Annotated in this window: 48 protein-coding genes and 2 pseudogenes (1 of these 50 cut by a window edge); 1 reads left to right on the forward strand and 49 read right to left on the reverse strand. The window is 62.6% G+C overall.

What is annotated here, in order from left to right; genetic code table 11:
- From AC0L3E_RS25870 to AC0L3E_RS25995, 26 genes and pseudogenes are all read right to left on the reverse strand, one after another.
- Nucleotides 1–1,999 (reverse strand): ATP-binding cassette domain-containing protein (locus tag AC0L3E_RS25870; protein WP_473605906.1); only part of this gene is annotated, 1,999 nt, incomplete at its 3' end.
- Between the two features lie 98 nt (nt 2,000–2,097).
- The gene (locus tag AC0L3E_RS25875) at nt 2,098–3,258 is read right to left on the reverse strand and encodes an ABC transporter substrate-binding protein (RefSeq protein ID WP_473605956.1); all 1,161 of its coding nucleotides are present in this window, start codon (nt 3,256–3,258) and stop codon (nt 2,098–2,100) included.
- Between the two features lie 202 nt (nt 3,259–3,460).
- A pseudogene (locus AC0L3E_RS25880) lies at nt 3,461–4,036 on the reverse strand (tyrosine-type recombinase/integrase); the annotation flags it as partial.
- 658 nt (nt 4,037–4,694) lie between these two features.
- The gene (locus AC0L3E_RS25885) at nt 4,695–5,192 is read right to left on the reverse strand and encodes a GNAT family N-acetyltransferase (protein WP_473605907.1); all 498 of its coding nucleotides are present in this window, start codon (nt 5,190–5,192) and stop codon (nt 4,695–4,697) included.
- Nucleotides 5,193–5,260: 68 nt separating this feature from the next.
- Nucleotides 5,261–6,451 carry a hypothetical protein gene (locus tag AC0L3E_RS25890; protein WP_473605908.1) on the reverse strand — a complete coding sequence of 397 codons (1,191 nt, stop codon included), beginning with the start codon at nt 6,449–6,451 and terminating at the stop codon, nt 5,261–5,263.
- 512 nt (nt 6,452–6,963) lie between these two features.
- On the reverse strand, nt 6,964–8,013 hold the full coding sequence (gene fni, locus AC0L3E_RS25895; RefSeq protein ID WP_473605909.1) for a type 2 isopentenyl-diphosphate Delta-isomerase: 1,050 nt from the start codon (nt 8,011–8,013) through the stop codon (nt 6,964–6,966).
- 85 nt (nt 8,014–8,098) lie between these two features.
- Nucleotides 8,099–8,992, reverse strand: coding sequence for a terpene synthase family protein (locus AC0L3E_RS25900; RefSeq protein WP_473605910.1), 894 nt, complete (start codon nt 8,990–8,992; stop codon nt 8,099–8,101).
- Nucleotides 8,989–10,539: a hypothetical protein gene (locus tag AC0L3E_RS25905; RefSeq protein ID WP_473605911.1), complete on the reverse strand. Its 1,551-nt coding sequence runs from the start codon at nt 10,537–10,539 to the stop codon at nt 8,989–8,991. Before AC0L3E_RS25905 ends, AC0L3E_RS25900 begins: the two co-directional genes overlap by 4 nt.
- 301 nt (nt 10,540–10,840) lie before the next feature.
- Nucleotides 10,841–11,839, reverse strand: coding sequence for a polyprenyl synthetase family protein (locus AC0L3E_RS25910; RefSeq protein ID WP_473605957.1), 999 nt, complete (start codon nt 11,837–11,839; stop codon nt 10,841–10,843).
- 130 nt (nt 11,840–11,969) lie between these two features.
- Nucleotides 11,970–13,313: a cytochrome P450 gene (locus AC0L3E_RS25915; RefSeq protein ID WP_473605912.1), complete on the reverse strand. Its 1,344-nt coding sequence runs from the start codon at nt 13,311–13,313 to the stop codon at nt 11,970–11,972.
- Nucleotides 13,313–14,158, reverse strand: a complete 846-nt coding sequence (locus tag AC0L3E_RS25920; protein WP_473605913.1) for an SDR family oxidoreductase — start codon at nt 14,156–14,158, stop codon at nt 13,313–13,315. The genes AC0L3E_RS25915 and AC0L3E_RS25920 overlap by 1 nt, the downstream gene beginning before the upstream one ends.
- Nucleotides 14,145–14,453: a ferredoxin gene (locus AC0L3E_RS25925; RefSeq protein ID WP_473605914.1), complete on the reverse strand. Its 309-nt coding sequence runs from the start codon at nt 14,451–14,453 to the stop codon at nt 14,145–14,147. Before AC0L3E_RS25925 ends, AC0L3E_RS25920 begins: the two co-directional genes overlap by 14 nt.
- Before the next feature lies 1 nt (nt 14,454).
- Complete coding sequence (locus AC0L3E_RS25930) at nt 14,455–15,744, reverse strand: cytochrome P450 (RefSeq protein ID WP_473605915.1); 1,290 nt, start codon at nt 15,742–15,744, stop codon at nt 14,455–14,457.
- 94 nt (nt 15,745–15,838) lie between these two features.
- Complete coding sequence (locus AC0L3E_RS25935; RefSeq protein WP_473605916.1) at nt 15,839–17,041, reverse strand: cytochrome P450; 1,203 nt, start codon at nt 17,039–17,041, stop codon at nt 15,839–15,841.
- Nucleotides 17,042–18,458: 1,417 nt separating this feature from the next.
- Nucleotides 18,459–19,169: an isopentenyl transferase family protein gene (locus AC0L3E_RS25940; protein ID WP_473603322.1), complete on the reverse strand. Its 711-nt coding sequence runs from the start codon at nt 19,167–19,169 to the stop codon at nt 18,459–18,461.
- On the reverse strand, nt 19,166–19,507 hold the full coding sequence (locus tag AC0L3E_RS25945) for an NUDIX domain-containing protein (RefSeq protein ID WP_473605917.1): 342 nt from the start codon (nt 19,505–19,507) through the stop codon (nt 19,166–19,168). Before AC0L3E_RS25945 ends, AC0L3E_RS25940 begins: the two co-directional genes overlap by 4 nt.
- Nucleotides 19,508–19,857: 350 nt before the next feature.
- The gene (gene ubiM / locus AC0L3E_RS25950) at nt 19,858–21,039 is read right to left on the reverse strand and encodes a 5-demethoxyubiquinol-8 5-hydroxylase UbiM (protein ID WP_473605958.1); all 1,182 of its coding nucleotides are present in this window, start codon (nt 21,037–21,039) and stop codon (nt 19,858–19,860) included.
- 712 nt (nt 21,040–21,751) lie between these two features.
- Nucleotides 21,752–21,907, reverse strand: coding sequence for a cbb3-type cytochrome oxidase assembly protein CcoS (gene ccoS / locus AC0L3E_RS25955; protein WP_473605918.1), 156 nt, complete (start codon nt 21,905–21,907; stop codon nt 21,752–21,754).
- Nucleotides 21,904–24,174 (reverse strand): cation-translocating P-type ATPase, encoded by a 2,271-nt coding sequence (locus AC0L3E_RS25960; protein WP_473605919.1) that lies wholly within the window; start codon nt 24,172–24,174, stop codon nt 21,904–21,906. Before AC0L3E_RS25960 ends, ccoS begins: the two co-directional genes overlap by 4 nt.
- Nucleotides 24,171–24,668 carry a FixH family protein gene (locus AC0L3E_RS25965; RefSeq protein WP_473605920.1) on the reverse strand — a complete coding sequence of 166 codons (498 nt, stop codon included), beginning with the start codon at nt 24,666–24,668 and terminating at the stop codon, nt 24,171–24,173. Before AC0L3E_RS25965 ends, AC0L3E_RS25960 begins: the two co-directional genes overlap by 4 nt.
- The gene (ccoG, locus tag AC0L3E_RS25970; protein WP_473605921.1) at nt 24,665–26,179 is read right to left on the reverse strand and encodes a cytochrome c oxidase accessory protein CcoG; all 1,515 of its coding nucleotides are present in this window, start codon (nt 26,177–26,179) and stop codon (nt 24,665–24,667) included. The genes AC0L3E_RS25965 and ccoG overlap by 4 nt, the downstream gene beginning before the upstream one ends.
- Before the next feature lie 176 nt (nt 26,180–26,355).
- Nucleotides 26,356–27,219 (reverse strand): cytochrome-c oxidase, cbb3-type subunit III, encoded by an 864-nt coding sequence (gene ccoP, locus AC0L3E_RS25975; protein ID WP_473605922.1) that lies wholly within the window; start codon nt 27,217–27,219, stop codon nt 26,356–26,358.
- Between the two features lie 2 nt (nt 27,220–27,221).
- Entirely contained in the window at nt 27,222–27,371 is a 150-nt protein-coding gene (locus tag AC0L3E_RS25980) for a CcoQ/FixQ family Cbb3-type cytochrome c oxidase assembly chaperone (RefSeq protein ID WP_027164059.1), read from the reverse strand.
- A 12-nt stretch (nt 27,372–27,383) separates the two neighbouring features.
- Entirely contained in the window at nt 27,384–28,115 is a 732-nt protein-coding gene (gene ccoO, locus AC0L3E_RS25985) for a cytochrome-c oxidase, cbb3-type subunit II (protein ID WP_473605924.1), read from the reverse strand.
- A complete protein-coding gene (gene ccoN / locus AC0L3E_RS25990; RefSeq protein WP_473605925.1) occupies nt 28,106–29,734 on the reverse strand; it encodes a cytochrome-c oxidase, cbb3-type subunit I in 1,629 nt (542 codons plus the stop codon). The genes ccoO and ccoN overlap by 10 nt, the downstream gene beginning before the upstream one ends.
- A 485-nt stretch (nt 29,735–30,219) precedes the next feature.
- Nucleotides 30,220–30,969: a Crp/Fnr family transcriptional regulator gene (locus AC0L3E_RS25995; protein ID WP_473605926.1), complete on the reverse strand. Its 750-nt coding sequence runs from the start codon at nt 30,967–30,969 to the stop codon at nt 30,220–30,222.
- A 155-nt stretch (nt 30,970–31,124) separates the two neighbouring features.
- On the opposite strand from AC0L3E_RS25995, the gene hemN reads away from it, so the two are divergent.
- Entirely contained in the window at nt 31,125–32,474 is a 1,350-nt protein-coding gene (gene hemN, locus AC0L3E_RS26000) for an oxygen-independent coproporphyrinogen III oxidase (protein WP_473605959.1), read from the forward strand.
- 320 nt (nt 32,475–32,794) lie between these two features.
- Here the strand turns inward: hemN and AC0L3E_RS26005 are convergent, their stop codons facing one another.
- The 23 genes and pseudogenes from AC0L3E_RS26005 to queE form a co-directional block, all read right to left on the reverse strand.
- A complete protein-coding gene (locus AC0L3E_RS26005; protein WP_063171452.1) occupies nt 32,795–33,067 on the reverse strand; it encodes a DUF2274 domain-containing protein in 273 nt (90 codons plus the stop codon).
- A 2-nt stretch (nt 33,068–33,069) separates the two neighbouring features.
- Nucleotides 33,070–34,293: a TraB/TrbI/VirB10 family type IV secretion system protein gene (locus AC0L3E_RS26010; RefSeq protein ID WP_473605927.1), complete on the reverse strand. Its 1,224-nt coding sequence runs from the start codon at nt 34,291–34,293 to the stop codon at nt 33,070–33,072.
- Nucleotides 34,294–34,306: 13 nt separating this feature from the next.
- Nucleotides 34,307–35,335 carry a P-type conjugative transfer protein TrbG gene (gene trbG / locus AC0L3E_RS26015; RefSeq protein WP_473605928.1) on the reverse strand — a complete coding sequence of 343 codons (1,029 nt, stop codon included), beginning with the start codon at nt 35,333–35,335 and terminating at the stop codon, nt 34,307–34,309.
- Nucleotides 35,325–36,056: a conjugal transfer protein TrbF gene (trbF, locus tag AC0L3E_RS26020; RefSeq protein WP_473605929.1), complete on the reverse strand. Its 732-nt coding sequence runs from the start codon at nt 36,054–36,056 to the stop codon at nt 35,325–35,327. Before trbF ends, trbG begins: the two co-directional genes overlap by 11 nt.
- Nucleotides 36,057–37,379, reverse strand: coding sequence for a P-type conjugative transfer protein TrbL (gene trbL, locus AC0L3E_RS26025; RefSeq protein WP_473605930.1), 1,323 nt, complete (start codon nt 37,377–37,379; stop codon nt 36,057–36,059).
- 30 nt (nt 37,380–37,409) lie between these two features.
- Nucleotides 37,410–38,135, reverse strand: a complete 726-nt coding sequence (gene trbJ / locus AC0L3E_RS26030; RefSeq protein WP_473605931.1) for a P-type conjugative transfer protein TrbJ — start codon at nt 38,133–38,135, stop codon at nt 37,410–37,412.
- Nucleotides 38,132–40,582, reverse strand: coding sequence for a conjugal transfer protein TrbE (trbE, locus tag AC0L3E_RS26035; protein ID WP_473605932.1), 2,451 nt, complete (start codon nt 40,580–40,582; stop codon nt 38,132–38,134). Before trbE ends, trbJ begins: the two co-directional genes overlap by 4 nt.
- Nucleotides 40,576–40,845, reverse strand: a complete 270-nt coding sequence (locus tag AC0L3E_RS26040) for a VirB3 family type IV secretion system protein (protein ID WP_027164072.1) — start codon at nt 40,843–40,845, stop codon at nt 40,576–40,578. The genes trbE and AC0L3E_RS26040 overlap by 7 nt, the downstream gene beginning before the upstream one ends.
- Nucleotides 40,845–41,153: a TrbC/VirB2 family type IV secretion system protein gene (locus AC0L3E_RS26045; RefSeq protein ID WP_064993433.1), complete on the reverse strand. Its 309-nt coding sequence runs from the start codon at nt 41,151–41,153 to the stop codon at nt 40,845–40,847. The genes AC0L3E_RS26040 and AC0L3E_RS26045 overlap by 1 nt, the downstream gene beginning before the upstream one ends.
- 11 nt (nt 41,154–41,164) lie before the next feature.
- Nucleotides 41,165–42,133 (reverse strand): P-type conjugative transfer ATPase TrbB, encoded by a 969-nt coding sequence (gene trbB / locus AC0L3E_RS26050; protein ID WP_473605934.1) that lies wholly within the window; start codon nt 42,131–42,133, stop codon nt 41,165–41,167.
- Nucleotides 42,130–42,546: a CopG family transcriptional regulator gene (locus AC0L3E_RS26055; RefSeq protein ID WP_473605960.1), complete on the reverse strand. Its 417-nt coding sequence runs from the start codon at nt 42,544–42,546 to the stop codon at nt 42,130–42,132. Before AC0L3E_RS26055 ends, trbB begins: the two co-directional genes overlap by 4 nt.
- Nucleotides 42,547–42,663: 117 nt before the next feature.
- Nucleotides 42,664–44,694 (reverse strand): conjugal transfer protein TraG, encoded by a 2,031-nt coding sequence (locus AC0L3E_RS26060; protein ID WP_473605935.1) that lies wholly within the window; start codon nt 44,692–44,694, stop codon nt 42,664–42,666.
- A 342-nt stretch (nt 44,695–45,036) separates the two neighbouring features.
- On the reverse strand, nt 45,037–46,860 hold the full coding sequence (glmS, locus tag AC0L3E_RS26065; protein ID WP_473605936.1) for a glutamine--fructose-6-phosphate transaminase (isomerizing): 1,824 nt from the start codon (nt 46,858–46,860) through the stop codon (nt 45,037–45,039).
- Between the two features lie 836 nt (nt 46,861–47,696).
- On the reverse strand, nt 47,697–49,667 hold the full coding sequence (rlxS, locus tag AC0L3E_RS26070; protein WP_473605937.1) for a relaxase/mobilization nuclease RlxS: 1,971 nt from the start codon (nt 49,665–49,667) through the stop codon (nt 47,697–47,699).
- A 180-nt stretch (nt 49,668–49,847) separates the two neighbouring features.
- Nucleotides 49,848–50,531, reverse strand: coding sequence for a lytic transglycosylase domain-containing protein (locus AC0L3E_RS26075; protein ID WP_473605938.1), 684 nt, complete (start codon nt 50,529–50,531; stop codon nt 49,848–49,850).
- Nucleotides 50,519–51,067 carry a S26 family signal peptidase gene (locus AC0L3E_RS26080; protein WP_473605939.1) on the reverse strand — a complete coding sequence of 183 codons (549 nt, stop codon included), beginning with the start codon at nt 51,065–51,067 and terminating at the stop codon, nt 50,519–50,521. Before AC0L3E_RS26080 ends, AC0L3E_RS26075 begins: the two co-directional genes overlap by 13 nt.
- Nucleotides 51,064–51,300, reverse strand: a complete 237-nt coding sequence (locus tag AC0L3E_RS26085) for a helix-turn-helix transcriptional regulator (protein WP_027164081.1) — start codon at nt 51,298–51,300, stop codon at nt 51,064–51,066. Before AC0L3E_RS26085 ends, AC0L3E_RS26080 begins: the two co-directional genes overlap by 4 nt.
- 150 nt (nt 51,301–51,450) lie before the next feature.
- A complete protein-coding gene (locus tag AC0L3E_RS26090; protein ID WP_473603675.1) occupies nt 51,451–51,774 on the reverse strand; it encodes a DUF736 domain-containing protein in 324 nt (107 codons plus the stop codon).
- A 534-nt stretch (nt 51,775–52,308) separates the two neighbouring features.
- Complete coding sequence (locus tag AC0L3E_RS26095) at nt 52,309–54,036, reverse strand: ParB/RepB/Spo0J family partition protein (RefSeq protein ID WP_473605940.1); 1,728 nt, start codon at nt 54,034–54,036, stop codon at nt 52,309–52,311.
- An 84-nt stretch (nt 54,037–54,120) separates the two neighbouring features.
- Nucleotides 54,121–54,530: pseudogene (locus AC0L3E_RS26100) on the reverse strand (DUF2958 domain-containing protein).
- A gap of 138 nt (nt 54,531–54,668) precedes the next feature.
- A complete protein-coding gene (locus AC0L3E_RS26105; RefSeq protein WP_473605941.1) occupies nt 54,669–55,631 on the reverse strand; it encodes an ArdC family protein in 963 nt (320 codons plus the stop codon).
- Between the two features lie 667 nt (nt 55,632–56,298).
- Nucleotides 56,299–57,006, reverse strand: coding sequence for a DsbA family protein (locus AC0L3E_RS26110; protein ID WP_473605942.1), 708 nt, complete (start codon nt 57,004–57,006; stop codon nt 56,299–56,301).
- 565 nt (nt 57,007–57,571) lie between these two features.
- Nucleotides 57,572–57,671: the end of a 7-carboxy-7-deazaguanine synthase QueE gene (gene queE, locus AC0L3E_RS26115; protein ID WP_473605943.1), read on the reverse strand. It continues 635 nt past the right edge of the window; only the last 100 of its 735 coding nucleotides appear in the window; the start codon falls outside the window, past its right edge — the gene reads right to left on this strand; it ends in the stop codon at nt 57,572–57,574.

Genomic DNA, 57,671 nt, shown 5'->3' on the forward strand with positions numbered 1-57,671 from the left:
GCAATGGGCCGCAATATCCTTTCCCTACCCCGGGTTTTTTTATTGACACTAAATCGGTTTTTAACTCAGCTGCGCGGGGCGGCAGCCGCTGGCGGCCGCTGGCGCCTTCTGGGAGCTCACGAATCTCGACCGGAATGTTCGCCACCAGCCAGTGCGCAAACGAGCGGGGGAAACTAAATGCTTCCGGCAGGTCAGGATCGGTAACGGACAAGGCAAAGCTGCGCGTGCCTTCCGGCGGTCCTGACCAAACAAGTCGCGGCGAAAGCCGGTTGTCCTCGGCGAACCGGTCCGGGATGACGCTACCTGGCGCGATATCAGGACAACGCAGCGTAAAAGACGGGGTTGCCGCCATATGGTTTACCTCCTGTTTCAGCAGGGTTACAGACCTCGGCACCGGCCTGCCCTGCTCGAGTCTGGGATTGTGGCTCTCGGCGACCGCGACCGGGTTGCCTGGGCCATTCTCGTTGGCGGCCTCGCCGGGCAAGCGCGCCGTCGCGCGGCGGCCAAACATGGCGTTGAGGATGGCATGGCCATCGAAGGGCGGCTCGAAATCCGCCGATATGGCGCCATTGCGAAACACGTGAACCCGCGTGCACAGGTTCAGAAATTCCTCGAGTTCGCTGGAGAGGAAAATCACGGCGTTGCCCCGCGCAGCGAATTCCTTGAGGTTGCGATAGAGATCGAGCTTGGCCCCGACGTCGATGCCGCGGGCAGGATCGTTGAGCACCAGAACCACCGGTTTTTCCGCAAAGGCCCTGGCAATCAGTACCTTCTGCTGGTTACCGCCGGACAGCGACGTGATGAGGTTCTCCGGGCTCCCCATCTTGACGGCCAGTTTGCTGGATTCCCACTCAAACACCGGCGTCAGCTTGGTGCGGTTAATGAAGTTGAGCACACCGCCCGACCGGAATTCGCGATACACCGGAAGCAGCAGGTTCTCGTAAATGCTCAGATTGGCAAAGATGCCCTCTTTCTTGCGATCGCCGCTGACATAACTAATCTTATTGCGTCGCGCAGATGCCAAATCCGTGACCTCGCTGGCCTTGCCGTCATTGACCACGACCAACCGGCCGGCGATCGGAAACTGGATGCCAGCGATGCATCTCACGAAATCCGCCTGCCCCTGCCCGTCCAGCCCGGTGATCCCGATGACCTCGCCGGGATACACTGTGAAACTCACGGGTGCAGCGTCTGGCCAGACCCGAAAATCGGTTGCGCGCAGGACCGGCCGATCGCCGAGCCGCGTCGGCAGCGGCTGATCACGGTCTGTGCCGCTGCGCCCGGCACCGGCAATCAGTTCAAGAATCCTGGCCTCGGTAATCTCTTCTTTGGCAAGCCTGCCGACGTCCACCCCGTCACGCAGAACCGTCGCACGGTCGGCGATACGGACCAGTTCGGCGATGCGGTGGGTGACGATCAGGATGCTTGCTCCCCGCTGTTTGAGCTGCCGCATCTTGCGGAACAGCCTTTCCGTGGAATCGAAGTCTAGCGCGGCCGAAGACTCGTCGAGGATCAGGACCTTGGGATCAGTCAGAAGGGCCCTGGCTATCGTCACCCATTGTTTGACGCTCAAAGGCAGTTCACCCACCAACCCGGAGAGGTCGATGTCAAAGCCGAGGAGTTCGCGCATCAATGCGGATGCCTTGGCTTCTTTTTCTTCCCGGTTCATGGACGAGCCCAAAAGGCCGTCCGCCCCCAGGTAAAGGTTGTCCAGCACGGAACACTCATCCGCGACGAGCACTTCCTGAAAGACATTGGAGATGCCCAGCTGGCGCGCCTCGTGCGGGGACGTTGCCGACTTTCCAAGGATCGAGACCTGACCACTGTCCGGTATCAGGACGCCGGAGATGACCTTCGCCAGTGTGCTCTTACCCGAGCCGTTGCCGCCAATTATTGCATGAACTTCCCCCGCGTAGGCCGTCAGATTGCAACCGCCCAGCGCCACAGTCGGCCCGAAGGTCTTCCTGACCGATGAGAGTTCAACAGTAGGGTACGACATCACTGGTCCAGTTGGCCGACGTTCAGCGGCTAGACTTACACGGAATGAAAGAAATGCCATCCCGTCAGCGCTGACGGGATGGCCAGACCTGATTTTGGTCAGTTCGCTTTGAACGCCTCTGGATCGGCCGGACGCAGGAAGAATTGGTCCAGGTAGTCCTTGCCTGCCCAGTTCTCGACACCGACGTTGTACCAGCCGTCCGAATCTTCGCTGCAATCGGCCGGGACGGCCTTCTCAAGCTGATCGTAGGACATGGTCTGCGGCTTGGTCAGGATCGACTGGACCTTCGGGCCCTGGCCCTCGAGGGTGCGCATCATGACGTTCCAGCCGAACTCGAAGTCGTCGCCCGGAGGCCAGGCGTGGATCGCCTGTGAGACGAAATCCTTGTTATTGCGCCAGTAGCAAAGCGCGCCGATCTCACCGCCGATAGAGAACGGGACCATCTCGCGGCCGCTTTGCTGAAGCGCACGTAGGGCGCCGAGTTCAGACGCCGACTGAATGATGATGCCATTCAAATCGCCCGGATTGGTGGCCAGCCACTTCTGAATTTCGGACTGGGCAACCTGATCGGTCCACATGCCGGCAACCTGACCCACGACCTTGATGTCGGGGTATTTCGCTAAGGCCTTGAGAACCCCGACGTTCTGCGAGTCCGATGCCGACGCGCCAGGAATGCCTTCGACAACCAAGACATTGCCCTTGCCGTTGATTTGCTTGGCCATCCATTCGCCCAGCATGCTGCCGCCCACGACGAAGTTCGCGGACGTGTTCACCGCATAAGGCGAGGTGAGATAGCCAACAGCAGAAAATACCGGAATGTCACGCTGATGGGCGTATTCGACCGTCTGGTTCAGTGACGTCGGGTTCGAGCAGCAGACGATGATCGCGTCGACCCCTTGGTCTACCAACTGCCGCATCTGCTGGATCTGCGTGGAGTCGTTCAGATTTGACTGAGTGATGATCACGTCCTTGATCAGTCCGAGCTTCTTCCATTTCGGAATGATCTCTTCCTGGAGCCGCTTCATGACGTCGGCGCGCCACGTGTTACCAGCATAGGAGCTGGCGTAGCCGATCGTCCACGGGGGACCCTTCTTCGGCTTCCAGTCACGGTAGGCGCTTTCCGCGAGCGGCTGCATCGGGTCCATCATGTCTTTGTTATAGAGCTCGTCCTGAATGTTCTTGGGCAGCTCATCCACGCCACCGGCAAATGCAGGGCTGACGCTAGCGATCGTTGCGACAACGGCAAGCGATCGCAACATGGTTGCGAATGTCGTCAATTTTTCCTCCCTTAGTGCCGGGCGTTGAGCCGTGGGCACGCTGAGTTCACCGGAACCCGGGGACGACTATCGGGCAATCAGCACGTTGGCGGTAATACATTTTTCAAATGCGCCCTATACGCTTTCGCTATGGACCTGCCCCGCGTCGCGGGCCTGGCGTCACGCAGTGGCCGGGCACGGTACACGCTGGTCCAACTTCATCCGCCGGATTGGCCACCTTCTCCCCGTGCAAAATCGCGAAGCCGTAGATTTGCTTCAGGATGTCTCGAACATGGATGGCGGTCGCCGGGGCGCCACGCTCAACGATAGCGCCGCAATGAGCCCGCAGGTCATCCGGCGTATTCTCCGTCAGCAGGCGATTTCGCCAGGACGGAAGAAGCTCCCGCTCGAAGATGGCGCGCCGCATGGCGCGCGTGCTGTCGGCCATCGGTGCGGCAGTGAGCCACTTCTCCCAGAACTCGCCAAAGCTCTTCGCCTCTTTCAGGCGACGCTTGTCGCGCTGCTTCTCGATCGCCGGCGATCAGCCATCGCCAATAGCGCGCTTTGCGTCGAGGCACTTTTCTCGTGCCAACGCGAGCGAGATTCCATCCCGCCCATATCTGCCCAGATAGACCGTCTCGCGGCGTCCATTCAGCCTGTAATCCAGCCGAAACGAGATCGCGCCACTGGGCATGACGCGGACATACATGCCGTCCCGATCAGCAATCTTGTAGATTTTATCTTTTGGTTTCAGCGCTTTAAGAGCGATGTCCGTCAACATTCCCGTTGCCTCCTGAAAAGTACCGTCAGGACAATTTAGAGGCTTCGTGAGAGAAAATTCCCTTTTTGTTCAATGCCTTAAGGCACAAAAAGTACCGTCACGAGCCTCATTGACTCTGACGGTACTCAGAAAAAATCGGGTGGGCAATATGCGGAAGGTCCGTCAAGCGGTCCGTCAAAGCCAATCCTAGCGCACCGATTGTCGCTGATTGTCTCTGAAAGGATTTATGTTTGTTTTCAGTACTTTACGTCGCAGATTGGCGTATTTTCGGCGGCGTCTGAGTGGGCCTGAATCATTCCCACTCAATCATCAACAGGGATTCTAAATATATGATTCTTCGTGTAAATTTCGTCAACTTCTTCTCAATATACCGTCAAAAATACCGTCTGATTCCTACGCTGTTGAAAAGGCTACCACAAATGTAGCCGCTCGTGCGGCATGCACACTTTTGACTGCATCATCTATTGCGAATGTTTCGAGTAGCCCAGCCGGCTCAGTCGCAAGATGTTATGAATCGGACGCGACGGCCATAATCCGCACGACGGCTCCGAACTCAGCGGGTACGCTCCGTCGGTGCGGCTTCGTTGCAGAGCCCGGGTTTGGCGAACAACGGTTCCGCGTCGTGACGCGCCCCTTACAAAGGCGGATGGTGGGACACTCAGCAGAAACCAACACCATCGTGGCCGGAGAGACATTTCTTGTAGAAGATCACGGTATATCCGTGCAACGTCCCTTCCCCGCGGCTAATATAGCCAGCCGTCTCATAGAGTTTTTGAGCCCCTACTTGGATTGTGGTCGTCTCGAGCACTATGTATTTGAATCCGAGAGCAACGGCTCGCGATTCCAATTTGCTAAGAATTCTCCTTCCAAGCCCTCGTCGTTGAAAGGCGGGATCGACCCGCAACCGTTTGAGCTCTGCGATTTCTTCGTCGACAGGCTGCAATCCGCCCATAGCTGCGAGCTGGATACCAATATGCCCAACCACGAAGTCTCCGCCAGACTCGATATATACTTCTCCGACATTACGCAAATCATCCTCCCACACCCCTTCCGGACCATACACACCAACAGCCTCGGATGCACTCCTATGCAGGTGCCATACATTATCGACATCCCCACGTTCAAACCTACGAAAGACCACGTCGTCTTGAGACATCGACCATCACCTATTGAACGCCGGCGGGGCTGGAGCCGCGCCAGTTTTCACGCAGACAATTGCGCCAGTTAGCTTTGATCCGCCGCCGTTAGCAGCCGTTGTGAAAGCACAGCGGCCATGCTTTCCGACGCCTCAACTCCAGCGATGGGGCGACCTGGTTCAATCGTATGTTTAAAAGCCGTCTTCCGATGCATCCGGGTGAACCGATCCAGCGCATCGACACAGGATGCGTACAGCTCTCGGATTTCAGTGCCTTTCCGCTCCACGACGGGCGAGACGGTTGCAATTTTAGGAAAGGCTGCTTTGCCTTCAAGCCAGCCTGGCCGGACCCCCGCGCGCCTCTTGTCTGATGACAACCAGCCAAAGACCGCACCAATGCATCCTCTGGGATAGTATTCGGACAGCCGATAAACATCCCGATAGAATTGCGGTTTTTGGCGGAAGATTTCTTCACCGACGAGTAGTACAGAGACCGCGACAACGCTGGCCGAGAACCGGCCACTTGGAGCCAGCCTATTCTTGTAAGGGTTTTTTCCGTAGAACTCGCGAAATTCGCCAAATAGACCAGGCGACATATAATCATGAAAGCGCGTCAGAATGTAATTCGCCGACTCCAGGCGCTCTAGGCACAGCGTAAGACACTGGCGCGCATCCGCCCCGACCTCGTCACGCAACGCAAGCAGGGTGTCGATTGCAAACTGCAAGTCTCTCTCAATGAGTTGGTGACCCAGGCAAAAATCTCGCTCCTCGACGCCAGCTGAGTCGAGACAATATACGCGCGGATCGCTCTCTACTGGATTGGTAAGGATCATATCTTCATAGGAAAGAACATCTATGCTAGGCTGCCGCTGGCAACTTAAGTCTGCAATACGCCTCAGACGCTCCCCTACCGCTAACTCGGCATCGCCATGGTTAAGTCCCGCAAATGCAGACATCTGGTAAGCAATATTGACGAGATATTGGATGTCTGTCTTGGCGACTCCAAACTCCGACTGGGTCAGATTCAGCAGGTGCGCCTCGTAGTCCTCTCCCGCTAGCATCCTGCTAATGCTACGCCCAAGCGCCTTGACCGCTTCAGCTCGCTGTTCACTATTTTTGATCTCCGCGATACGGTGCGGGAGTTGGTCGGCGACAAAATCGCTAACAATGCCAAGCGGGCGTATTCGCAGGCGGCGATTGATGTTGTCAGCTCGGTGAGAGAAAATCCCCCGCACGGCCCGCTGATCTGGCAAGGCCGCGGAATAACTCGGCACGTTCATTTCTTAAGGGCTCCTTTGGGTCTTTCCTGGGAACTCAAGGCTGCGTGGCGGAGTTCGACGAGCGGCCCCGCTCGGTGATTTCCAGACGCGGACAAAGGTGAATGGACTTAACGGTGCAGGTCTGTGGCATCGATTGATCGAATCGAGGTCATTTGAACTCCGGCGTAAGGACTGCGAGACCCCGTGGTCGTGCGGGTCCTTTGCGGCGACCATGCAACCGGCATGCCAACAGAGGTTTTTGCGGGGCTGCTCTTGGAAGACGGGAAAACATGGCACGACTGCCCCGCCGACAGAATACTCGCGGCCTCAGCGTTGGTTTTCGAACAACCCCGTCTATAACCGCACACGGCTGAACTGTAAGACAGTTTTCGAGCACGTGAAAATAGATGCCTCGTGCGTCCTACAGATCACCCCTAAGTAGTTACTAGAAGCGGTGGGGCAGGCCGAGACCTCTCACGACAAAGGCACTCTGTTAGCCTAGGCGCCTGCCGAACGCGTGGGCGACGTTGGCATCAACCGGCGGGCTGATGCCTCGAGGGCAACAAGCGCGCCTGCCGCAACGCTGCCAGATCAGCCGAGCCGGTGCAGAAGCAAGCGACGGCCAACTGGCGGATGACGATCTCGAAATGCGCGACAACCGCCTCGGTGGACACCGTCGCCGCCCGCAGTACGCCGGCCGCCTGCCCGGCGATGTCCGCGCCCAAGCGGATGGCCTTGGCCACATCGACGCCGTCGCGGATCCCGCCCGACGCGATCAGCTTCACCGCTGGCAGCGCCCGACGTACCGCCTGCACGCTGGCCGGGGTCGGAATCCCCCAATTGGCGAACGCCATCGCCACTGCACGATCGGCGGCATCGCGGGCGCGCTCGCCCTCCACCGCGGCCCAACTGGTGCCGCCGACGCCGGCGACATCGATCACCGCCACGCCCGCCTCGACGAGCGCAGAAGCCACCGACGCGGACAGGCCGGACCCCACTTCCTTGGCCACGACGGGCACGCCCACGCTGCGCGCGACGCGAGCGATCTGCGCCAAGACTCCGCGCCAGTCGCGGTCGCCCTCCGGCTGTACCGCTTCCTGCAGCGGATTGAGATGGACTATAAGTCCATCGGCCTCCAGCGCATCCACCGCCCGGCGCGCCAGGTCCAGCCCGTCGGCCTCGCGCAGTTGCGCGGCGCCGATATTGGCCAGCAAGGGAATGTCTGGTGCCAGGCGGCGCAACTTGCGCGTCAGCCCCTGAGAGTTGCGGGATTGCAGGCTCACGCGCTGCGAACCGACGCACATGGCGATCCCCAAGGCTTGCGCTGCCTCGCTCAGATGCCGGTTGATCGTCTCGGCGCGCGGCATGCCGCCGGTCATGGAGCTGATCAGCAGCGGCGCGCGCATGGTCTTGCCCAGGAGCGAGGCACGCAGGTCGATCTGCGTCAGGTCCAACTCGGGCAATGCGCAGTGTGCGAAACGGATGTCCTCCCACCCGGCGGCGACCGTGGCCGGCGCCAGTCGCGGATCCAGTAGGATGTCAAGATGATCGTCCTTGCGTTGGCTCAGGGCGGTGTCGTTCATGCTCGCTCCATCAGTCGCATCAGGCGACGGCGTTGCGGCGGATCGGACCGATGGCAGCGCGCGCACGGCCCCGCCTCCCGCGCGTTCAGGACGGCCCATGCTGGCCTGCGTCGCTGCTATAGCGGTTAGGCGAGGTCTGGTAGTACTGCGCGCGGATAGCCGCCATGGCCTCGATCAACGGTTCCCATGGCACGGGTAAGCGTGCTTCCGCCATCACCCGGTGCAGCATGCGCGTCTGGCCGGCCAGCTCGTCGTTGAGGAACTCCAACACGGGCATAGCCGGATAGCGCTGCAGTAGCAGGATCGCCGCGTTGTCGGCGTCGCCAGCCGACCTGTCCTTGTCGCGTCCATGCAAATCGTTCTGCAGGCGCCCTATCGCGGAGATGAGCCGCAGGACCTGGCGAAACGCCGGGCGAGAGCGCATGGTCGCCATGTCCAGCCCCCACAACAGCGACAGGCAACACAACACGTTGCTGTAGGCGATCGAATCGATGCCGTTTTGCAGATACTCGGCGTAGGACCAGCGTTCCGCCCCCGCCGCCTGCGCGTCTCCCCCGCGCAGCGCCGCGCAGTAGCACCGAGTATCGTCGAGAAGCTGAGTATAGTCGCGACGGTCATAGGCGAGCGCGGCCAGCGAAGCGCGCAGCACAGCACAGCCCTCGAATCCGGGGAGCGCGCACGGCACGCCCTGCCCCAGCGCCTGCTCAACCGCGGCGAGTTGCTCCGGCGCGATCAGGCCAAGGTCGTTGCAATCGTCGAGCCAAAACAGCAGCGCCAGTTCGCGATAGAACGCCACGATCAGCGTTTCGTCCTGCGGATCGCGGCCGGTGCGGGCGCTGGTGTCGCGCAGGCTCGGGTGGATTCGCTGCAGGATGTACTGGCCGCCCCTGACCGCTTCCAGGGCATGCTCGTCGGCGAATCCGATCAGGGAACGCCCCCACTCCAGCACCTGGGGCAGCGCGCGTTCGGGCTGGATCATGGCGCCACTCCTCGTCCCTCGGCTAGAACGCGCCGCCCCCAACGAAGCGCCAGCCATAACCCGGCGAGTTCGGCCACGCGCACGACCCGGGTGGGGCAATACAGTTCCTTGCCGATCCACAGCGGCGTCTGCGGCAACACATGCGCCGCATAGCGGGCGAGCATCCACTCCAGCGCTCGCGCCACCGCCTGCGCGATGCGCCGACGCCCTGTCGGCCCTTCGCTCCCGTCCATCACGTGCAACGCGAACAGCGCATAGGCAGTTTCCTCAAACGTGGACGCGTGACCGGCGCCCCAGCCGCCGTCGTGGCGCTGCGCCTGCAGCAGCGCCGCCAGCGCGCGCTCGTCGCGCCACCGGGTCCTGCCTTGCGCCAGCGCAGCGACCGCATGCGCGGTGGGATACAGCCACGAAACGTGCCATTTTTCGTTGTCCCATAGACCGTGCGGATTGCGATTGGCCTCGATGTAGGCGGTGGTGCCGGCGGCGGGGTTTCCCAACATGCGCAACGCATGCAGGGCGTGGATGTTGGTCGACACCGATGCGTTGCGCTCGCCGGGGAAGGTGACGAATAGCTCGCCGATTTCGAAATGGCGCAATGCGTCGACCGACACGTCCCGGCCTCCAAGGCGCAGGACGCACAACGCAACGGCGGTGTCGTCCGCATCGGCCGCGAAGTGCAAGGCCGGACCCAGACCGCGTACGCCCAGGCGGGCGTCGAGCTGCAGGACGATCACGCGCACCGCCTCGGCGAGCGCGGGATGCGCGAACAGCCCGGCCAGATGCAGGGAGTACAGCGACCAGCATGGCTCGAATACATTGATCGGCCAGACGTTGGGAACGACACCTTCGATGCCGCTGCACGTCGCCCGCGATGCAGCCTGCAGATACGCGTCGGCGCGCCCGACCCTCGGCGTGCTCCCCTGTGTCGCGGCGTGCGCACGCCACGCGGCGGTGGCCGCCGGACTGATGCCGATGCTGCCGTCGTCATCCGGGCATGCGGCGGTCGACGAGGTGCCCCAGGCTTCCCAGGAGTGCAGCAACGGATGGCCGCTCGGCAACGTCGCCATCGCACCTAGCTTGACCAGGCGCGCTTGCCGCAACGGCAACAGCGCTGGGTGGCGCGGAAACGCCACGCCGCCCAGCAAGGATACGGCCTCGCTGCACAACTGCGGAAGAATCAGCTCCGCGCCGATCGGCGCGTCTTCCGGCACCGCATGCGCATAAGGATCGGGCTGGCGCTCGAGGAACCGAGTTGCAGTCTGGACTGCATCGGCTGCCCCGGGAAGAGGATCGGCACGCTGCAATGCCAGCAACGCCGCCCAGGTGGGCGCATGGCGGAACAGCGGGAAGTCCGTGCTTCCCCATCCGCCATCGGCTTGTTGCTGCGCGATGAGCCACGCGTAGGCATCCTGCCGACCGGTGACGTTGCCGTGGAACTGCAGAACTCGCGCTGTGTCGTAGACGGACGGACCGACGCTGCCGCCGTCGCTCATCTCGCTCAGCAGATGGCGCAGTTCGGAAAGAATCTGTTCGGACAGCGCGTTCACGCGGGATGTTCCTTCTGCAGGCAGTTGACGAGAATCAGGATCGGGCAGACGCCGCGCACCTCGTCGCAGCCGTCGCGGCCCGGCGCATGTGCAGCCCCGGACGGCAGCCCTGCTCCGGCGCGGGGACGCGCGCCAATGCCGGCGCCGGTCCGCCGAATAGGCTTGCGCGCAGCGCGCCGTGCGCCGCGGCCGCGCTGGGCAACCGCTGACCATTGCCGCGGACTCGGACACGGCGCAGCATGCACCGCTGCCGCCGGCCGATCGCTGCGGCACAGGGGCGACTCCATGCGGACGGGCGAGCTCATGCGTCGGGCGTGTGCCTGAAGAGATACGCTTTGGCCCGCTGCAGCATCTGCCCCAACCGTTCCGCACGCGGTCCCAACGGGGCGATGGCCTCCCCGGCCTCGCGCAATAGATCCAGCGCGAACTGGCGCGCTGCCTGCAGCCCCATGATCGAGGCACAGGTCGGCTTCTGCGCTGCCGCGTCCTTGCCGGGGGTCTTGCCCAGCGTCGCGGTATCCGCTGTCGCGTCGAGAACGTCGTCGACCACCTGCAACGCCAGGCCGAAACAGGCGCTGTAGCGATCGAGCGCACAGTACAGCGCAGCGTGCGCGGCATCCTCCGCGATGGCGCATAGCGCGCCCATGCGTACGGACGCGCGCACTAGCGCTCCGCTCTTCATCCGGTGCATCGCCACGATCCTGTCCAGCTCGACGTCCTTTCCGACCAGCGACAGATCCATGGCTTGACCGCCTGCGGCACCTTCGGCGGACACCGCCTGCGCCAGTTCACGCACAAGCGCGATACGATTGTCGCCCGGCGCATCCAACCTCGCCAGGGCCAGAAAGGAGTGCGCCTGCAGCGCATCGCCAACCAGGATCGCAGTGGCTTCGCCGAACTTAACGTGCACGGTCGGAAGGCCGCGGCGAAGCACGTCGTCATCCATCGAGGGCAGGTCGTCGTGGACCAGGCTACAGGCGTGCATCATCTCGATGGCTGCGCCGACGTCGTCGAGCATGTGCGCCGGCGTGTCGGCCAGTGCGCCGGCAGCCAGACAGAGCAAGGCGCGGGTGCGCTTCCCGCCGTGCAAGGTGGCATAGCGCATGGCCGCCATCAACTCGGTCTCACCGTCATTTTCGGCGCAGAGGAGACGCGCCAGCGCCTGTTCGACCCGCTTTGCGCCGTCCTGCATCCAGATCTCCGGCAGCAGCCTGCCGGATGCGCCGCGCGCCTGAGCGCCCATTTCCCCGGGCGCGGAAACGCCAGTTCGGTCGTTGTGTAGCGTGGAACCGGTCTGCATGTTGTTCATAGTCCTTGTACCTGACACGGCCACTGCGAGCTCCGAACCGCTGCGGTATTGCCGGTGTCGCACTGAGTGCAGCGCGCCTTTCCGGCGCCGCTGCCCGCCAGACGGGGCATGCGATGCCAGCTCATGAGAATCCGATGCGGACTGCCATGGACGGATGTGCGGTCGGGTAATAGCGTCGGCCTTTTTCGACACCGCTCAGCAACCGCGGCCTCACCCCGGCCCCGTGCATGGTCAGCGCCAAGGCGATGCAGAACTGCACCATTTCCAGCCATACCAAGTGGTAGCCGATGCAGACGTGTGGGCCGGTACCGAACTGCAGCATGTCCACCGGCCGGATCGGCTCTGTGCGTTGAAGCCACCGCGCCAGTTGGAACTGATCAGGCGACTCGTGCAGCAGCGCCGAGGTCGAGAAATGCAGCAGCGGGATGCACAGATGGGTGCCCGCCGGAATGCGTCGTTGGCCGAGTTGCAATTCCTGCAGCGCGCGACGCGGCAGGAGCGTGGTCGCCGGATGCATGCGCAGCGTCTCGCGGAACAGCGCCTCGGCGACCGGACACTGCGCCAGGTCCGCGTGCCGGGTCGGTACCGCGCCCACGCGTAGCGCCTCCTCGACCACGGCGTCCCACAGCACAGGCTGCCGAGCCAACTCGATCACCATCCAGGCCATCGTCGAGGCGGTGGTGTCGTGACCGGCAAGCAGCAGCAAGCGGATGTTGGCAACCAGTACGTCATCGGAGAGCACATCGTCACTGCGATCGAAGGCGCTCACCATGTCGTTGATCAACCCGGTGCGCGCGGCATGCGCGCGCGCGTCGCGGACGAACTGGCGCAACTGCGCATCGATCCAGTCGCGGGCGGCGCGGCCGCGCCGCAAGGGCAGTCCGGGAAGGTCGATCGGGGGCGCGACGATCAACTGCAGCAGTTGCCGGTACTTTCGATGCCAGCCCGGCAGATCCTGCGCGGGGATTCCCATGAGGCTGAAGATGAGCTTGAGCATCAGGTCGCCGGTTTCGCGCAGGATGGTTACGTCGCCGCGGTCGCGCCACGCCTGCACCCGCGCTCGGATGACGGGCGCGAACAGGTTGCCGATGCCGGCCTGGGTCAGCCCCTTGGGCAGGAACGCCGCCTTGATCGCATCGCGCGCCTGGCGGTGCGGGCCGCCGTCCTGGGCTACTAACGTTCCGCCAAGCAATTCGGGCGCGATCTCTTCGATCAGCGCCGAGGACACGTCCTTGTGCCGGAGCAGTGCGAACGCATCCGGATCCACGCAGGTCATCAGGTGTCCGGCGGGGCCGAAATCCAGCCAGAAGTGGCTGCCCAGCGTCCGTTCCCCGCGCCGCAGCAGGCGCGGCAGGTCGCAGACGATGGCGGGAAGATGCCCGACCAAGGGGAAAGCGCCGGGCATGATTGGAATGTCGTGCCGCAGCCGGTGCCGACGGTCCAGTGGGTTGAGCAGCATGTCCATCAGCAGCGCGGCGCCGCGGCCGCTTCGGGGATGCCGCCGGCAGGCCGCGCTGGGGGGCTGTTGCCACCGTCGGCGAACGTCGGCACATGCGCCAGCATGCCGCCGTCGACGCACATGACCTGGCCGGTAATGAACGCAGCATCTTCGGAGAGCAGGAACGCCACCAGCGCGGCCACGTCCTCGGGGCGGCCGACGCGCGGCAGGAGCTGGTGCCGGCGCAGATGCCGTTGCATGCACTCGTCCAGCTTGGCGAGGAGACGCTCGGACATGATGAGACCCGGCGCAACAGCGTTGCAGCGAATCTGCGCATGACCGTACTGGGTGGCGAGCGAGGCCGACAACATGTTCATCGCTGCCTTCGACGCGGCGTAGGACGTCTGCGCGGTGTCACCGCTGAGCCCCTGGCACGACGACATGTTGATGATCGCGCCACCGCCGCGGGCGATCATCCGTGGGATGGCCTGTCGGCAGCAGAGCAGCGTGCCGCGCAGATTGGTCGCCATAGTCTCATCCCAGACCGCCAGGTCCAGGTCGAGGATCGCGCAGTCGCGTGGGGTCAGATGCATAGCGCTGGCATTGTTCACCAGCAGGTCGACCCCACCGAAGTGCCGCTCGGCCGTCTCGAATAGCGCTGCCACCGCCTCCGCATCGGCGATGTCCGCGGCCAGGGCCAGCGCGTGGCTCGCTTCGGCCGCGATCTGCGCGGCGCAGGCGATGACCGCCGGGCCATCAATGTCGGCCGCCACCACTCTGCCGCCCTCTCGTGCGATGGCGAGGGCGCATGCCTTGCCGATGCCGGCGCCGGCGCCGGTCACCACGGCCACCTTGCCTTCAAACCGTCCCACCGTGTCCTCCTGAGTTGCCTTGGTCTTTCGCGGCGTGCCGCTCAGCCTCCGCCGGAGAAGGCGCAGGGTCGGCGCCGGCGCGCTCGTCATCGCTAGCGTCGCTTTCGATGACCCGAATGGCGGCGACCGGGCACTGGCTGGCCGCGAGCCGCACGGCGGCGTGCAGCGCCTGCGGGACCGTCGCCACGCATAATTCGGCCACTCCGTCCGGTTCGCGCTGACGAAAGGTGCCCGGCAGCGTCAGCGCGCACTGCCCGGTGGTTCCGCACAGATCCTGGTCGACCACGACGCGCATCTCAGCCCCCCTGCGCATGGAGCCGCACCGGCAGCGCGCGGAACGTCCTGAGGAACGCGGAGGGCTCCCGGGTCGGCTGCTCGGCCAATGCCAGCGTGGGAAAGCGCGCCTGGATCCGCGGCAGGCTCTCGGCCAACTGCACTCGGGCCAATTGCGCACCGAGGCAGAAGTGGATGCCGTGGCCGAAGCTCAGCATGATCTTCCCGTCGCTCGACATGCCAGGGCTGGTGCCGTAGAACCGCGCGGGATCGAAGCGGTCGGGGTCGGCGAAGGCGTCCGGGTCGCGATTGCCGGCCGCGATCAGCACGCGCACGTCCGCGTTCTTCGGGATTACCACGCCGCCCAGTTCGATGTCGCGCTGGGCGATACGCGGAATGGAGCTGAACATGGCGGGCGCGTCGCAGCGCAGGACCTCTTCGACGAATGCCTTCACTCCCACGGCGTCCCCCTGAAGCCAGTGCCGCTGTTCGGGAAACGCCAGCATCGCCAGGACCCCATGGTCGATGCTCGCAGCAGTGGTGGCGAAACCGCCCAGCAGCATGCCCCACAGCATGCTGATCAGCTCCGCATCCGACAGCGTGTCCGAATCGTCGTCGTGTGCGCCGACCAGCATCGACACGATGTCGTGGCGGGGATCGGTGCGTTTGCACTGTATGAGGTCGCCGAAGTAGGCCTGCACCCTGGCGCTGGCCGCGTCGGCCGTGGCGAGCTGGGGATCGCTGGCTTGCGGGCTCAGGCCTTCCAGAATGGCGCCGATGCCGGAGGCGAGCCCGAACATGTCGTCCTGGGGCATGCCGAACAGTTCGGCGAAGACCAGCATGGGCAAGGCCAGCGCGAATTCCCGATGCAGGTCCACCGCCTCCCCCCGCTCCAGCGCGGGCGCCATGCAGTCCAGGCGCTCTGCGACGATGCGCGCGATGCTCGGCCGCAGGTTGTCGATCTCGCGCATAGTGAAATCGCGCGAGATCAGCCGGCGCAGACGCGTATGCGTCGGTGGTTCCTTCATCGCTAGCGTGGACGCCAGCAGACTGAGCGACAGGCTGGTCGCCGCACGCGGGAAATAGCGCGCCAGTTCGCCCGGCGCTGGTCCCCGAAACGCATCGCCCGTGGCCTTGAGCACCCAATATATATCGACGTGACGGCTCAACAGAAAGAGGCCCGACGCCGCGCGATGCACCGGATCGTGCTCGCGCAACCACCGCATGAACGGATAGGGGTCGTGGATACAGGCTGGCGACGCCAGTTCGGCGAAGGCATCCCGGCATGCTGCCGTGGTTTCTTGCACGTCCATCTTGATTACCTGTTGGCTTGCTGATCTGACCGGCGCGTTCTAGGCGCGCCGGCAAATTGCAGAGAAGATCGCGATTTCGGGCGGCGTGCGCGCATCACCAGATCACCGGGAACTCCTCGAACCCGCCAGTGATGATCTCCTTGCGCAACTTCAGCGCTTCGGGCGCCACGGCCAGGCGCAGCCCGGGAAAGCGCCGAAAGATCGAACCGACCACCACCTTGAGTTCCAGCCTGGCCAGCGCCATGCCAATGCAGTAGTGCGGCCCGTGGGAGAACGCCAGGTGCGGGTTTTCGTCGCGTCCGATATCGAAGATTTCCGGGTCATCGAAATGGCGCGGATCGAACGACGTCGCCGGCAGGCCGACGAGCACCTTGCTCTCCGCGGGAATATGCTCGCCGGCGATAGTCACATCGGTCCTCGGATAGCGCATGACGCCGTCCCAGCCCGCGCCCGGCGGGTACATGCGCAGGATTTCCTCCACCGCTTTGTCCACCAGGGATGGATCGCCGACCAGGCGTTCGCGCTGTTGCGGATGGCGGAGCATGGCCAGCAGGCCGAATTCGATCTGCGCAACGGTGCTCTCGTGCCCCGCCACCAGCATGCCCGCAGCCAGGCCGATCGCCTCTTCCTCGGACGCCTTGCCCTGGTCGACCGCCGCGAGCAGATCCGTCAGCAGGTTGTCGCCCGGATCCTGGCGCTTGTCCGACATCTTGCCGCGAATGTAGGCGCGCAGTTCTTCCCAAGCCAAGCGAGACGCGCTGCGCGGACCGCTTTCATGCTGATGCGTCATCACCTCGTCGGACAGTCCGGCGAAAAAAGCGTGATCCTCATAGGGCACGCCAATCAGCGCGCTGATGACCATGGCCGGAAGCGGAAAGGAGAGGTGGCGCTTCAGGTCGGCGGGCTGGGGCTGGGCGGCCAGCGTCTCGAACAACTGCGCGGCGATCGCCTCGACCTGCTGCGCGAGCAGTTTCACCCTGCGGTTGCTGAAGGCCGGCGCCACGATCGTGCGTAACCGGTCGTGCTCGCCCCCCTCGTGCGAGACCAGCCACCCCGGCGAACCGAGAATTACTGAATCCGGGGTGAATGCCGCTGGCGGCATTCCCGCGGGGCGGAACGCCGCATCGGACAGCGCCGCCTTGGCCTCGTCGTAGCCTGTCACCCACCAGCCTTCGTGCCCGGACGGGAAGCGCACGCGGTGGATCGGACCGTTGGCGCGTAGCGCCAACATCTCGGGCGAGGGCTCGATGTGATCGACGCGCCACATCGGCAACGTCGGCAGTGGTTTTTGGGACATCGTGGCACTTCAGTCTCTAACCTATGGAAGGGCGAAAGGCGCTGCGGGCAGCCAATTACGCGAGACGGCATGTGGACGTCCGCGGCGTAGCCGACTTATCCTGCGCCTTCGAATTCAGGATACGGCGAGTGTGGTAGGCCGGCCTTTGAGTCGTAGCCGGCCATCGACATTTCGTTCGCAAGGGTCGAAGAGGGCGGCAGCCTGTTTGGCAGCGGCGTTTTCGCCGGGGTTCCCTTTCCATAGAATGCTATCTGATGCGGATTTGACATTTTCGGCGGCTCCGGCTTGCAACGAAGGAGTTTCAAAACTCGTGCCAATTTGGCGACCCAGCAGAGGAAAAAATATTTTATTATTTTCAGTGAGTTAGCCTGAGGCCAGACAGCTCGGCGAAATAGGTCGGTGTCGCGGACCCGACAAAAGGCGACAGAACAGGTCGGAAAGCGCTCACGCCAGACTGGCGACTTCATGAGTTGTCTGTCCCGGAACGATGGCAGGCCGGCTGACCTTTTTGAACCAAGGGCCACCCCTCATGTAGTCATCTGGGGCGAACGAGGCCTGCGCGATGATAACGCCTGCCTCGCGGGACCCATTTCGGATGTCATGCAGATGATCTGCTGAAGGATCGTGTGACTGGCAACGTATCGACGGAGATTCGCTAGCGCGGCCTCTGCTGCAGCGAAGCCGTCGATGAAAACGTGGAATTGGCGAAGGCCATCGTCGAGACGGTCGGCCGAAACTGATCACAGAAGGAGCGACCTGAGCCGTAAGCGTTTGGGTGAACACGTCGCGCCGGCCGTGAGCTGGGCACGGTTGGGCTTACCGCCCAGCTCTCTCACTTACCTACCGCACAGACCGACCGCTTTTGCGCTTGGCCGGCGCGTGCTCATCGGCCCCTACGCTGTCCTGATTATGAATGACTGCCAACTCGTTGCGCTCGTCGACCGGCAGAGGCGGAGCGTTGCGGCTGGTCTCGTTGCCCGGCCAAGCCTTCGAAGAAAAGTGCGATCCCATAACACGATCGTTGCCCGCGGCGAAGGAGCAGGGCAGACGATCAAGTCTGCCGCCTAAAGGGGGCAAGCCCCTACCGCCAATTGGTCAAGATGACCGGGCAAGCCCCCCGGCTATGTCGAGCCGGCGGCAAGGCAGGCGCCAGCGGCGGGTCCAGCCTGCGAACTGGCAGGCCATGGCCGCCCCCAGCCGCTGATTGGAGAGATGTTGCAGAAGGAGCGGACTCTGGCTGAAAAGGTAGTGAGGCCGGCGACAGGCTGGTCAGCTTGTTCGAGTCGCATGCCGAGATCATCGCCAGGGCGAACGCCGCAAGCGGCATGTCAGCAATTAATGGGCGTCGCCGGCGAGCTCATTGACGTGGTTTTTTATATTTCTGATTCGTTTCAACTGCGGCTCAGGTCGACACTCTTCACCTGCCGCTCTTCCACGCCGCAGGAATGCAGGGAAATTCACGTTCCTGCCAGCGAGCATGCGCCAGATACTCAAGCGCGATTGCCTGAGAAAGGTAGACGATCTGAGTTGGCTGGATCGCACGCGGGAGGTCGCCCAGTGCGATTCCTAGGGTTTCGGCATACGCTATGACTGTACGGTAGCCCGTGAGGCCTCGCAGGAACACATGCGAGCGCGGGTCAGGCCACAATTGACCAATCTCGTTAAGCATCGAGCGGCAACCATTTACGGGAGCTAACATTTCACGGACGCGCGACCTCGCTTTGGCAATGTAGTCCGCGCGTGTCTTCAAGTGGAGGCGTTCGTAAGTCCAGCGGTGCGCTTTCCATTTCTGATCGGCGACCATTGCCCGCAGGAGTGAAACCGAGCCGCCTTCCAAGATAAGCAACGGCACGTGCTGATCAAATTGCGCAACATGATCGTGCAACAGGGAGTTCGCCTCTGCGGCATAGATCTCTCCAGCAATAACTGGCCTTTGGGCAAGGTAGATTCTACGGGTGAACCGCAGTTCGGCGTTTGAGGGTCGGCCGCTTCCGACAGCGAGTTCGGGATAGCATTGAATTCGGTCTAGAACGAGCACCGGCGCGCCCGTACGCTGAGCGAGTTCGAGGGACGCGGCGGTTTTGCCGGCCGTCGTCGGTCCAATAATGAGGTGCAGTCGCGGACTCATGACAGCGCAGCAGCAAGACGATGATTCCGGACGTGCGCAAACGCGTATTGTAGCCAAGGAGTAAACTCGGAAGGTTTCTCACTCTGATATCGGGAGAGTGTCGGAGGAGGAAGGCAGGTCCAGTCACTTACCTCAGCCGGGTTGCGCGCCGGGATTCCGTTGCATACAGCCGCGCACAAATGATCAATTTCGCGCTCGAGCAGTCCAGGTTCGACGCGCGCCTCATATTGAAACACGCCGGCTGGCCGCTGTCGGCAATCAAGTCCCATCTCTTCTTCGAGCCGGCGGTGAGCGGCAGTCAAAGTCGCCTCACTTGATCGGGGATGACCGCAGAACATATTATACCAACAACCCGCGAGTGATACTTCACTGCCGCCCGACGCTGCATCAGAATTCCAGCCGACCTATTGACCAAAAAAATCGACAATGCTCGGTGCAGAAGCCTCTTTTATTTAACAGTTACCTTGTCCTCGTCATCGACGAGCACGACTTTTTCCAGCGGGACTTGGAGGAGCCGCTCCCAGCCGGTATCGCAGCCGTGCCCTAGGGCCTCCTCATCTGTTTGCAGAAGACTGAACCGAATGAACGAGCGATGACTGGCGCTGCAGCTCGGTACAAGGAAAGAACACGGTTAGGCTATATGGTGTCGAGCTTCGCCGCTCGGGGAAGGATTTCAAATCTGGTGCTTTCATCGTTTGAGCATGGCCGAGATGACATGCCGGACAAGGGGAGCATGTTGGGCGAACCGAAGCCCAGCATGGCGTGCAAGCCGTGCCACCGGTTGCTCGCTCGAGTAGAGACCGACGAGTATATTCGTAGCATGGTAGAGAGGCGCCGCAGACAGGCGCAGCCACCTTTCGTATCTGTGCAGCATGGCGGGATCGGCAATGTCACGGCCGTGGCGCCTTGCAGTTAAGACTGCATCGGCAAGTTGCTTTTGGCTGCTGAGACCGATGTTGAAGCCATGCGCAGTCACCGGATGCATTCCGATAGCAGCGTCCCCGATGAGTGCCGCGCTCGGAGCCTTGAATTTGTGCGCCCACGTGGTGACCAGCGGATAGGTGTGGCGGTTGCTTGCCAATTCCATCTTCCCGAGACGGCCTCGACACCGGTTCGTCAATTCCAAGAGGAACAAATCGTCGTTGAAGGCAAGCAGTCTGTCTGCCTCGCTTGAGGGCAGAGTGAGCAGCAACGAGGACATCCCCTCCCCGACAGGCAACATCGCTATCGTTTGATGATGGTCGAACCATTCGGTTGCCACTTGGTGATGGGCGCCCTCATGTCGCACCCGGCAGATCAGCATCGAGTGGCCAAGCCGATTAATGTCGGCGCCGATGCCGAGCAGATCACGCGTTGGCGACAGGCGCGAATCCGCGGCAACAACAAGCCTGGCGCTCAACTGCATGCCGTCAGAAAGCGTTATCACTGCTCCTTTGTGGCTGGTCGTTGCACGGACAACCGGGTGGCCGCACAGCAGAAGTGGATCATCACGCAGCCGAACGACTTTGAACAACGCATCGCGAATGCGGCAGTTCGGGACCAAGATTCCGAGGGGTTCTCCAGACGCTGTGGGAGCGTCAAAACGCAGTGCGAAAGCGCTCGAACCGTTGAGCACGCGCGCGCCATAAAGCGGCGATTTCTCCGAAGCTGGGATCGTATCCCAAGCGCCGAGCTGGCGAAGGATTCTGATGGAGGCGGAAGTCAGAGCGATTTCGCGGCCATCGAAAGGCGCATTCGCGAGACGGTCGATGGAGTTCTGTTCAACAACTGCCACCTTGAGTTGGCTTTGGGCGAGCGAAGCGGCGAATGAAAGGCCGACCGGCCCGGCTCCCACGACAACAATATCGAAGCTAGGGTTACGGCTGCACATCACCGTACCGCCATGGGTGGATTGTGCAGGGCAGATGCAGGTTACGCTCGGACCGGTGCTGTGCGCCGCCAACGGGCGGCTGCATCGCCCCAAGGCGCAGGGCAGTAAAACCCGAAGCATACCATCGGTTCAACCGCGGACGCGCATCATTGCACCAGTCATAGTCTCCTCGCAGCCAAGCGTAAGGCCAGCCAGCAAGCGAGTTTCTCACAGTGCCGGCTGTTGATGGGCGAAGCGCCACAATCACGCTGCGCACATGGTCGGCGCGCGTCAGCCCAGACCCGCGGAATGATCTGGCCGCCGCCCGCGCTCCCACATCGCCTAATCTGGCTCTGCTCATTCTTCGCGGCCGTTTTGATCGAAAGCGCGCGCGGCTCCTCGAAGCAGCAGAGCCGACCACTACGGTGAAAAGCCAAAACCGTCGAGACGGTGACACTGGCGACCAAACTCCACTGAGCATTCGTTCTCCCTTGCAGGGCCGATAAACCACGGTAATGAGGAGATAGTCCTGATCTGGATCAGCCAGACGCGTTGGAAGGTAGCGCGGGCTCCGCTAACTGGTGATCGCGATCTCGCACTCGCAACCCCTACGCCGCCAACTCCGCACGTGGACTGGCAACGCAATCACTGCCTGAGAGAGGCTTTTCGGGCCTGGGATTTGCAAGCTGCTGAGCATCCGCACCTTGTTCCAGAACATGGACAGCGGCTTCATTCAGCGTTCCAGATCGTCGTCCTGGTCGATGAGGATCCGCTCGGCGGCGCCGTCGAGATCTTGATATTGACCACTCCTCAAGGCCCACACAATGCCAGACAGCCCCAGCGCGCCGAGAAACAAAGCCACCGGAATGAGGTAGACAAGCGTCGTCACGACGGCTGCGCCGATGCATGAATGCCGGAACCAGCAGCTGTCGACGAAACTCTCGTCATCCGGTTCGGTGCAAAGCCTTGCAGCCGCAGCGCATTGCCAATGACAAGCAGTGACGAGGCGGACATGGCGATCGCCGCTATCAAAGGCGTAACGTGTCCGAGGATGGCGATCGGTACCGCGACCGCATTGTAGACGATCGCGATGACGATGTTCTGCCGGATCAAGCGTCCTGCCTGGCGCGAGACGTCCAGCGCCAGTGGGACTGCCAGAAGGCTCTCACGCAGGAAGACGAAGTCGGCGGCATTGCGGCCAATGTCGGCGGCGGTGGCCGGAGCGATCGAGACATGCGCCGCGCTCAGCGCCGGCGTGTCGTTGAGGCCGTCGCCAACCATCAGAACCTTGTGTCCGTCTTTCGCCAGGGTCTCGATGCGCTCGACCTTGCCCGACGGCAGCAGGCACGGGACGAAGTCCTCGACACCCAGCATTTTTGCAACTTCACCGCAGGCGCCGGCAGTATCGCCCGACAGCATTTGCATCGACACCCCGGCATCGTTCAATCGCTTGATCGCCGCCGCCGCGTCGGCGCGCAGCGCATCCTCGAAGTCGAAGGTCGCGACAATGAACCCGTCTCTTGTCAGCACCGTTCCGCCATAGCCGGTCCGGGCCTTCCATCCAGCCCATCCGCGTCGACCCAGCCGCCAGATACTTCCGGCGACAGTGGCTTCGATTCCAAACCCTGGATGCTCGGTGACGGCATCGAATTTGTGTTGCCCGCCAGGAGCGGCAAAGCCGGTTATGGCCTTTGAAAACGGGTGACGCGAATGCGCAGCCATGTCTCCCGCGACTGCCAGCATGGCCGGATCGATCGACGATGCATTGACCAGCCGGGGCTGGCCGAGCGTGAGCGTTCCGGTCTTGTCGAACACCGCTGTATCAATCGTCGCCAAGCGCTCCATGGCCGAACCGTCCTTGACCATGATGCCGTTCTCGAACAGGCGCCGCGCCGCGACCACCTGGACGATCGGTACGGCGAGGCCGAGCGCGCAGGGGCACGTGATGATGAGAACAGCAATGGCGATCGTCATCGCCCGGTGCCAGTCGCCGGTCGCTGCCATCCAGCCCAGAAATGTCACGGAGGCGGTGAGATGAACCACGGGCGCGTAGAGCGCCGAAACGCGATCAGCGATCCGGCGATAATGCGCCCGGCCGCCCTCTGCAGCCTCCATCAGCCGAACCATTTCCGCCAGAAACGAATCTTTCGCGGCGGCTGTCGCCTCAATCGTCAGCGGGCCGGTTAGGTTGAGGACACCAGCCTGCACGGCTTCGCCTGCTGCAACGCTTCGAGGCGTGCTCTCGCCCGAGACAAGCGAACAGTCCAGATCCGATGCCCCTTGAAAGATTTTGCCGTCGACGGGTATCCTTTCGCCGGCAGCAATCAGCAGCTGCATCCCTGGTTCGATCTCGCCAACCGGCAGATAGTCGCGCGCACCGTCGCCGCGCAGCACCATGGCGCCGCGTGCGGCCAGCTGCGACAGGCCTTTCACCGCGGTGCGGGCACGTTCGCGCATCACGTGATCCAGCGTGCGGCCGATCAACAGGAAGAACAGCAGCGACACCGACGCATCGAAATAGGCGTGGTCGCCATGGTTGATCGTCTCGTAGAGGCTCATGGCGTAAGCCAGCGACACTCCGACTGCGATCGGCACGTCCATGTTCATGCGGCCGTGGCGCAGTGCATTCCAGGCCGAGCGGAAGAAGATGCCGCCGGCGAAGGCGAGCGCCGGGATGGCGATCAGCGCCGATACCCAGTGAAACAGGTCGCGGGTAGCCCCTTCGGCGCCGGACCAGACCGAGACCGAAAGCAGCATGATGTTGCCTGCGGCAAAGCCGGCAACAGCGACGGCGCGGATCAACTCGGCAAGCGTCTTGTCCTTCTTATCAGCGTCGGCTTCGAACAGGTGCGCCTCGTAGCCCAGCCTGCCAAGCGCGGCAACGAAGAGTGGGACCTCGTCGCCTCGCCACCGGATCGCGACCCGCTTCGTCGACAGGTTGACACGCGCGCCTTCGACATTATCGAGCTTCGCCAGCGCCGTCTCGATCGCCTGGATGCAAGCCGCGCAATGAACCATCGGCACGGAAAGGTCGGTCTGGCGGAGATCATCGCCAAGCAATCGGCTCGCCAGCCTGATCTCCTGGCTGGACGGCAGGACCGATCCGTTGTTGACCAGATCAAGCGCCATTTCGGCACCCGGTGCACAACAACTCATTGCAGCGCTCCATTGGCAATCATGATCCTGCGGACGTCGCGGTACGGCTCTGCCAGACCGGCGTCGGCGTCGACTTCGACAATCCAGACGCCGTCCTTCGGCATGTGCTGGGCTGCGAATTCCTGGTACGAGGCGGGCGCGAGGATGACCGACTTGTCCTCTTTCTCGTATGCGGGATGGCGAAACAGCACCTTGACGCCGTGCAAGGGAACCGGCTTGCCGGCGGCGTCGGTAAGGCCGTAGTGAACTTCGCCCCATGCAATGGTCAGCTTGCCGGTCCAGCCAAGGGCTGCCTGCGCGCGCCCCTCCTCGGCCTTCTTGTTGAATTGCTGGCTCGCCGCATAGGTGTTTTCGACGACCAGTCCGGTCCAGCTCGTGTTGGCGAGCGTGGCCATGGTCAGATTGACCGCGATGACCACGCCGAAAAAGGCCAGGATGATGACCAGCATGTGCCTGCCGGTGAATTCGCGGGGTTTTTCAGCGTTGGCGGTCATCGGACGATCTCCGGGGCGTTGAAGGTGGCGGTGTATTCGTCCGCCTCGAAGCTCGACTTGTCCTCGACACGGAACGTGAAGGTTTGCTCTGCGCCACGGATTTGGTCGGCCGGCTGGCGCACGAAGACCTTCAGCATTTTCAGGCGATCGGGCTCGACCGGGATGGCGAAGGAGCGGCCCGCCTTGATGTCGTCCCCGACCACGCTCATTTGGCCCCCTTGCAAGCCCTGCATAGTGACAACAATGGTCCGCGGTTCGGGGATCATGTTGAGCAGCTTGACGGTGTAGCCGTTACGGATCGAGCCGTCGGACAGCGTGACGAATTGCGGATTGCGGTCATGCAGCACGTTGACTTCGAGCCGATTGCGCGTCAGCAGCGAATAGAGCAGGCCCAGGCCGATCAGCGACCACAGACCCATGTAGACGTAGGTGCGTGGCCGGAAGATCTTGCTGACATGGAAATGCGCCACCTTGTCGGAGAACAGGCCATCAGCGGTCCTGACCAGCGACGGGTTGACTGAACTGGAGCCGCCCTTCGCCAGCATCATGTTGGCGTTGTAATCGGAGAGCGTTGCGTAGGAAATCAGTCCGCGTTCCCTGCCGAGCTTGCCCATGACGCCGTCGCAGGCGTCGATGCAAAGCGCGCAGGTGATGCATTCGAGCTGCTGGCCGTCGCGAATGTCGATCCCCATCGGGCAGACCGCGACACAGGCATTGCAGTCGACGCAGTCGCCGACCGACTGTCCCGCGGCTTGCACCTTCTTGGCATGACGCGAACGCGGTTCGCCGCGCCAGTCATTGTAGGTGACGGTGAGCGAACTTTCGTCGAGCATGGCCGCCTGGATGCGTGGCCATGGGCACATGTAGGTGCAGACCTGTTCGCGCATCAGCCCGCCGAACGTATAGGTCGTGGCCGTCAGCACGGCGACGGTGATGTAGGCGACGGGTGCCGCGGTGCCGGTGAAGAGTTCGCCGAGCAGTGTCGGTGCATCGGCAAAGTAGAAGATCCAGGCGCCGCCGGTCGCCGCCCCAATGACCAGCCAGATGGCGTGCTTCGAAACCCGCAGCGCAAGCTTGCGGGCGGTCCAGGGGCCGGCATCGAGTTTCATGCGTGCGTTGCGATCACCCTCGATGGCGCGCTCAACGACCAGAAACAGATCGACCCATACCGTCTGCGGACACGCATAGCCGCACCAGGCACGCCCGACAGTCGAGGTAATCAGGAAAAGACCGACGCCGGCCATGACCAGAAGGCCGGCCACATAGTAGAATTCCTGCGGCCAGATCTCGATGAAGAAGAAGTGGAAGCGCCGGTTGGCGAGATCGAGGAGCACGGCTTGGTCTGGGGCAAATGGACCTCGATCCCATCGCAACCACGGTGTCAGGTAGTAGATGCCAAGGGTGATCGCCATCACCAGCCATTTGAAGCGGCGAAAGCTGCCTGAGGCGCGCTTGGGGAAGATTTTCTCGCGTCTGGCATAATGAGGCTGGCGCGGATTCGGGGAATTCATGGCCGAGGCTTCGAGCCGTTCTATTCGCGTACTACTGCACACATGCGTCTCCACTCCCAGCCAATGTCCGAAGCGTGCCGCATTGATGATGCGGCGCAGCCGAATGGGTGTCGAGGCCCGGCTCGCGCCGGGCCTCGTCGCTTGGCAGGGGGAGGCCGAGAATAGGGCTTTCCTTCCTATTCTCCGCCGCCAAGCGAATGGACATAGACCGCAAGTTCCTTGACTTTGATCTCGCCGAGACGGCCGACCCAGGCCGGCATGACTCCCTGTTTCGGTGCACGGACCTGCGCGGCGATGGCTGCCTCGCCGGATCCATAGAGCCAGATCGCATCGGTCAGGTCGGGCGCGCCGAGCTCCTTGTTGCCCTTTGCATTGTCGCCATGACAGCCCACGCAATTTTCAGCAAAGACCTTGGCGCCGGGCTCGATCAGACTTGCGTCCTGGACCTCGCCGGAAAGGCTGGCGACGTAGGCGCTGACCTGAGCAATGTGGTCAGCGGCTATGATGTCGCCAAAGGCAGGCATTTCCGACAGGCGCGTGTCCGGATCGGACGCGAAGCGGATGCCGTGCGTAATTGTCTGCTGGATCTGCTCGGCCTTGCCGCCCCATAGCCAGTCGTCGTCGTTGAGATTGGGAATGCCCTTGGAACCTTGGGCGCCGGAGCCATGACATTGGACGCAATTGATCTTGAAGGCGGCGCTACCGGCGGCAATGGCGAATTCGCGCAGGGCATCATCCGAGACGATTTCCCAGACATTTTTCGACTCCACCGCCGCGAGGTATTTGCCCTTCGCTGCTTCCGCATCCGCCAGCTCTTGCTTGACGTCATTGCGGCTCGAATAGCCGAGAACACCCGTCGTCGCCGAGTGCAGCAGCGGCCATGCCGGATACGCGATCGTGTAGCCGATCGCCCAGACGATGGTGACGTAGAAGATGGTGATCCACCAACGCGGAAGCGGGTTGTTCAACTCCCGGATGCCATCCCATTCATGGCCGGTGGTTGGGACGCCGGAGATTTCATCGATATGCTCCTCGCTCATGATCACTCGTCCTGAAGCGGAATTCGGGCAGCTTCGTCGGCCAGAGCGCGGCTTCCGGGGCGGAGCGCGAAGACACTTGCCCCCGCAAAGAAAAGCGCCATGGCAAGCAGACCCCAGCTATCCGCAAACTCCCGCATCAAATTGTAATCCATGGAAAACAGTCCTCAGCGGTAGCCGGCGGCTTCGTCGTAGTTCTTGAAATCGACCAACGTGCCGAGCATCTGCAGATAGGCGACGAGGGCGTCCATTTCGGTGACTTGTTGCGGCTTGCCATCGAAGTCGCCCGCCTTTGCTTTCGGATAGCGAGCCAACAATCCCGACGTGTCGGCATTCGGATCGGACTGTGTCATCAGGTCAGCATTGGCATGGGCGATCATGTCGTCCGAATAGGGCACCCCGACTCGCCAGTTGGCTACCAAATGGGTCGAGAAGTCTTTCACGTCGATCGGCGCGTCTTTGAGGAACGCGTAGCTGGGCATGATCGATTCCGGCACCACGGAACGTGGATTGGAAAGATGCGCGACATGCCATGCATTGGAGTAGCGGTCACCGACCCGGGCCAGATCTGGCCCCGTCCGCTTCGACCCCCATTGGAAGGGGTGATCGTACATCGACTCGGCTGCCAGGCTGTAGTGGCCATAGCGCTCGACCTCGTCGCGGAACGGCCTGATCATCTGGCTGTGGCAGACATAGCAGCCCTCGCGCACATAGATGTTGCGGCCAACGAGTTCGAGCGGCGAGTAGGGACGCATGCCTTCCACCTTCTCGATCGTGTTGTCGAGATAGAAGAGGGGTGCGATCTCGACGATGCCGCCGACGGTCACGACAAGAAGGGAGCCTACGAGAAGAAGCGTGGCGTTCTTCTCGATAATGGCATGTTTGTCCATCAAGCCCATCGGTTTGGCTCCCTGGCAGGCTGCAGGACAGGCGCGGCACCCGACATGGGCCTCTCCTCACGCTGGTGGCCGAGGATTGTCATGGCGACGTTCCAGGCCATGATCAGGGCGCCGGAGAGGTACATCGCCCCGCCAATGGCGCGCATCACATAGTAGGGGTGCATGGCGGCGACGGTTTCGGCGAAGGAGTAGACCAGGAAGCCCTGCTCGTCGTATTCGCGCCACATCAGACCCTGCATGATGCCGGACACCCACATGACCGCGGCGTAGACGACGATGCCGAGCGTCGCCAGCCAGAAGTGCCAGGTGACCAGCCGCAGCGAATAGAGCCTGTCGCGGTTCCAGAGCTTCGGAACCATGTAGTAGATCGCGCCGAAAGAAATCATGCCAACCCAGCCGAGCGCGCCGGAGTGCACGTGACCGATGGTCCAGTCGGTATAATGCGACAGCGAGTTAATCGCCTTGATAGCCATCACCGGGCCTTCGAAGGTCGACATGCCGTAGAAGGCGACGGCCGTCACCATCATGCGGATGATCGGATCGGTGCGCAGCTTGTCCCAGGCGCCGGATAGCGTCATCAAGCCGTTGATCATGCCGCCCCATGACGGCATCCACAGCATGATCGAGAACACCATGCCGAGCGTCTGCGCCCAGTCGGGCAGAGCGGTGAAATGCAGGTGGTGCGGCCCGGCCCAGATGTAAAGGAAGATCAGTGCCCAGAAGTGGATGATCGACAGCCGGTAGGAATAGACCGGGCGGTTCGCCTGCTTGGGCACAAAATAGTACATCATGCCGAGGAAGCCGGCGGTGAGGAAGAAACCGACGGCGTTGTGGCCGTACCACCATTGCGTCAGGGCATCCTGGACCCCGGAAAAGGCGGAGTAACTCTTGGAGCCTAGGAGAGAGGCCGGCATCGACAGGTTGTTAATCACGTGCAGCATCGCGATGGTGACGATGAAGGACAGATAGAACCAGTTGGCGACGTAGATGTGCGGTTCCTTGCGCTTCAGGATCGTGCCGAGGAACAGGATGAGGTAAGCGACCCAGACGATGGTCAGCCAGATGTCGACATACCATTCGGGTTCGGCGTATTCGCGGCTTTCCGTGATGCCGAGCAGATAGCCGGTCGCGGCCATGACGATGAAAAGCTGATAGCCCCAGAACACGAACCAGGCGAGATCACCGCCGAACAGGCGGGCGCGGCAGGTGCGTTGCACGACGTACAACGACGTGCATAGCAGCGCGTTGCCGCCGAAAGCAAAGACGACGCCGGACGTATGCAGCGGCCGCAAGCGTCCGAAATTGAACCAAGGCTGAATGTTGAGATCGGGATAGGCCAGCTGCAGCGCGATGACCACGCCGACCAGCATGCCAATGACGCCCCAGAACATGGTGGCGATGGCGCCGTAGCGGATCGGATCGTCCATATAAGCGGATCGGTCGATCGGAGTTGCCGGCTTGAACTCCGTGTGGCGCAACAAGACCCCGGTGAAGGCAGTAAGGGCAAAAAACAGCACCCACATGTGCTGGCGGAAAGGTCCGTCAATGCCGAAGCCGGCAGCCACCAGGGCTGCAAAAGCAAACAAGCCCACCACGACGATCGCTGTCCCGAATTTCATCGCAAATCCTGATCCCGAATCGGGCGCACGCCCAATCCGCTGTGCATCAATTGCGCAGCTGCCCTCTGCTCGCCCTGATCCATGTCAGGCGCCAGGTTTGTTCGGTGGAATCGAGTTCGCGCAAATCAGAAGGTGGCATACGGAAGCGCGCGACGGGCCTGCCCCGCTCACGACGAACGTTGAGGCGGGCGATATGTCGAGGCATGCCCTCCGCGACTTGGAAGTACTGCTGCTAGCGTCGCTTGGAACGGCTCGGGAACGACGTAAATGGCGACATCGTCGCTACCATTGCGGGTACGAGGACCTCAACGATCAATGCTTCATCGGCGAGCGGACACTCATGGCGGGTGGCTAGCTTATCCGATAAGGGTCGCGGATGCTCTCGTGTCCATGCTACCGGGGGCTCGAAGGCTGCAGCGACCGTTCGAACGCAGCATGTCCTGCCGCGGCTTCGGAGTTGGCGGCGCAGACCCCGCCGCTTGGGGTTATTCAAACTGCCGCGGCCTTCGGCCGCCGCAACGCTGCTCCAGCCGGCCGACGCTCTCCACCATCACATGGCGTTTGTTCTCGATCCGGATCACGCCTTCAGCTCGCAATCGAGTCAGCTGCCGGCTCACAGTCTCATTCGTCAGTCCAAGGAAATCAGAGATGTCGGCACGAGTCAGCGGCAGATCGAAGGACGCTGAGCTGGCAGTCGGATTGACATTGGAATCGATATTCAGGGCGATCATGAGGAGAAAACTCGCCACCTTTTCCGATGCCGTCTTGCGCCCGAGCGTCACCATCCATTCGCGTGCTGCGTCAAGTTCGTCCAGCGTCTGCTTGAGGAGGCGGCGCTCGAGTTCCGGTGAATCCTTCATCATCCTTTCAAGGGCTGGCTTGGGGAACGAACAAAGGGTGACAACAGTTGCCGCTTCCGCACTGATCTCGCTTTCCACCTTGAAGGGTCGCCCCAGAAAATCCGGTGCAAACTGGAGAGCTACGATCTGCTGGCGCCCGTCCGAAAGGCTCTTCGTCAGCTTCACCACGCCTGAAAGCACATTCGAATAGCTGCCGACAGCTTCGCAGTCGCCGATCAGTTCGACTCCTGGCTCGATCTTGTGCCGCGACGAAGTCTTGGCGAGCCAAACCAAACGGTCTGGATCGAGCGCGCCGCAAATACCACGACGCCTTCCCTCGCAAGAGCGGCAAAGAACGGGAATGCCGGAACTGTGAATGTCTTGCCGTAATGTCATGCGCTCGCTCTACCCTCTCCCAAGCACCGACAGGATAGCAATCCAGGGTAGAAAAATCCTTGCGGCAGTTTGTCCGAGCTGCACTTGATCGAAATCAGGGCGTTGGCCGGCCAACCAGTCAACAGTTCCAGCGATGCAAACATGGTGACCACGACATGCAGACGAAAGTAGCTGCCTGGATTGTCGAAAACGTCCCTCGCTACACCAGCTATCCGACGGCACCGCATTTCCATGAGGGCGTCGATGCTGCGGCTTATCGTGGCTGGCTGGAGGCGCTCGGCGGGGACGATGAGATATCGCTCTACGTGCACATCCCATATTGCGACAAACTTTGCTGGTTCTGTGCGTGCCACACAAAGCAGACACGCCACTACGAACCGGTTACTACCTATCTGCGGTCATTGCATGCTGAGATCGCCACCGTCGCCAGTCTTGTCGCAGGCAAGGGCCGCGTGCGTGCTATCCATTTCGGCGGCGGTTCGCCGACGATGCTCAAACCCGAAGATATGGTGGCGTTGGCAACCGTCCTGCGCAACAGCTTCACATTTCTTCCCGGCGCCAAGATCAGCGTCGAAATCGAACCCAACGATATGGACGAAGCCCGCCTCGACGCGCTTGCCGAAATTGGCATGACGAGGGCGAGCCTCGGCGTGCAGGATTTCGATCCGAAGGTGCAAAAGGCCATCAATCGCGAGCAGACCTTCTTGCAGACCAAAACGGTTGTCGACGGCGTTCGGTCCCGCGGCGTCGAATCGGTCAACCTGGACCTGCTCTACGGCTTGCCGCACCAGACCAGGGAGAGAGTCCTGTCCACAGTCATGCAGGCGCTGACGCTGCAGCCGGACCGGATCGCCCTTTTTGGCTACGCCCATGTGCCATGGTTCAAGAAACATCAGACCATGATCGACGAGGCCTGGTTGCCAGGCCCGGAGGAGCGGCTTGCCCAATCGCAACTGGCAGCACGCGCCATCCTCGACCAAGGATACGAAGCAATCGGGCTCGACCATTTCGCCAGACCGGACGATGCGCTGGCGCTTGCCGCGCAGGCGGGGATGTTGCGTCGTAACTTTCAGGGCTACACCGAGGATCGCTGCGAAACCCTGATCGGCCTCGGCCCGTCGTCCATCAGCCAATTCAAGCAAGGCTCCGTCCAGAACATGCCTTCAACCGGCGAATATGGCCGCATGGTGGATCAGGGTGGGTTGGCTTCGGTCCGCGGAATTGTTTTTTCCAACGACGACCGCGCTCGCGGCTGGATCATCGAGCGGCTGATGTGCGATTTCGGCTTCTCGGCAGTCGAATTGGTGGAACGCTTCGGCAAAGCCGGCCAGAAGCTCCTTCTCCGGTCGAGTACCGTGGCCCTCGACAACCCCGTCCGATTGCTTGAACTCGATGGCGACCGTTTCGTCGTGCCGGTGGAAAGTCGTCCCTTTGTCAGGAGCGTCGCTGCGAAGTTCGACAAATATCTCGAAAGCGGAAAGGCTAGGCACTCGGTGGCAATTTGAGCCAGAGTGCGTCGCAGACCGGGCAGGGTCCATCATCGGTGACCTTTCGCCACGCCACGATGTTGTCAGCGCACCCCTCTCGTTGAAGAATCAATGACAAGCACGCAGGCATACGAATCGGATCGGAAAAACCTAAGCTGACGCGCTGCATCCACGCTGCCTCCACACGACGCTGCCGCCTTAATGGTTGTCTTCCCGGTCGAGATCGGCCGCCGCATGATGGCGATGGACCATCGCTTGGCGACAGCTCGGCCTCATATGGATGGACCCGCCGAGCGGGCGGTGCGCCACCATTGCACTTGACCAACTCTCTGCTGCGGTCATTTGGAATCTGAAGCTGGCTGAGACCGCGACTTGCCCGGGACGCTGGCCGTCGCCATACCTTCTTTTCTGGCCTTGGCAAACGCTCGGTCGCCTTCCAGAAATCCCGCCAGCATGAAAGGGATGAGTTCCGCCACCGTTTCAGACTCGCCGTAGGTCTGACGATAGAGCGCAGCATACGCATTGAGTTCTTGGCTCAACTCCGCGCTCACAGTGATGGTGATCTTCAAAGGCGTTCGATCTGGAAGCTTACCAAGTTTCAAGTTGGCCATAATCACTCCCGTTCAACTTTGTACGGCCGCAGCAAAAGGTCCTTGTGCACGATGACGCGCAGCGGCCAGCCTGGTCGGATAGTGATGGTGGGCTGAACATTGAGATTCATCTCAGTTATGCGCTGGCCGGCTCGACTGACATTCTGCTGGGCGGATTCGCGGATCGCCTTGACCAGATCGCTTTCATTGTCTCCGAGGCTCAATTCGGTGCCCACGCCAAGCAAGGTCGCAAGCGCAACCCCCTTGATCAGCTGCCAGGTGTGGAAATCCACCTTGTCCTCAAGCCCTGCATATCCGGCGCTGTCTGTTGCCGGCAGATTGTCGATTTCGATCGAGGAACCGTCCGGCAGGATTATTCGCTGCCAGACCAGCAATGCGCGCCTTTGCCCAAACGCCACCACGCTGTCATAGGTGCCGATCAGCCGTGAACCTTGTGGAATGAGCAAGATGCTGCCCGTGACTGTGTCTTGGACATTCTCCGTGACCTGCGCGACGACAAGGCCGGGTAGGTCGGAATTGATGCCGGTGATCAGGCTTGCCGCGATCACGCTGCCAGCCATCAGCTGGTAGGGCGAAGCAGACGTCTGCAGCGCATGCGGATTGTAGATCCCGCTTGTGCTCCGCTGACTGACAAAATCCAGCTTGCGCTGTTGGTTGTTCTGATCGCCTTCGGCTGGAGCGACGGAAGCCGATGCGCCTGTCGCTCCCGGTTGCGGAACCGCTTCAGGCCGCTGCGGTACACTCTCCCCGCCGCCGGCGAGATCTGTCGGTCTCGGTCGATTGTCGATTCGGAACAACACTTGCGACTCGCGCGCTTCGATCGCCTGCTGGGCAAGGCGTTGATCCTCGGCGGAGACCTCCTGTCCCGGCGCGATGCCGAGTTGGCGCTGCCGCTCGAGGATGGGGCGGCCGAGATCACCGGGTAGCGGCGGTCCAAGCACCGGGGCCTCAGACTTGACGCCGGAATAATCCCTGGGCAGCCCGTCGAGTCCCTCGGCGGTGGGCTTGTGGTCAGGATGGTAGAGGTCTTCCGCATGCCCTTTGAATCGCAATGCCGGTCCCTGAAGCGCAACCATCATGACGCCCAAAATGGCACCGCATCCGGCGGCAGCGATCGCGACAATCACACCTCGCCTGAAGCGCACAGCCGCGCGGGGTGAGGCGCGCAGCTGGAGCTGGTCGGGATCAAGTTTCGGCGGCGCATTGGAGTGGGACGTATCGGTCATGAGCCTTGTCCCCTCACCTGCCAAAACCGGCAAAGAGTGGCATCCGACGCGGCAATTGCCGACCGTCAATCCTTGTGATGCGCACCACCTGCTGCGGCTTGGCGCCGAGGCGCAGTTCGGCCGCGGCGAACAGGCGATCGACGATGTAGTAGTTGCCGCGCATGCGGTAGTTGACCAGCTGATTGCCGCCGTCAGCACCGACGATGAAGAGCGGCGGCGCCTCGCCCTGATCGATGCGGCGCGGGAATTCGATATAGACCTTGCTGCCGTCGTCAAAGGCCCGTGTCGGTCTCCAGGGCGGTGTGTCGCCGGCTATTGAGTAGCGGAATCGGATATTTTCGAGCGCAACATTCGACGCGACGGGCGTAGCAGCTTCGGCCTGAACGTTTCGCCGGCGCAGCGCAAGGATCTGGTCTTCGCTGTAAGTCCAAGAGATGGCCGCCATTGCGGTCTTCTCCGTGCTTTGGAGCTGCAAGTGATAGGTGCGTCGATCCGTGGTGATCACCAGATTTGTGGTAAGCTCGGGCGCAAACGGCTTCACCAAAACATGGGTGCGCTGACTGTCACCGGTGCCACTGACGGTATCGCCTATGACCCACCGGACCGTGTCCCCAGCGGACACGGCTGTCAGCTTCTCGCCCGGCTGCAGAGCGATATCGGTGACGCGCTCCGGCGCGGCAAAGAGCTGATAAAGCGCACCGTCGGTGAAGGGATAGATCTGGACGGCGTTGACATAGCCATACCCGGTTGGCTGCCGGGTTGCGGCCTTGTTGGCATCGGCAACGCGTTCTTCAGGTGAGCGCTTGTCTTCGGCGACCTTGACCGCGTCAGGCTGCAACTGGCCGGGCAGCGGTAGCGGCTTTGGCACCTCGACGATCTTGACCGGTTGCTCCGGCGGCTTCTCGATCGACGCTGCTTTGAAGTCGGCAGCGTCATAGGAAATCTCGGGCGGTGGCACCGGCTTGGATGCGCAGGCCGACAGCACCGCGGCTGAGGCCGACACGATCAGCGCGGCACGGAGCGATGGGGCTCTATTTGTCATTGGCGGGCTCCTTGGGGGAAACGGATGACGGCGCGGCGCTGTCGAGCTCGCGCGACCAATCGATGGCGTTGATGAAGACGCCGAGCGGATTCTTGCGCAGTTGGTCCGTATTGCTTGGCGGCCGGATCATGACCGTGAGGATCGCCGTCCAGCGGGTCGTGCTGGCAAGGCTGCCGCGCTCAAATACCTGCTCGGTCCATTTGACCTGGAACGAGTTGTCGGAAGCCCGCACCACGCTGGTCACCTGGACGGACACGCTGCGCGTGCCGATCTGACCGAAAGGGTCGTTCGCCTTGGCATATTCGTTGAGAAAGTGCGCGGCGCGGTCGGTGGCAAAGTCATAGGCCGCCAACCAGTTCTGCCGCACCAACACCGGATCGGTGGAAACGGAACGGATATTCTGGATGAAGCGGCCAAGATGCCATGCGATCTGGGCATCCGTTGGCTCGTAGTCCTGGATTGCCGGGGCTACGGCGCGCGCCTCGCCGAAGCGGTCGACCTCGACGACGTATGGCACAACCCGGCTCTGCATCGACTGCCAAACGAGCCCGCCCGAGAGCCCGGTTGCCAAAGCCAGGCAGCCAAGAGCCATCAGCCGCCAATTGCGGGCCTGCACCCGCGATGAGCCGATGCGCTCATCCCACAAGTGGCCCGCCCTCTGGTACGGTGTAATGGGCTCGGGTGTCTTGCCGTAGCGTTGAACGGGTCTCTTGAAGAGCATCTAGTCGTCCTTGTCGTTGAGAGAGGGATTGGCGCTGCCGCCCGGTCTGTCACCATCACGCACGGCCTGTATGGCGGCGTGGCGGTGGGCTAGCGCAGACTGCTGGGAACGCAGGCGCCTGGCCCAGCCAGGGGCCGCATCGGCGGTCGAACCCGCAGCACTTTCAGTCATCGACACGAAAGACGACCCGCCGGTCGCGGTCCATGCGGCTTGGCGCCCGGCATCGGCGCTGCGCCCGAAGGTTCCCGCGGCAGATCGTGCCGCTCGCATCGCGGCGCCACTGGCGGTACCCGCCACGCCCTGCATCCCAGCAGCCACACCGGACAGGCCGGAATCGGGTGAGGTTGCGCGCCCCAGCTGCCAGGCAGAGGAAGCTGCCGAACCGATGGTCGTGCCGGCTCGAATTGCGGCAAGCCCGCCATCAGTTGCCACGCGCGCGCCAGCGACCGCGGCACCTCCGGCAACGAGTGATGCACCGGCCCCGGCCGCGGCCGTACCCAGGGCGGCGCCCGCACCAAGCTGCGGGGCGCCGGAGACGAGACCGGATGCTATTCCAGGCCCGAAGATCCCTAGCCCAAGAAGCGCCAGCGCGCCCAACACCTGTGACATGGCGGCGGCCAAATCCGGCTCCTTGCCTTGCAGCGCGGAAGCGAACTCGCCGAACAGTGTGGAGCCGATGCCGACGACGACGCCAAGCACCATCACCTTGATGCCCGACGAGATCACGTTGCCGAGCACACGCTCGGCCAGGAACGCCGACCGGTTCCAAAGTGCGAAGGGCACCAGAACGAATCCGGCGAGAGTGGTGAGCTTGAACTCCAGAATGGTGATGAAGAGCTGGATGGAAAGAATGAAGAAGGCGATGATGACCAGGAACCAGGCCACGAGCAGCACGAAAATGGTGAGCGCGTTGCCGAAGATTTCAGGAAAGCCAAGAAGCTGGCTCGCCTGATCGAGCAGCGGCCAGGCGCCCTCAAAGCCTGTGGCGGCAATACGTCCGGGCCGCAGGAGATTGTCGGGGGAAAGATTGTCGGCAGAAGCGTTGATGCCCAGCCCGGCAAAAGAGCGGTATATAATGTCGGCGAGGTTCTTGAAATTGTTCAGGATGAAAGCGAAGACGCCGACATAGAGCACCTTGCGGACGAGGCGGCCCAGAATGTTGGGCTCGCCGGCGAATGCCCAAGCGAGCCCGGCTAACGTGATGTCGATGCCGATCAGCGTCGCGGTGAGGAAGGCGACATCGCCCGACAGCAGACCGAACCCGCTGTCGATATAGCGGATGAAAGTCTCCATGAAGCGATCGATGACCCCGAGGTCGTTCATTCCGCCTTCCCCTCGTGAAAGAACTGGTGATCAGTTGGCGGGATAGGCCGTGCCGGTGCCGAGGAACCGCTTTGTCGTCTGGCGGGCGGCTTCTTCAGACTGCGCCTTGCGAGCCGCGTCCTCCGCCTCAGCGCGAAACTGCGTCGCGAGCAGGGTCTGGATCTGCATCTGCTGCTTGGTTGACAGGGCGATCAGTTGGTTGGTGGCCTGGCTTGCCTCAAGCGCACCGGCAGCACCCTGGCTGCGGTTGACGAGATCAGCAAGCAGGTCGCGATCGCCGCGGACGTTCTCGAGGATCTGCGACTGGACACCCATCGTCTGCCGGAACGCCTGCATGGCGCTCTGCCAGCGCTCGCGCGCTGCGGTTGCCACATCGCTGACCTTAATCGTAGCGTCGTAGCTTTCGGGATATTGATGGCGCCACTGGTCCTGCAGCTTGCCCAGATCAAAACTCAGGCCACTCGCCTGGTCCATGAGGCCGTCGATCCGCTGCAGCGAACCGGTGAGCTGGCCCACCGAAGAAAAATCCAGCCTCTGAAGGTTGCGCGCCATGTTTTGCAGCATGGTCGCCTGGTTCTGGAGCGACTGGATCTGGTTGTTGATCTGCTCCAGCGAGCGCGCCGCCGTCAGCACATTCTGGCTATAGTTCGACGGATCGAAGACAATGAGCGCATAGGCTGGCTGGACATAGTCGGCCATCGGTTTGGCGAGGAGGGAAAGGGTGATCAGGCCGGAAAGGAAACGGCGCCGTATCATGACGATTGCTCCATGTCTGGTTGAGGGAATTGGCGGAGAAGCTCGGCGGCCCACTCGTGACCGCGGGCATTTAGGAAGTGGGAGGCAAAGCCGTCCTGCCCGTGCTCCGACAGGATCCTGTCGATCAGGGTCTGGCTGGCGGGATCGGAGGCACCGCATAGCGCAAGCGCGATGGCGCCCAAGCCCAGGTCGAACAGACGATTGCCGCGGCGCGATTGAAGATAGTAGTGCCGCTTCGGCGTGGCGCGCGCGACCAGTTCGATCTGCCGCTCGTTCAGGCCGAAACGCTCGTAGGCTTCCCGTGCCTGCGGTTCTACGGCACGATCATTGGGAAGAAAAATGCGCTGCGGGCAGCTCTCGATGATAGCCGGTGCGATTGCAGAGCTAGCGATGTCGGCCAGTGACTGCGTGGCGAAAATGACGGAGACGTTCTTCTTGCGCAGTACCTTCAGCCATTCGCGTAGGCGGGCGGCAAAGAGCGGATTGTCGAGATAGAGCCAAGCCTCGTCGAGCATGAGCAAGGTCGGTCGCCCATCGAACCGCGCTTCGAGGCGATGGAAAAGATAGGTGAGCACCGGCAGAACAGCGCCTTGGCTGTGCATCAGCTCTTCGGTCTCGAAGCACTGCACATCCGACAAGGCCAGCCGATCGTCATCCGCGTCGAGCAACCGGCCGAAGGGGCCGTCGAGCGTGTAGGGCATCAATGCGGACTTCAGCGCGTTGGACTGAAGCAAGAGCGACAGGCCGGTGAGTGTGCGTTCCTGTGCCGGCGCGGTTGCAAGACTGGTGAGCGCCGACCAGATTGCCTCTTTCGCCTCTGGGGTGACGGTGACGTTCTCATGAGCGATGAGTCCGGCGATCCATTCGGCCGCCCAGCTGCGGATGGCCGGATCGTCAACCTTGCGCAGCGGCTGGAAGGCAAGCGCACCGTGTGCACGCAGCGCGTGGTGCTCTCCACCCATGGCAAGAATTGCGGCGCGGGCTGAATTGCCTTTGTCGAAGACATAGACCTGCGCGCCGGCATAGCGTCGGAACTGCAGCGCGAAAAGGGCAACGAGAACCGACTTGCCGGCACCAGTCGGTCCCACGATCAGCATGTGGCCGACATCGTCGACGTGGGTGGAGAGCCGGAACGGTGTCGACCCGCTGGTTGAGGCGAAGAGAAGCGGCGGGGCCTCTGCCTGGATTGCCTTGGCGAGATGCTCGTTCGCCGCCGGGCCGGCCCACGCCGAGGAAAGCGGCATCAAGTGGGCGAGGTTCAATGTGTGAACGAGCGGCTGGCGCACATTCGCGTAAACATGGCCGGGCAACGAGCCGAGCCAGGCCTCGACCGCATTCACGCCTTCACGGATCGTGGCGAAGCCGAGGCCATTGACGACGCGCTCGACCGCGCGAAGTTTGGCCGCGGCGGCTTGATGGTCCTCGTCCCATACCGTGACCGTCGTCGTCAGATAGCCAAACCCGACATGATCGCCGCCTAACGCCTGGAGTGCGGCGTCGGCATCCAGCGCCTTGTTTTCGGCGTCGCTGTCGACGAGCGGGACAGGTTCACTGGTGACCACCTCGCGCAGGATGGCCGCGATCGATTTGCGCTTGGCAAACCACTGCCGCCGCAACCGTGTCAGCGTCTTGGCGGCCTCCGTCTTGTCGAGCGGAATGAAGCGTGTCATCCAGCGATAGGCGAAATCCTGGTGGTTGAGCGCGTCGAGAACTCCGGGCCGTGTGACATTCGGAAAACCGAGAATGGTGAGCGTGCGCAGATGTTGGTCGCCAAGCATCGGCTCCAATCCGCCAGTAAGCGGCGCATCGACCAGGATGCCGTCGAGATAGATCGGTGTTTCCGGCACGGCGACGGGATGGCGGCTGGTCGAGATCGTGCCGTGGAGGTAAGTCAGCGTCTCGGCATCACCCAGTGCGCGTATTTCGGGCATCAAGCCCGACAGGAGATCCTGCACGCGGCCGGTCTCGTCCCGGAACCGCGCCAGTTCCTGGCGCCACTCTCTCTCGCCTTGTGAATGATGCGAGTCGACTAAAGCGTTTTGCGCCCGCGCCTGGCTATCCGGCGGCGGCATGAACGCCAGCGTCAGGTGGTAGCGGCTTTCGTAGTGCGCGACCTTGCCTTGAAAGGCCGCGCGCCGTTCTTCGTCGACCAACCATGACGCAGCGTCGGGGAAGCGCGAGTCTGGATAGCCCAGCGCCTCGATGCGCTCGGCCTCGAAGAACAATGCCCAGCCAGAGCCGAGGCGTCTGAGCGCATTGTTGGCTCGCGCGCAGATGCCGATGAGTTCGGCTTCTGTTGCACTCTCGAGATCAGGGCCGCGGAATGCAAATGTGCGCTGGAAGCTGCCGTCTTTGTTGAGCACGATGCCTGGTGCTATCAGTGCGGCCCAAGGCAGATGATCGGCAAGCCGGTCGGCCTTGCCCCGATATTCCGAAAGATTCAGCATGCAAGCCACCCCCTCAGGCGAAGGTGGCGGACGAGCACGCCGGCGAAGTCCGGGTCGCGGCGGGCCGCGAAGACAGCCACAGTGTGCCCGCAGATCCACAGCACCAGTCCGGCAATCCACTGCTGCAAGCCAAGCCCGATGGCTGCGGCAACGGTGCCATTGAGGATCGCCACCGCTCGCGGCGCGCCGCCGAGCAAGATCGGTTCGGTCAGTGCCCGGTGAACCGGAACCTCGAAGCCTTCTATGTGCTCTCCGGCCAGCATCAGACGAGTGCCCCGCCGCCAAAGGAGAAGAAGGAGAGGAAGAAGCTCGATGCGGCAAAGGCGATCGACAGACCGAAGACAATCTGGATGAGCCGACGGAACCCACCTGCCGTGTCGCCAAAGGCGAGTGTCAGGCCGGTGGTGATGATGATGATGACCGCGATGATCTTGGCGACCGGACCCTGCACCGATTCCAAGATTTGCTGCAGCGGCTGCTCCCAAGGCATGCCGGAGCCGGCGGCGTATGCCGGAAACGTGAGAAGAAAAGCGAGCGTGGTGGCCCAGAGAAAGCGAAGCTTCTTGCGCATGAAGTGACCTTTCAGAGTTGCTGGAGTTGCGGAAGCGTGAGCTGGGTGACGGCGTAGTCGCCACTGCCGTCGAGGCCAGTGACCTCGGCGATCGCCTCGATGCGGCGCGAGGATCCGCGGCCAGCGATGAAGACGATCAGATCTATCGCCTCGGCGATGAGCCGGCGGGGAACGGCGACCACGGCTTCCTGTGCGAGCTGCTCGATGCGGTAGAGGGCAGACCGCGCCGAGTTGGCATGAACCGTGGCAATGCCGCCTGGATGACCGGTGTTCCACGCCTTCAGCATGTCGAGCGCTTCGGCGCCTCTGATCTCGCCGACGATGATGCGATCGGGTCTGAGGCGCAGTGTCGAACGCACGAGATCGGCGAGCGTGACCGAACCACGCCTCGTCCTCAGGGCAACGCAGTCTTTTGCTGCGCATTGAAGTTCGCGCGTATCCTCGATCAGGATCACCCGCTCGTCGCAGTCGGCGACGACGGCCAGCAGCGCATTGGCAAGGGTTGTCTTGCCCGAGGACGTGCCGCCTGCGATCAGGATGTTGCGCCGTTCGCGGACGGCTCTCTTCAACGCATCGGCCTGCAGCGGCAGCATGACGCGGTCGGCGACATAATCGGCCAGGGTGTAGAGTTTTGCGGCAGGCTTACGAATAGCAAAGCACGGCGCCAACACCACGGGTGGCAGCAGGCCTTCGAATCGCTCGCCCGACGGCAGTTCGGCGCTGACGATCGGCTTATCCGCATGCGCTTCGGCGCGCACATGGGAAGCGACGAGGCGGACGATCCGCTCCGCCTCGGCAGGATGGATGTGCACGCCTGTGTCGACCAGGCCTTCTCCGAGCCGATCGAGCCGCAGTGCTCCGTCGGGATTGACCATCACCTCGATGATCAATGGATCGGAGAGCGCTTGGGTGATCGCCGGACCCATGGCGGTGCGCAGCATCGCGCTGCGGCGGTGGTCGGCTTCCGGATGAGAGTTCACCCTTCCCCTCCCACGTCATTGTCGTCTTTGCCAAGCGATCGTTTTCCGGACGCGATCTGCCGACCCACCTGCTCGACAAATTTGTCGAAGCGCTCCTGGCCAATGGCCTGCGTTGCCCTGTCCGGGACCGGCGTGTGGGCGTGAAGCGTGATCGAAAAGCGAATGAAGAGCGCCAGGCTCTCCAGCATCATCTCGACGTCGCGCCTGACATAAGCGAGGTTGCGAGAAAGACGGTCGAGCCGTACCCCGTAGCGTTTGTCGAGCTCATTCTCGCCACGGCGCTCGATGAAGGCTTCTACCGCCTTCGCGACAATCGCCGATTTGGTGGTCGAAGGATCACGACTGAGTTTGTCCAGCTTCTCGCTCAGCTCAAACTCAAGCAGAAACTGGTGACGAATGCGGCGGGGCTTCATGAGGCTTGTTCCAGCTGCCAGCGCCGGCGCGCCGGCGACGGGAACAAGCATCCGCCAGATGCCCACGAAAGCTTATCGCCGTTATCTACGCCGAAGTACGCCGTCAGGAAGCGGCGTTCAGAAACCGGGCACGATGTCTTTATCGTCGCCCCTTCCCTCGTTGATGCCATAGGCGCGGGCAGCCGTCGAAATCCGATCCATGACACGCTTGTCGGCGACCGGCTCGCTATCATCGTCAACAGACTTGAAGAGATCGCCCTGGTCAGCTTCTTGAGAAAGCACGACTTGATCTTCTGGCAGAGCTGGATGTCGCTGCTGCTGGACGCCGCCCTCGTCCCCGATCGCGGCGTCGGCAATCTCGTCGCCTGCAGCCAGACGGCTGTCAACGCCGCGGACCTGTCCAGTCCAATCGTCCGGGCGCGAAGCGGGACAGTCGGCGTAAGTGCCGTCCCGCAGCACCGGGGACGGTAGCACGCGTTCCGTGAAATTCCGATCCTGGTAGTAGCGCAGCTTCTGCGCGCGCAATGGCGGCAGCCCTGAAATCAGCACCAGCTCGTCGTTCTGGGGCAGCTGCATCACCTCGCCAGGAGTCAGCAGCGGTCGGGCCGTTTCCTGGCGGCTGACCATGACGTGCGACAGCCAGGGGGCCAGACGATGGCCGGCATAGTTGCGCATGGATCTCAGTTCCGTCGCCGTGCCGAGCGCGTCCGAGATGCGCTTGGCCGTGCGGTCGTCATTGGAGGAAAAGGCAATGCGCACATGGCAGTTGTCGAGAATGGCACTGTTCTCGCCATAGGCTTTGGATATCTGGTTCAAGGATTGCGCGATCAAGTAAGCGCGAATGCCGTAGCCGGCCATGAAGGCGAGCGCGGTCTCGAAGAAATCTAGCCGACCGAGCGCCGGGAATTCGTCGAGCATCATGAGCAGCCGATGTTTGCGACCCTTCTTAGGGTCGCCCTCAAGGCGCTCCGTCAGGCGTCTGCCGATCTGGTTCAGGATCAGTCGTACCAAGGGCTTGGTGCGCGAGATGTCCGACGGCGGCACGACCAGATAGAGCGAGATCGGTCGCTCGGCATCCATGAGATCGACAAGGCGCCAGTCGCAGCCCGATGTTGCCGACGCAACCGTCGGGTCGCGATAGAGACCGAGAAACGACATGGCGGTCGATAAAACACCCGAACGCTCGTTTTCCGATTTGTTCAGCACCTCGCGTGCCGCCGAGGCCACGACCGGATGGACCTCAGGCTTGTCAGGCGTGCCCAGGTGGTTGGTGGTCATCATCCGCTGCAGCGTCGCGGAAAAGGAACGTTTCGGGTCCGACAGGAAAGTGGCGACGCGGGCAAGCGTCTTTTCCTCTTCGGCATAGAGAACGTGCAAAACGGCGCCGACGAGGAGGGAATGACTTGTCTTCTCCCAGTGGTTCCGGCGATCCAGCGCACCTTCCGGATCTACCAGGATGTCGGCGATGTTCTGGACGTCGCGGACCTCTTGCGGACCCTTTCGCACCTCAAGCAACGGGTTATAGCGCGCCGACCTCGGATCTGTCGGATTGAAGAGAAGACAATAGGAGAATTTCGACCGCCAGCCGGAGGTCAATTGCCAATTCTCGCCCTTGATATCGTGAATGACGGCCGACCCGGTCCAGGACAGAAGCGTTGGAACAACCAGTCCGACGCCCTTGCCTGATCGTGTTGGGGCAAAGGCCATGACGTGCTCGGGTCCGTCATGTCGCAGATAGCGATCCTTCAGCTTGCCGAGGAAAACGCCGGCCGGTCGAAACAGCCCTGCCCTCTCGATCTCCTGAGTCGTTGCCCACCTCGACGAGCCATAGGTCGTCACCGTTCCGAGCTGTCGCGCGCGCCAGAGCGAGCCGCCGATGGCTGCGGCACAGCCCACGAACCCACTGGCGCCGGCGAGCGCACCGGCCTTATCGAAGACCTCGGGCGCATAGGCGTCGAAATGGTACCACCATTCGAACAGTTTCCACGGCTTGTAGATCGGCCAGCCAGCCACGACAAACCACGGCGTGCCGAGTGGCGGCTGATGACCCAGCATGTGGGCGCACCACTGCGTGGCCGCCCACACGCCGAGCATGACGATTGCGAATACGACGGCGATCTGCCCAATCAGCAACTTCGTGGGCGTCATTGGCTTGCTCCGCTGTTCTGAACGTCGGGGGCAAGCATCGCGCAGCGCGATGTGAACTGAAATGCACACTACGCACGACCAGGTGCGATGGGGAATGGGCCAGATCGCTCACAGAGCAGCCTTTTACGTGCCTGGAGCCCGCGCCGCAGACTGGGTCACCGGCCATGGCCGCCCTCGGCGATCGCGACCTATTCTGTGTTTTTGCTTCGTCTGATCAAAACGCAGGCATGCGTTTAGCGCGAGCGATCCACAGGCAGCTCAACGGATCGGCATCTCCTCGACATCCAACGGCCGATGACGCGCGTTGCTCCGGCGTGTTTCGTATGGACGGGCCGTCACAAATCATTCGACGGTAACCGATTTTGCGAGATTGCGCGGTTGGTCGACATCTTTGCCCATGAAGACAGCCGTGTCGTAGGCAAGAAGCTGTATCGGCAAGGCAAAGATCATTGGCGCGATAATCTCGTCGACGGTCGGCAGGACAATCGTGTGCATCGTTTTGAGTTTCGAAGCAGCGGCCCCCTTCTCATCAGTGATGAGGATAATCCGTCCTCCCCTGGCGGCCGCTTCCTCCATGTTGGAGACGGTCTTGTCGAAAAAGCGATCATGTGGCGCGATGACGATCACTGGCATGTTTTCGTCGACCAATGCGAGCGGACCATGCTTCAATTCACCAGCCGCATATCCCTCGGAATGGATGTAGGAAATCTCCTTGAGCTTCAGCGCACCTTCCATGGCCAGCGGGAAACTGGTGCCGCGGCCGAGATACAGGACGTCATGGCACTTTGACAGTTCGCGCGCCAGGAGCTCGACATCTGGCTTGATGCTGTTCAGGATCAGGCGCATCATACGAGGCATTTCGGCAAGGCTCGCGACGAGCGCCTTCGCCTCAGCTTCGGTTACCGTTCCACGGGTCCTGGCAGCACCAATGGCGAGTGTGGCAAGAACCACAAGCTGGCAGGTGAAAGCCTTGGTGGAGGCGACGCCGATCTCCGGCCCGGCAAGAATTGGGAAGACCGCGTCGGCCTCCCGCGCGATGGTCGATTCCCGGCTATTGACGACAGCGCCGGTCGTCAGCCCACGCCCCTTGCAGTATCTCAGAGATGCGAGCGTGTCGGCGGTTTCACCGGACTGCGAAATGAAAAGAGCCGCCGAGTGCGGCGACAATGGGATCTCCCGGTAGCGGAATTCGGACGCGACGTCGATTTCGACCGGCAGGCGCGCATAGCGCTCGAACCAGTATTTTGCGATCAGTCCAGCCAGATAGGCTGTGCCGCAAGCCGAGATCGCCAGGCTCGGGATGCTGGCAAAATCTATGCAAGAAGCCGTATCGATGGGATTTCCTTCGGAGTTGATGTGATGAGCGAGCGCACGGGCGACAACCTCGGGCTGCTCATGAATTTCCTTCTCCATGAAATGGCGATAGTTGCCCTTATCGGCCAGGTATGCCCCGGCAAGGGAAGTCTGGCGCGGACGCTCGACGGGATGGCCATCGAAATTGAAGATATCGGCGCCTGTCTTGCTGATAACGGCCCAGTCGCCATCGACGAGATAGGTGATTGCATTTGTGAAGGGCGCAAGCGCGATGGCGTCGGAGCCCAGGAACATCTCGCCGTCGCCGTGACCGATTGCCAATGGGGGTCCGTTGCGCGCCGCCATGATGGTCGATGGATCATCCTCAAAGAGAACGGCAAGGGCGTAGGCACCGCTGACGCGCTTCAGCATGGCGTGCATTGCCTCGCCCCGCCCCATGCCCTCCCGGCGGTATCTTGCCAAGAGATGAACGACGACTTCGGTGTCGGTATCGGTCTGGAACTCGGCGCCCGCCGCCGCCAGTTCGTCCTTCAACTCGGCGAAATTCTCGATGATGCCGTTGTGAACCACGGCCACACCCTCCGCAATGTGCGGGTGCGCGTTGCGCTCAGTGGGTGCCCCATGGGTTGCCCAACGTGTGTGTGCGATGCCGATGAAGCCACTCAGCGGCTCTTCCTTCAATCTTCTCTCGAGATTAACAAGCTTGCCCTTGGCGCGCCGGCAGTTCAACGAGCCCTCGCAAAGGGTGGCGACGCCGGCTGAGTCATAGCCGCGATATTCGAGCCGCTTCAATGCGTCAACCAACCGCTCCGACACTGGCTGATGTCCAACGATGCCAACAATCCCGCACATGATCGTCTCCGAATTCTTCCCGGTAGCCTCAGTCGGCGCGAAGGAAACCCGCCGCCGCTCAGCCCCTAGTGGAAATCGGCGAAAGAGGTAAAATCGATTGTTGGGATAGCTGCCATCCAACCAGCGGATGGTCGGGAAACGTGTTTGACGACCCGGCGAGAGGACCTTTGACCTCGGCTAAACAGGTCTCCTGACCTCAGCTTCACCCGTCTCAGAGAGAGAGAAAGCCGTCAAATTCGCCACCAACTGTCGCGATTTGCGGCTTTCGACCGAGCCGGCCGCGCAAATCGCCCGTGCAAGCTGTCCCAGGATGGTCCGGTGGCCGACTTAATCGCGGAGTTGCCTGCGCTGCCGCCGCAACCGGGCTGTGTCGATCTTAAACAAAGCGGAATGCCAGGCTCTGCCGATGGCCCTAAGAATCATTTGCAATGCTAGTTTCCTCTGCTGCCCAGCGCATTCCCGTCTTCCGCGTTGGTCGATTAATCGTGCATCAAAGATCGATGGCGATGCGGATCGGGGGCTATCAGCCCCAATTTTGGCTGCCTATGCAAGCGGGCGGACGCGTCGTGCCACCTTATGCCTCATGGCATGTGGAGCGCATCCACAGCAGATAGCGGCCGGAAGGAGCTCGATCCCTTTGCTTTTCGTCGTGGCTGGTTCAGCAAATCTGCTCGACCCCACGGCAGCTTGCGATCAGGCGCCGAGGGGAGTGCAATCGGCGGCGAACGCACTGTTGATGAGGAGGCAGACCCCGCCAGAGCCGGGCTCCCGGAGCACCTTCTCGAAAGCCGGGCCAGTCGAAGTGAAACCGCGCCTGCGCACGGCTGCCATGAAAGTCACGAAACGCTGGGTCCACTCCTTTGCCGACCGATGTTCCAAGAGATACCTTCGCGCTGCACCAGGCCGGAAACCTCTTTGCCGACATGCCGCTCGAGCACCGGCCGCCAAGGGACGAGCACGAACTCGCGCGATTTCTCGATAACGGCATATTTGCCGCTGGCGAGCTCAACTGAGCGGCGGAGCGTGCCCTCTACCCGGTCTCCGGGTTGCGTTTCAGCATAAGATAGACCGAGCTCTTCCGAGAGCTGACCGGCAACACGGTTCAGCTCCCGCTGGCGGAGGATCACGATCATATTGGCGCGATAGACGATCCGATCCTGCTCCTCATGGGCAAGGCCTTGCGCAATCAGCCACTGCTGTCGGCGGCTCCGCGCCTCCTGGGCTTCACGGCCGAAGCCCGAATTGCGCAACCTCTCTGATCCATCGGAGACCAGCTGGCTGTCGAGCCAGGTGGCGCCGTCAAAACCAACCTGCCGCTGCAGAGGCATGGAAGAGAGCTTGTCGACCGTCACAGGTTGGGTCCTCGCCTGCTGGCGCTCGTAGGCGGTGACACGATGGAGATGATCCGGCGCGATGATCCAGGTGCCGTCGGGCTCGCGCTCCACGCCGCCGGTAGCGCGCCGGATCGCCTCCAGCCGACGGACATGCGTTTCGGCGAAGCGGTCGTTGGAGGTCGGATCGTGCTTCAGGTGAATGTCGATGTTGTAGTGGCCGTCATGGGCAGCCGCGATTTCGGTCACCGTGCGGTCAACGAGCCTTGGTTCTGTGTTCCTCGGCGAGACACGCACGATGCAGCCGTCGGGCGTCGGCTCTGTCGCCTCGCCTTTGCCGATGTCGATGTATCGGGTCTTGCCGTCAACACCGTCGACGATCAGGTAATGCCGGTCGGTGAGCTCGTCGGCCAGCCCGCGCGCGACAACACGGCCGACGACAGGATCGACCAGCTCGCCGGATCGATCATGGATCACCCAGTCGGCGGCACTGCGGGAAATCCCCCTGCCCGCCAGCTCGCGATGCATGGTCTTGATGATGTCGCCGCGTTCGCCGATGCGGCGCAGCGTCGCTTCTAGCCCGTCATCGAGGCGCCAGCGGCCCGAGTTGATCTCTTCGGCCAGATGCATCCGCTCGAGCTTGCGCAGGCGCCCCTGCTCCAAGGTTTGCCGAAACGCGTCGCGGCTATCGGGGGAAACGAGCCCACTGTCGTCACGCCGTTGCAGCAGGCGGCGGTCGATGCTGGTGAACCGTTCCTGCTCCATTTCCTGACGCAGGCGGTGCTCGATCTCGTGGTCGGTGCGCGGACCGAGATCGAGGCTGACCAGCTCGGCGGCGCGCTCGCGGATGCCGCTCGAGATGTATTCGCGCGCTATGACAAGATTCTCGCCGCGATCGTCCTTGCCACGAACGATGATATGGGTGTGCGGATGGCCGGTGTTGAAATGATCCACGGCAACCCAGTCGAGCTTCGTGCCGAGATCCTCCTCCATCTGTGCCATGAGCCGCCGCGTCAGTGGCTTGAGGTCGTCAAATTCGATGCCGTCCTCGGGTGCGACGATGAAGCGGAATTGGTGGCGATCGCCATCGGCACGATCGAGGAAGTCCTTGCCGGCGACGCGGTCGCTTTCGGCGCCATAGAGCTCGCCAGGCGCGCCGTCCCGGGTGACGCCGTCCCGCTGGATGTAGCGCAGATGCGCACGCGCCCCGTCCGCGCTCTTGCCGGAAAGCTTGACGACACGCGCCTTGATGACGACCCGGCGCTGGCGGAAGGCTGCATGGCGATCGCGTGACTTCAGCAGCGCGGCCGTCGCCCCGCCGCGGCCCGTCCGGCTCCCCACGAAGCGGCCACCACGCTGGGGCCGGCCACCGGCTCGGTTGATCGCCGCTCGGACCTGGCTGGCAAAGCGTTTGCCTGCCTTCGAGCCACGGGAGCCTATCTTCCCGAGCTTGGGTCTGAACTCGTCATCGTGCATGCTTAGCCTCCGCGTTTTACAGAGTCGAATTAGCCATTTGCGCTCCGAAGCTCTCCTGGCGCTGGAGGCTGCCTCCGGCAAAAAAGATGTGCAGACAAACACTTCGCCGCCTCATGGAGGCGGTGCCTTTATCTTGCCTTACGCGCCCCGCCCCTTCGGACGCGTCCAGCCCGCCCTTGGCTAGCGGTCCGGCTGCTTGACCGGTGCGACGTCCGTCCCCAGCGGCACGAAGAGATCGCCGTTTCGCGCGCCGGTGCGAACACCATTTTGCAGGAAAAACAGCGAGCGCCCCGAGGGCGCATTTTGCCTGCCTGGAGCGACAGATTGGCCGTTGGATTTCTTCATGTCGGTGGCCGAAATCCCGGCTGCCGCGAGTTGCTTGAGGTAGCCGACGGTCTCTTTCGGCAGCGGCTTGCCGCGCTTCAGATGCGCCTCGTAGCGCTCGGGGCCGGCGTTGTAAGCGGCAAACAGGCCGGGGAATACGAAGCGATCATACATGGCGCGGAGATAGGCCGTGCCGGCCAGAATGTTGTCGCGCGGATCGTGCGGATTTGGGCCGAGACCATGGGCCACGCGCATCTCCTCATACGTTTCCGGCATCAGCTGCATGAGGCCCATGGCGCCGGCGCGCGAGGTGATTGGGCGGCCGCCGAGCATGGTCCTGCCACTGCTTTCGGCATCGATCACGGCGTAAATCCAGGCCTGGGGAATACGGAAACGCTTGCTTGCTTCGGCAACGAAGTGCTGCCACTTTCCAAGCTGCGGACTTTGGGAGATGGCGACCGGCTCAGCGCCGGTCGAGGCGGAACAGGCGCATGGCGCGACAGCGATCATGCCAAGCATCAGGAGGGTCACTCGGTCCATAGCGGCACGAGCCTCCCGATGACATTCGCGGCCGGCACCGGCCCGAAATAGCGGCTGTCGAAAGAGCGCGGCGCCTCGCCGTTCAGCACGAAGAATTCATCGCCGGCGAGCGCGCGGCAGCCGCTCCACCAGGGCAGCGGACGGCCTTGGGGGTCGGTTGCGAGCCGACGCGCGACGATCTTGCCGCCGATGATGATCGCCTGGTTGAAGGCGCAGACACGTTCGTGCGGCAGCGCGGCAATGTGCTTTACAAGGGGAACGCGGTGCGGGAGATAGCCGCGTTCGGCAGCGAGGCCGGCGATGGCTTGGGGTGCGTCGGCGAGCACCAGGTCGCCGCGTGCGGGCGCTCCCGCCACGACGCGATAGAGGCCGACCGGCGCGCTCGCCGAGCCGTTCCAGATCAGCCAGGGCGATGGGTTTGCAAGGGGGCCAAAGGCAATCAGGCCCACGGCAATCGCGGTCGCGGCGATCGCCTTTGTCGCGCGTACGCGACGCAGGCGGCTGCCGGTCAGACGGATGGAGGGACGCCGGCTCATGGGCGGCCTCCATCGCCGGAACCGGTTACCTTCTGGCCTTTCGACCACTCGTCGAGCTCGTCGATGTGGTAGCGCACATAACGGCCATGCTTGCGGAATTTCGGGCCGCCGCCGATGAGCCGCATCTTTTCCAGCGTGCGCTGGGAGAGCCCTATGTAGAAGGCGGCTTGGGCTGTGTTGAGAAACGGACTGCCCTTCTTGGCGCGGGCGGCGCGTTCGTTTTCGTCATCCATAATTGTCCTCGTGTCGCTTAAGGAGAAGCGACGGCGAGGATGGGCGAACGAGGTCGCCCCGGGGACGGGCGAAGAGTGGGGGGCGAGTTTTCGCCGCTCCGGTGGGAAGAGCCCCGCGCCGGCTTCGGCGCGGGGCTCGGGTCGGCCCGATCAGTCGGCCGGGTTCCAGATGATGGCGTAGGTGTCGTCATCGTCCTGGCCGGCGGCGCGGCCCAGATTGGCGTAGAGCTTGCGGGGTCCGAACTCGGGCGCTGCAATCGACAGGCTCACATAATCCTTGCCGGACGTCTCGCCGGTGCGGATCCAGCCGGCGCCAACTTCGACCCCTTGCGTCAGCACCCGGTAGTCGGGATGGTTGTCGGCGCTCTTGGCCTGGTTGGGGACGATGTCGATGTCGGCGCGGACGCTGAGCGTCTTGAGCTGGCCCTTGTAGGCGCCGTTTTCCTGCTTGTTGACGTAACCGATCGCGGTCATTTCGAAGTCTCCTTTTGCTGTCGCCGGGGACCATCCCCTGCGATGGCTGACCGTGATGGACGCGTCCGGAGCGCCTGAACCCGACAGGGCCGCAGCGCCAGCGGAGGACCCGAGCCGACGGCTTTTTTGAAGCGGAGCGGCGCGAGGAAGCCGCCGCAGGCGGCGGGGAAAAAAGCTGCTGGCGAGGGTTTCGGGCGGCCGGACCCGTCCATAGGTCAACAAGCCAGCCGCAGGGGATGGTCCTGGCACAGAGCATGGAGATTCGTGGCAAGCGCGGTCGCTGCAGCCAGGCAGGAGAGCCGGGATTTGCGGGACTGCGGGCTGATGCCGTGGCATGCCGACAAGAGATCGTGCCTACGGGTCGGGCGCCAGAACAGGCATCCGACGGTCTGATCGATGCGCGGGATCAAGGCGGCTTGCCGGTCTGGATTGTGCCGCGGGGACGCGGGGGCCAAAGGTCTCGAACATGCGGCCAGTGCGCCGGGTACGATGCCGGGCGGCGGCCATTCTGGAAGCCGCCGCCCAGCGTGACGCCTATTGGCAGCCGAACAGGGACCGCACCCGCGCCCATTGATCGGCGGTGCGCAAGCCGCCTCGCTGCGTGTAGCTTTCGACCGGGAATTTCATCCAGCGCGGCAGCCAGCTTCCCACCTTGTCGCGGCCGTTCTCGCCGGAAAGAAAATCGCGGATGATCGTCTTTTGCGTCTTCACCTTCTCGGCGACATTGCCGTCCGCGACATGCTTGCCGCCGAGTTCGGCTAGCATGGAATTGGCAATTTCCTTGTCGCGCAACAGCTCGAAGAAGGCGTCGTCCGGTTGCCAGCAAGCGGCGAGGTCGACATTCAGATGATTGCCGAGCGCCTCGACGACGGCGCTGCCGGCTTCAAGCGTCTCGGCCATGACGATGCCAAGGAGGCGCAGGACATCGTCGTCGGACAGCGTCAGCAGATGCGCAAACAGGGTTGCCGTGCCGATGTCGCCGCCATTGCCGCCAGCGATTGTGCCATCCTCGTCGGATCGTCCCAGCAGCGCCAGGACCGCACTCCGCTTATTCGCGAAGGCGGCCTCGGCCTTGCAGGCTGCGAGGCTCGCAGCCACGATCTGGTTGGCGGCGCGCTGCGGCTCGGTGCGCACCTGCCACAGGCTTGAGCCGGCGATCGCATGCGCCACCATCAGGCGAAGTGCTGCTGCCGGATGGTCGAGGAGCGCCAAGCGCACGGCGGCATGGCGATGCAGATCGACATAGTTCTGCATCGGTCCGGTGAGTTCGGGCCGCGACGGTTTGTCCGGGGTCCCGGCCTCTGCGGCCTCGCCAGTGGCGCGGGCGCGGCGGGCTTCCTTGCGCGATAGCCAGCCCTCGTGACACCCGACCTCGCCGCGATGCGAGACTGACATGAAGACCTTGCCGCCCTTCTTCTTCGGCGTCTTTTCGTAGTCCCATGCGTGGAAATGCTGAGCCGGCTCGAGCACGATCACGTCGCTCCATCCGGCCTCACGATAGGCATCGCGTCTGGCGGCGATGGCCTCGTTCTGCTTGAGCCAGAACAGGTCGGCGTCGGCAAAATAGCTTTCCTCGCCGAACAGATCGGAGACGATCAGGCCGGGATAATCCTCGATGGCAAACAGCGCCACCTTGGTCGAGATCGACTGGCCGCCGAACAGCCATTGCTTCAATTGCCAGCCGCGCGGCGCGCGGCTGTCGGGGTCGGCAAAGAGCGCGAGCCAGTCCTTCTGCTGCGCCTTCGAGGCCATGGTGAGATGGCGCACCGTCTCGGCGTCGATTTCCTCGCGGCGATAGGCTTCGCGAATCCTAGGCAGAAGCTCGCCGAGCGCCAGAATGCGCTTCACCTGATGCTGGGTGAGGCCGAAAGTGGCCGCGATATCGGCAATGGTGCGACCTTCCCTGATGAGGCGGGTAAAAGTTTCCCATTGCGAGACCTCGTCGGGATCGAGGCGGGCGATGTTTTCGATCAGGGAGGCTTCGAGCGCGTCGGCGTCGTCACCCTCCTCCATGATGGCGCATGGCAGCGGCTCGGCCTCGCCGCGTTCGTCGGCGACGGTCTTGGCGGCGAAATAGCGTCGCCGTCCGGCGACGATCTCGAACGTTTCGGGCGAGCCGTTGGGCCGGACCAGTAGCGGAACGAGGACGCCGCGCGCACGCACCGACGGCAGGATGTCGGAGATGTCGGGCGCGCGTTTGGAATGTCGCATGTTGGCGGCGGCGACGCTCAATTGGTCGATGGAAACGTGGGCAAGCTGCATGGTCTTTCTCCTTTGCTGTGGCCTGAAAGTGCCTGACCGCGAGGCCGCAGGCCGAGCGGCGCGACGGTTTTGCGCCGGATGGCGCTATTGTTCCGCCCGGTCGGGCGGAAGCTCGGGAAGGGAAAGCGAGAGGGCGGCGGCGGCCTGCCGCAAGAGCCGTTCGGCCTCGGTGACGTGGCCGCATAGGCGAGCGGCTTCGGCATAGACAGAGAGCGGAAACCGCGCCTTGAAGTACAGGTCGCGCTCGATGCCCAGGCCAGCGGTCCCTTGACGGCTTGGAGCTCGGCAAGGCTGACGCTGCCGAGTTCGGGGAAGCCGAAACCGAGATCACAAAGGCCGAAGAGTGTATCGCCGTCGGCGTCGAGCTCGCTCAGAAGCCAGGTGGCGGAGCCGACCGGATTGAACAGTTTCACGACCGGAACATGGTCGGTTTCGGTCTCGGCAGCGCCATTGGCGAGCAGAAGAAGGCGCAGTTCGTCGGTGATCAGGATCATTGCGGCGTTCCTTCAAAACGGTTGGTGCTGATTAGAGCGGCTGAGACAAACCCGCCGATATCGAGCGGGTTGTGCGCGGCGCGGCCGCATCGGGCGCCATCACCAGCGCAAGCCTGTCGGCATGGCGATCGGGCGCGCTCATGCGGCGATCTCGGCATGCGCCTGGCCTTCGACGTCGGCATTGAAGCCGAGCAGGAAATCGGCGGCTTTCGAGGCATGGCTGGCGGCGCGGAAGATGGCGCGATTGTCCTCGCGCAGGACCGTCAGCCACGAGCCGATATAATCGGCATGGCGCACGGTCGGCTCGATGCCGATAGTGCTGCAGACGAAGGCTGCGCAGATTTCAGCGACCAGTTCCTCGCGCGCATAGGCCTTGCAGCCGAACGAGCTGGAGAGGTCGCGCGCAAGGCGCGTCGGGTGGCCGGTCCAGTGGCCAAGCTCGTGAAAGCAGGTGCGGTAATAGTTGATCTGCTGAAAGAAGGCCGGTTGCGGCGGCACCTGAATGAAGTCGCTGCCCGGCATGTAGAAAGCGCGATCGCCGCCGATGCGGACATCCGCGCCGCAGCCGTGAATGAGCGCTTCCGCATGGGGAACAATCTCACGCTCCGGCAGCGGCTCGGCGGCGGCATGGAGATGTTCGGGCAGGTTTTCGCACTGCGCGACATTGAAGACGGTGAAGCGCTTCAGGTAAGGAACCGCCTGTGGTTCGTCGCCATCGACCGTGGCGCGTTGCTTTTCGTTTTTCGGAACAAAGCGGTCGGCGTGAACGATGGTCGTGCCGCGCTCGCCTTTCCTGACATTGCCGCCAAGGGCAAGCGCCTGCCGGAAGGTCAGCCAGTTCTGGCTGGCATAGCTGCGCTCGATGACCGCGCCCCAGAGGATCAGGATATTGATGCCGGAATAGCGGCGCTCGGTGGCCGCATTCCTGGGCAGTCCGAGGCCTGCCTTTGCGCTTCCCCAGGGCTTGACCCACGGCACGATGCCGCGCTCGAGCTCGGCAATGATGCGGTCGGTGATCTCCTGATAAAGGCCGGCGCCTGCGCGCCCGCCCCTGCTTGCGCCAGCCTTTCGGCTGCCGGAACGCTTGTTGTTTGAACGCATGCCCTGGTCCTCCGCTCGCCAAATCGCGCCCTCCCCCGGAAGCGGGGTGGGCGGCGAAAACGACCGGAAAGGCCCGCCGTGAAAGGGGGACCGCATCCGAAGGACCGGAACGGAGAGGAGGACCCGAAGCGCAGCGAAGGGTTGCGGGACGCCGCGGCGGGCCTAGAAGGGAGAGCCGCCCACCGCGCGCCACCGGGGAAGGCCACCATGAAAACCACGCCGGCCAATCGGCCGGCGGCCGTCAGCAGCCGAAAGGCTGCCCGAGCCAGGGCGCGAAGCCGGATGGCCGAGACCGCCCGAGCCTGCCGAGGAAAAAGCGGGCTCGGTGCACGAGCACCCGGCGCGCGCCTTCAGGCGCGCGGGATTCAGGACTGGTGGTCGGGACCCCGCTGATGGTCATAACCATCGGATCCTTGAGCCGATGTCGCAGGGCCGCGAATTTCCACGCCTCGGCGCCCCTTGCTGGATCACAGCGTCAAGGAAGCGAGGTCGCAGCCGCCGCGAATGTTCGTTTGATGTAGCCGCACACCGGGAGACGGTGCCATGTTCGGCGTCGCGCCCGCCGCGTCACGATGCGGTCAAGAAGCCAACCACGAAAAAGGCGCTCAGGAGCACATCAAAACCACTCCGACAAACGAACCGGCGACCAAGCATTGCCGACAGTATGTCAAAATGCCGATTTTGCAGCTGTCGAAGATTGTACCTTTGCCTTCGCGCGCGCTTCAGCGATGGAGCGTTGCAGTCTGGCCATCCCGATTTCCCCTGGGATCACTTCGTCGCCGATCACCAACGCAGGTGTGCCGTCGATATACAAATCTTTGGCGAGTGCGAAATTGCGTGTGATGGCATCTGTGATGGCCTGGTCTTGCATGTCCCGCTTCAGTTGCTCGAGATCGAGGCCCACACGCTCTGCAACGGTCAAGGTGCTGCGCTCGTTGATGGAGCCGGGGAAAGCCATGAGGGCGAGGTGGAACGCCTCGTACTTCCCCTGTTTGTGCGAGGCGAGCGCTGCGCGCGCTGCGAACCTGGAACCTGGCCCCAGGATTGGGAAGTCCTTGAACACAAGCTTCACATTGGGATCATCCCTGAGGGCTTGAATGAGGTGGAGGGCTGCCGCCCGGCAATAGCCGCAGTTGTAGTCGAAGAACGAGACAACAGCGATATCGCCCAAGGCATTGCCCGCGATTGGCGAGGCTGGGTCGTTGAGGAGGGCGTCGCGCCGCTGCGGAATGCGTATGCGCAAGTCAGCCGCTATCTGGCGCTGGTCTTCCAGACGCTGCAGGTACTCGGCCGCATCCTGACGATGTTTCAACACTCCCAGCGCGAACACCAAGAGAGCGATCGCCGCGACAAGCGCGGCATTTAATCGGGACATGGGTGGCTCCATCAAACATAAACGGCAGGACAGGACGCCCGCAGCGCCGGCTCCCGCCGTGTGGCCGCGCTGCTCCCGTCGCCGCGCTCCGGTCAAGCGCCGCACCCCGGTGCCGCAAATAGCGTGCCAGTGGGGGCAGGAACGCAGGTGAGCGCTGCGCTGCGAAAAGGCCGGCTAGGACATTGGCGCGATCGCTGTTTGGCTTACGCAGCGGACACGAACACCGCGTGGCCACGCGCGACGGCTTTGGTCCGGCGCACCATGAAACGGCGGAACATGCGAAGGATTTGCGACACAAAGTCGGGAACCGTTCATGCCCATTCGGGGATTTGTTGGCGCTTTTGTCTCGGCACTTTGCAGAAAATGGTTTTGTGAGGTTTCACACGCACGCGCGCGGTCACAAAGCCGGAGCGACAGCTAAGCCCCTCCGGTTCGCGCTCGCTTTGCAAGCGCCTGGTTGATCTCCGCGTTGAGCAGCGCGCGGCTACGCCGGCAGCGCTGTCACATCCGCGTGAGTCCGTCAGCCGAAGATCCGACGGGTGCTGCACCCACGGGCAAGTGGGAGCTAGACGGCCCTCCTGTTGCCCCAGAGCAGAACGTGCAGCTGCGGCAACACGCGAGCTTCGAACCACCTGTCCCGCGTCACCTTTTCGATCAGCCACTCC

The organism is Mesorhizobium sp. WSM4822 (assembly GCF_055811155.1).

Bases quoted from the DNA above. Each gene is read 5' to 3' on its own strand.
- AC0L3E_RS25875 (WP_473605956.1), bottom strand. From the start codon at position 3,258: ATGTTGCGATCGCTTGCCGTTGTCGCAACGATCGCTAGCGTCAGCCCT.
- AC0L3E_RS25885 (WP_473605907.1), bottom strand. From the start codon at position 5,192: ATGTCTCAAGACGACGTGGTCTTTCGTAGGTTTGAACGTGGGGATGTC.
- AC0L3E_RS25890 (WP_473605908.1), bottom strand. From the start codon at position 6,451: ATGAACGTGCCGAGTTATTCCGCGGCCTTGCCAGATCAGCGGGCCGTG.
- fni (WP_473605909.1), bottom strand. From the start codon at position 8,013: ATGAACGACACCGCCCTGAGCCAACGCAAGGACGATCATCTTGACATC.
- AC0L3E_RS25900 (WP_473605910.1), bottom strand. From the start codon at position 8,992: ATGATCCAGCCCGAACGCGCGCTGCCCCAGGTGCTGGAGTGGGGGCGT.
- AC0L3E_RS25910 (WP_473605957.1), bottom strand. From the start codon at position 11,839: ATGCAGACCGGTTCCACGCTACACAACGACCGAACTGGCGTTTCCGCG.
- AC0L3E_RS25915 (WP_473605912.1), bottom strand. From the start codon at position 13,313: ATGGACATGCTGCTCAACCCACTGGACCGTCGGCACCGGCTGCGGCAC.
- AC0L3E_RS25925 (WP_473605914.1), bottom strand. From the start codon at position 14,453: ATGCGCGTCGTGGTCGACCAGGATCTGTGCGGAACCACCGGGCAGTGC.
- AC0L3E_RS25930 (WP_473605915.1), bottom strand. From the start codon at position 15,744: ATGGACGTGCAAGAAACCACGGCAGCATGCCGGGATGCCTTCGCCGAA.
- AC0L3E_RS25935 (WP_473605916.1), bottom strand. From the start codon at position 17,041: ATGTCCCAAAAACCACTGCCGACGTTGCCGATGTGGCGCGTCGATCAC.
- AC0L3E_RS25940 (WP_473603322.1), bottom strand. From the start codon at position 19,169: ATGAGTCCGCGACTGCACCTCATTATTGGACCGACGACGGCCGGCAAA.
- AC0L3E_RS25945 (WP_473605917.1), bottom strand. From the start codon at position 19,507: ATGTTCTGCGGTCATCCCCGATCAAGTGAGGCGACTTTGACTGCCGCT.
- ubiM (WP_473605958.1), bottom strand. From the start codon at position 21,039: ATGTGCAGCCGTAACCCTAGCTTCGATATTGTTGTCGTGGGAGCCGGG.
- AC0L3E_RS25960 (WP_473605919.1), bottom strand. From the start codon at position 24,174: ATGAGTTGTTGTGCACCGGGTGCCGAAATGGCGCTTGATCTGGTCAAC.
- AC0L3E_RS25965 (WP_473605920.1), bottom strand. From the start codon at position 24,668: ATGACCGCCAACGCTGAAAAACCCCGCGAATTCACCGGCAGGCACATG.
- ccoG (WP_473605921.1), bottom strand. From the start codon at position 26,179: ATGAATTCCCCGAATCCGCGCCAGCCTCATTATGCCAGACGCGAGAAA.
- ccoP (WP_473605922.1), bottom strand. From the start codon at position 27,219: ATGAGCGAGGAGCATATCGATGAAATCTCCGGCGTCCCAACCACCGGC.
- AC0L3E_RS25980 (WP_027164059.1), bottom strand. From the start codon at position 27,371: ATGGATTACAATTTGATGCGGGAGTTTGCGGATAGCTGGGGTCTGCTT.
- ccoO (WP_473605924.1), bottom strand. From the start codon at position 28,115: ATGGGCTTGATGGACAAACATGCCATTATCGAGAAGAACGCCACGCTT.
- ccoN (WP_473605925.1), bottom strand. From the start codon at position 29,734: ATGAAATTCGGGACAGCGATCGTCGTGGTGGGCTTGTTTGCTTTTGCA.
- AC0L3E_RS25995 (WP_473605926.1), bottom strand. From the start codon at position 30,969: ATGACATTACGGCAAGACATTCACAGTTCCGGCATTCCCGTTCTTTGC.
- hemN (WP_473605959.1), top strand. From the start codon at position 31,125: ATGCAGACGAAAGTAGCTGCCTGGATTGTCGAAAACGTCCCTCGCTAC.
- AC0L3E_RS26005 (WP_063171452.1), bottom strand. From the start codon at position 33,067: ATGGCCAACTTGAAACTTGGTAAGCTTCCAGATCGAACGCCTTTGAAG.
- AC0L3E_RS26010 (WP_473605927.1), bottom strand. From the start codon at position 34,293: ATGACCGATACGTCCCACTCCAATGCGCCGCCGAAACTTGATCCCGAC.
- trbG (WP_473605928.1), bottom strand. From the start codon at position 35,335: ATGACAAATAGAGCCCCATCGCTCCGTGCCGCGCTGATCGTGTCGGCC.
- trbF (WP_473605929.1), bottom strand. From the start codon at position 36,056: ATGCTCTTCAAGAGACCCGTTCAACGCTACGGCAAGACACCCGAGCCC.
- trbL (WP_473605930.1), bottom strand. From the start codon at position 37,379: ATGAACGACCTCGGGGTCATCGATCGCTTCATGGAGACTTTCATCCGC.
- trbJ (WP_473605931.1), bottom strand. From the start codon at position 38,135: ATGATACGGCGCCGTTTCCTTTCCGGCCTGATCACCCTTTCCCTCCTC.
- trbE (WP_473605932.1), bottom strand. From the start codon at position 40,582: ATGCTGAATCTTTCGGAATATCGGGGCAAGGCCGACCGGCTTGCCGAT.
- AC0L3E_RS26040 (WP_027164072.1), bottom strand. From the start codon at position 40,845: ATGCTGGCCGGAGAGCACATAGAAGGCTTCGAGGTTCCGGTTCACCGG.
- AC0L3E_RS26045 (WP_064993433.1), bottom strand. From the start codon at position 41,153: ATGCGCAAGAAGCTTCGCTTTCTCTGGGCCACCACGCTCGCTTTTCTT.
- AC0L3E_RS26055 (WP_473605960.1), bottom strand. From the start codon at position 42,546: ATGAAGCCCCGCCGCATTCGTCACCAGTTTCTGCTTGAGTTTGAGCTG.
- AC0L3E_RS26060 (WP_473605935.1), bottom strand. From the start codon at position 44,694: ATGACGCCCACGAAGTTGCTGATTGGGCAGATCGCCGTCGTATTCGCA.
- glmS (WP_473605936.1), bottom strand. From the start codon at position 46,860: ATGTGCGGGATTGTTGGCATCGTTGGACATCAGCCAGTGTCGGAGCGG.
- rlxS (WP_473605937.1), bottom strand. From the start codon at position 49,667: ATGCACGATGACGAGTTCAGACCCAAGCTCGGGAAGATAGGCTCCCGT.
- AC0L3E_RS26075 (WP_473605938.1), bottom strand. From the start codon at position 50,531: ATGGACCGAGTGACCCTCCTGATGCTTGGCATGATCGCTGTCGCGCCA.
- AC0L3E_RS26080 (WP_473605939.1), bottom strand. From the start codon at position 51,067: ATGAGCCGGCGTCCCTCCATCCGTCTGACCGGCAGCCGCCTGCGTCGC.
- AC0L3E_RS26085 (WP_027164081.1), bottom strand. From the start codon at position 51,300: ATGGATGACGAAAACGAACGCGCCGCCCGCGCCAAGAAGGGCAGTCCG.
- AC0L3E_RS26090 (WP_473603675.1), bottom strand. From the start codon at position 51,774: ATGACCGCGATCGGTTACGTCAACAAGCAGGAAAACGGCGCCTACAAG.
- AC0L3E_RS26095 (WP_473605940.1), bottom strand. From the start codon at position 54,036: ATGCAGCTTGCCCACGTTTCCATCGACCAATTGAGCGTCGCCGCCGCC.
- AC0L3E_RS26105 (WP_473605941.1), bottom strand. From the start codon at position 55,631: ATGCGTTCAAACAACAAGCGTTCCGGCAGCCGAAAGGCTGGCGCAAGC.
- AC0L3E_RS26110 (WP_473605942.1), bottom strand. From the start codon at position 57,006: ATGTCCCGATTAAATGCCGCGCTTGTCGCGGCGATCGCTCTCTTGGTG.